This window comes from Virgibacillus sp. 7505, assembly GCF_002272135.1.
Taxonomy (GTDB): domain Bacteria; phylum Bacillota; class Bacilli; order Bacillales; family Amphibacillaceae; genus Terribacillus.
This window is the reverse complement of sequence record NZ_NPBF01000031.1, coordinates 1-50,918: the sequence shown is the minus strand read 5'-3', so window position 1 is coordinate 50,918 and position 50,918 is coordinate 1. Positions and strand designations below refer to the sequence as shown.

47 protein-coding genes, 1 tRNA gene and 1 pseudogene are annotated in these 50,918 nt (G+C 44.5%); 42 read left to right on the top strand and 7 right to left on the bottom strand.

The genetic code is table 11. The features are described from left to right. Positions 1–148 precede the first annotated feature (148 nt). From CHH91_RS14360 to CHH91_RS14295, 14 genes are all read left to right on the top strand, one after another. Positions 149–994 carry an STAS domain-containing protein gene (locus CHH91_RS14360; RefSeq protein WP_095224136.1) on the top strand — a complete coding sequence of 282 codons (846 nt, stop codon included), beginning with the start codon at positions 149–151 and terminating at the stop codon, positions 992–994. Between the two features lie 306 nt (positions 995–1,300). After that, entirely contained in the window at positions 1,301–1,657 is a 357-nt protein-coding gene (gene flaG / locus CHH91_RS14355; protein WP_095224135.1) for a flagellar protein FlaG, read from the top strand. A 15-nt stretch (positions 1,658–1,672) separates the two neighbouring features. Beyond that, positions 1,673–3,199, top strand: coding sequence for a flagellar hook-associated protein 2 (locus CHH91_RS14350; RefSeq protein WP_286160792.1), 1,527 nt, complete (start codon positions 1,673–1,675; stop codon positions 3,197–3,199). 22 nt (positions 3,200–3,221) lie between these two features. Continuing rightward, on the top strand, positions 3,222–3,620 hold the full coding sequence (gene fliS / locus CHH91_RS14345) for a flagellar export chaperone FliS (RefSeq protein ID WP_095224134.1): 399 nt from the start codon (positions 3,222–3,224) through the stop codon (positions 3,618–3,620). Continuing rightward, the gene (fliT, locus tag CHH91_RS14340; protein ID WP_095224133.1) at positions 3,620–3,973 is read left to right on the top strand and encodes a flagellar protein FliT; all 354 of its coding nucleotides are present in this window, start codon (positions 3,620–3,622) and stop codon (positions 3,971–3,973) included. Before fliS ends, fliT begins: the two co-directional genes overlap by 1 nt. 174 nt (positions 3,974–4,147) lie before the next feature. Next, positions 4,148–4,720, top strand: a complete 573-nt coding sequence (hpf, locus tag CHH91_RS14335) for a ribosome hibernation-promoting factor, HPF/YfiA family (protein WP_095224132.1) — start codon at positions 4,148–4,150, stop codon at positions 4,718–4,720. Positions 4,721–5,442: 722 nt separating this feature from the next. Beyond that, positions 5,443–7,959 (top strand): preprotein translocase subunit SecA, encoded by a 2,517-nt coding sequence (secA, locus tag CHH91_RS14330; protein ID WP_095224131.1) that lies wholly within the window; start codon positions 5,443–5,445, stop codon positions 7,957–7,959. A gap of 92 nt (positions 7,960–8,051) precedes the next feature. After that, positions 8,052–9,150 (top strand): peptide chain release factor 2 gene (gene prfB / locus CHH91_RS14325; RefSeq protein ID WP_141234170.1). Its coding sequence is split into 2 segments (ribosomal slippage): positions 8,052–8,114 and positions 8,116–9,150, totalling 1,098 coding nucleotides; the frame shifts between segments, so codons are not numbered across the junction. A gap of 74 nt (positions 9,151–9,224) precedes the next feature. After that, the gene (locus tag CHH91_RS14320; protein WP_095224130.1) at positions 9,225–9,527 is read left to right on the top strand and encodes a c-type cytochrome; all 303 of its coding nucleotides are present in this window, start codon (positions 9,225–9,227) and stop codon (positions 9,525–9,527) included. A gap of 278 nt (positions 9,528–9,805) precedes the next feature. Then, on the top strand, positions 9,806–10,492 hold the full coding sequence (gene ftsE, locus CHH91_RS14315; RefSeq protein ID WP_095224129.1) for a cell division ATP-binding protein FtsE: 687 nt from the start codon (positions 9,806–9,808) through the stop codon (positions 10,490–10,492). Next, the gene (ftsX, locus tag CHH91_RS14310; RefSeq protein WP_095224128.1) at positions 10,482–11,369 is read left to right on the top strand and encodes a permease-like cell division protein FtsX; all 888 of its coding nucleotides are present in this window, start codon (positions 10,482–10,484) and stop codon (positions 11,367–11,369) included. Before ftsE ends, ftsX begins: the two co-directional genes overlap by 11 nt. Before the next feature lie 49 nt (positions 11,370–11,418). Beyond that, positions 11,419–12,834, top strand: a complete 1,416-nt coding sequence (locus CHH91_RS14305; protein ID WP_095224127.1) for a murein hydrolase activator EnvC family protein — start codon at positions 11,419–11,421, stop codon at positions 12,832–12,834. 147 nt (positions 12,835–12,981) lie between these two features. Next, positions 12,982–14,409, top strand: a complete 1,428-nt coding sequence (locus tag CHH91_RS14300) for a S41 family peptidase (protein ID WP_095224138.1) — start codon at positions 12,982–12,984, stop codon at positions 14,407–14,409. 111 nt (positions 14,410–14,520) lie between these two features. Then, positions 14,521–15,717, top strand: a complete 1,197-nt coding sequence (locus CHH91_RS14295; RefSeq protein ID WP_095224126.1) for a PDZ domain-containing protein — start codon at positions 14,521–14,523, stop codon at positions 15,715–15,717. Positions 15,718–15,799: 82 nt separating this feature from the next. Here the strand turns inward: CHH91_RS14295 and CHH91_RS14290 are convergent, their stop codons facing one another. Continuing rightward, positions 15,800–16,615 (bottom strand): lipid II flippase Amj family protein, encoded by an 816-nt coding sequence (locus CHH91_RS14290; RefSeq protein ID WP_095224125.1) that lies wholly within the window; start codon positions 16,613–16,615, stop codon positions 15,800–15,802. A 185-nt stretch (positions 16,616–16,800) separates the two neighbouring features. On the opposite strand from CHH91_RS14290, the gene CHH91_RS14285 reads away from it, so the two are divergent. Next, positions 16,801–17,595: a sporulation protein gene (locus CHH91_RS14285; RefSeq protein ID WP_095224124.1), complete on the top strand. Its 795-nt coding sequence runs from the start codon at positions 16,801–16,803 to the stop codon at positions 17,593–17,595. A gap of 32 nt (positions 17,596–17,627) precedes the next feature. Here the strand turns inward: CHH91_RS14285 and CHH91_RS14280 are convergent, their stop codons facing one another. Further along, positions 17,628–20,831 (bottom strand): DEAD/DEAH box helicase, encoded by a 3,204-nt coding sequence (locus CHH91_RS14280; protein WP_095224123.1) that lies wholly within the window; start codon positions 20,829–20,831, stop codon positions 17,628–17,630. Positions 20,832–20,946: 115 nt separating this feature from the next. Then, complete coding sequence (locus CHH91_RS14275; RefSeq protein WP_095224122.1) at positions 20,947–21,441, bottom strand: PTS sugar transporter subunit IIA; 495 nt, start codon at positions 21,439–21,441, stop codon at positions 20,947–20,949. A 255-nt stretch (positions 21,442–21,696) separates the two neighbouring features. On the opposite strand from CHH91_RS14275, the gene CHH91_RS14270 reads away from it, so the two are divergent. From CHH91_RS14270 to CHH91_RS14155, 24 genes are all read left to right on the top strand, one after another. After that, complete coding sequence (locus CHH91_RS14270; protein ID WP_095224121.1) at positions 21,697–23,286, top strand: peptide chain release factor 3; 1,590 nt, start codon at positions 21,697–21,699, stop codon at positions 23,284–23,286. A 171-nt stretch (positions 23,287–23,457) separates the two neighbouring features. Next, positions 23,458–25,446, top strand: a complete 1,989-nt coding sequence (uvrB, locus tag CHH91_RS14265; RefSeq protein WP_095224120.1) for an excinuclease ABC subunit UvrB — start codon at positions 23,458–23,460, stop codon at positions 25,444–25,446. A gap of 5 nt (positions 25,447–25,451) precedes the next feature. Continuing rightward, positions 25,452–28,331 carry an excinuclease ABC subunit UvrA gene (uvrA, locus tag CHH91_RS14260; RefSeq protein ID WP_095224119.1) on the top strand — a complete coding sequence of 960 codons (2,880 nt, stop codon included), beginning with the start codon at positions 25,452–25,454 and terminating at the stop codon, positions 28,329–28,331. 124 nt (positions 28,332–28,455) lie between these two features. Then, a complete protein-coding gene (locus CHH91_RS14255; protein WP_095224118.1) occupies positions 28,456–28,803 on the top strand; it encodes a YojF family protein in 348 nt (115 codons plus the stop codon). A 15-nt stretch (positions 28,804–28,818) separates the two neighbouring features. After that, positions 28,819–29,493: a bacillithiol biosynthesis deacetylase BshB2 gene (gene bshB2, locus CHH91_RS14250; RefSeq protein WP_095224117.1), complete on the top strand. Its 675-nt coding sequence runs from the start codon at positions 28,819–28,821 to the stop codon at positions 29,491–29,493. Between the two features lie 27 nt (positions 29,494–29,520). Next, positions 29,521–30,633 carry a DUF4097 family beta strand repeat-containing protein gene (locus CHH91_RS14245; RefSeq protein ID WP_095224116.1) on the top strand — a complete coding sequence of 371 codons (1,113 nt, stop codon included), beginning with the start codon at positions 29,521–29,523 and terminating at the stop codon, positions 30,631–30,633. 14 nt (positions 30,634–30,647) lie between these two features. Continuing rightward, the gene (locus CHH91_RS14240; protein WP_095224115.1) at positions 30,648–31,004 is read left to right on the top strand and encodes a phage holin family protein; all 357 of its coding nucleotides are present in this window, start codon (positions 30,648–30,650) and stop codon (positions 31,002–31,004) included. Between the two features lie 104 nt (positions 31,005–31,108). Continuing rightward, entirely contained in the window at positions 31,109–32,065 is a 957-nt protein-coding gene (gene hprK / locus CHH91_RS14235) for an HPr(Ser) kinase/phosphatase (protein ID WP_095224114.1), read from the top strand. Next, complete coding sequence (gene lgt / locus CHH91_RS14230) at positions 32,052–32,870, top strand: prolipoprotein diacylglyceryl transferase (RefSeq protein ID WP_095224113.1); 819 nt, start codon at positions 32,052–32,054, stop codon at positions 32,868–32,870. Before hprK ends, lgt begins: the two co-directional genes overlap by 14 nt. 22 nt (positions 32,871–32,892) lie before the next feature. Further along, positions 32,893–33,564: a pyrophosphatase PpaX gene (gene ppaX / locus CHH91_RS14225; protein WP_095224112.1), complete on the top strand. Its 672-nt coding sequence runs from the start codon at positions 32,893–32,895 to the stop codon at positions 33,562–33,564. Further along, positions 33,536–34,045 carry an acyltransferase gene (locus CHH91_RS14220; protein ID WP_095224111.1) on the top strand — a complete coding sequence of 170 codons (510 nt, stop codon included), beginning with the start codon at positions 33,536–33,538 and terminating at the stop codon, positions 34,043–34,045. Before ppaX ends, CHH91_RS14220 begins: the two co-directional genes overlap by 29 nt. 31 nt (positions 34,046–34,076) lie before the next feature. Further along, entirely contained in the window at positions 34,077–34,619 is a 543-nt protein-coding gene (locus CHH91_RS14215; RefSeq protein WP_095224110.1) for a glycerol-3-phosphate responsive antiterminator, read from the top strand. A 275-nt stretch (positions 34,620–34,894) separates the two neighbouring features. Beyond that, positions 34,895–35,737 carry an MIP/aquaporin family protein gene (locus tag CHH91_RS14210; protein ID WP_095224109.1) on the top strand — a complete coding sequence of 281 codons (843 nt, stop codon included), beginning with the start codon at positions 34,895–34,897 and terminating at the stop codon, positions 35,735–35,737. After that, positions 35,737–37,227 (top strand): glycerol kinase GlpK, encoded by a 1,491-nt coding sequence (glpK, locus tag CHH91_RS14205; protein WP_286160791.1) that lies wholly within the window; start codon positions 35,737–35,739, stop codon positions 37,225–37,227. Before CHH91_RS14210 ends, glpK begins: the two co-directional genes overlap by 1 nt. A gap of 198 nt (positions 37,228–37,425) precedes the next feature. Continuing rightward, positions 37,426–39,108 (top strand): glycerol-3-phosphate dehydrogenase/oxidase, encoded by a 1,683-nt coding sequence (locus CHH91_RS14200; RefSeq protein ID WP_095224107.1) that lies wholly within the window; start codon positions 37,426–37,428, stop codon positions 39,106–39,108. 123 nt (positions 39,109–39,231) lie between these two features. Then, a complete protein-coding gene (locus CHH91_RS14195; RefSeq protein WP_176465801.1) occupies positions 39,232–40,239 on the top strand; it encodes a tetratricopeptide repeat protein in 1,008 nt (335 codons plus the stop codon). Between the two features lie 93 nt (positions 40,240–40,332). Then, positions 40,333–41,286, top strand: a complete 954-nt coding sequence (trxB, locus tag CHH91_RS14190) for a thioredoxin-disulfide reductase (RefSeq protein ID WP_095224105.1) — start codon at positions 40,333–40,335, stop codon at positions 41,284–41,286. Between the two features lie 291 nt (positions 41,287–41,577). Continuing rightward, complete coding sequence (locus tag CHH91_RS14185; protein ID WP_093880390.1) at positions 41,578–42,045, top strand: NUDIX hydrolase; 468 nt, start codon at positions 41,578–41,580, stop codon at positions 42,043–42,045. 14 nt (positions 42,046–42,059) lie between these two features. Continuing rightward, entirely contained in the window at positions 42,060–42,941 is an 882-nt protein-coding gene (gene rapZ / locus CHH91_RS14180; protein ID WP_095224104.1) for an RNase adapter RapZ, read from the top strand. Further along, positions 42,941–43,885, top strand: coding sequence for a gluconeogenesis factor YvcK family protein (locus tag CHH91_RS14175; protein ID WP_095224103.1), 945 nt, complete (start codon positions 42,941–42,943; stop codon positions 43,883–43,885). The genes rapZ and CHH91_RS14175 overlap by 1 nt, the downstream gene beginning before the upstream one ends. A gap of 30 nt (positions 43,886–43,915) precedes the next feature. Beyond that, positions 43,916–44,866: a DNA-binding protein WhiA gene (gene whiA / locus CHH91_RS14170; protein WP_095224102.1), complete on the top strand. Its 951-nt coding sequence runs from the start codon at positions 43,916–43,918 to the stop codon at positions 44,864–44,866. Positions 44,867–44,975: 109 nt separating this feature from the next. Next, positions 44,976–45,242 (top strand): HPr family phosphocarrier protein, encoded by a 267-nt coding sequence (locus CHH91_RS14165; protein ID WP_095224101.1) that lies wholly within the window; start codon positions 44,976–44,978, stop codon positions 45,240–45,242. Between the two features lie 122 nt (positions 45,243–45,364). Beyond that, positions 45,365–46,372, top strand: coding sequence for a signal peptide peptidase SppA (gene sppA, locus CHH91_RS14160; protein WP_095224100.1), 1,008 nt, complete (start codon positions 45,365–45,367; stop codon positions 46,370–46,372). Between the two features lie 13 nt (positions 46,373–46,385). Then, a complete protein-coding gene (locus CHH91_RS14155; RefSeq protein WP_353615329.1) occupies positions 46,386–47,030 on the top strand; it encodes an RDD family protein in 645 nt (214 codons plus the stop codon). Between the two features lie 25 nt (positions 47,031–47,055). Here the strand turns inward: CHH91_RS14155 and clpP are convergent, their stop codons facing one another. Next, a complete protein-coding gene (gene clpP, locus CHH91_RS14150) occupies positions 47,056–47,643 on the bottom strand; it encodes an ATP-dependent Clp endopeptidase proteolytic subunit ClpP (RefSeq protein ID WP_038564644.1) in 588 nt (195 codons plus the stop codon). Positions 47,644–47,940: 297 nt separating this feature from the next. Between clpP and CHH91_RS14145 the strand changes: the two genes are divergently transcribed. Then, positions 47,941–48,747, top strand: coding sequence for a manganese catalase (locus CHH91_RS14145; protein ID WP_095224099.1), 807 nt, complete (start codon positions 47,941–47,943; stop codon positions 48,745–48,747). A 98-nt stretch (positions 48,748–48,845) separates the two neighbouring features. Beyond that, positions 48,846–48,921 (top strand) — tRNA-Arg (locus tag CHH91_RS14140). 190 nt (positions 48,922–49,111) lie between these two features. Here CHH91_RS14140 and CHH91_RS14135 read toward each other — a convergent pair. Together CHH91_RS14135 and CHH91_RS21490 are read right to left on the bottom strand one after the other, a co-directional pair. After that, positions 49,112–49,204 (bottom strand): annotated as a pseudogene (locus CHH91_RS14135) (tyrosine-type recombinase/integrase); the annotation flags it as partial. A 106-nt stretch (positions 49,205–49,310) separates the two neighbouring features. Beyond that, on the bottom strand, positions 49,311–49,595 hold the full coding sequence (locus CHH91_RS21490; protein WP_483372406.1) for a tyrosine-type recombinase/integrase: 285 nt from the start codon (positions 49,593–49,595) through the stop codon (positions 49,311–49,313). A gap of 320 nt (positions 49,596–49,915) precedes the next feature. Here CHH91_RS21490 and CHH91_RS14125 point away from each other — a divergent pair, with 320 nt between their 5' ends. Beyond that, a complete protein-coding gene (locus CHH91_RS14125) occupies positions 49,916–50,170 on the top strand; it encodes a hypothetical protein (protein ID WP_095224097.1) in 255 nt (84 codons plus the stop codon). Between the two features lie 151 nt (positions 50,171–50,321). On the opposite strand, the gene CHH91_RS14120 is transcribed toward CHH91_RS14125, so the two are convergent. Further along, positions 50,322–50,516, bottom strand: coding sequence for a DUF4177 domain-containing protein (locus CHH91_RS14120; RefSeq protein ID WP_095224096.1), 195 nt, complete (start codon positions 50,514–50,516; stop codon positions 50,322–50,324). Between the last annotated feature and the right edge of the window lie 402 nt (positions 50,517–50,918).

The window sequence follows — 50,918 nt, the reverse complement described above, 5'->3', positions numbered from 1 at the left end:
CTATATGGGTACAGGGTGGGGTCTATTCTTCCTAGTACAAGAGAATGGGTCAGTTTCCAGAAATTTTCTTATAAATTTACAAAAAAGCCGAAATTACGTATATTTAAACAGGAATGATGTCAAATGAATCCCTAGGAGGAGCAGGAATATGCATAGGAATAAGGACTTATATTTATTTTTAAAGGAAAAAGCGAAGGAACTTAACGACAGATGGTATGAGCAGCTTGATAAATCCAAAAGTTCAGGCGTTTACGCATCCACTGATCCAGAGACCATTCAAAACCTCAAAAAGCAAAACTACGATTTTCATCTTCATTTCTTCCGTATTTTCATTGAGGATAAGGAGACCTTCAATAAGAGCTTTGAAGAGTGGATTATTTCTACAGCTCGTGATGAGAATCACTTGAGTACGCCGACTCATCAAATAATCCGTGAATTTGTTGTAACTCGGGGACAGCATCTAGACTTAATAAATGAATTTTATACTTTACATAAAGACACTATTAAACCTGAAATGCTCGATTTTTGGAATCGTGAAATTATTACAGCTTTTGATCAGGTAATCCTTAAAGTTACCGAAGAGATGCATCATTACTCAAACCGGAAACTTCAGGCTCAGCAGGAAATGATCAATGAACTTAGTTCGCCAGTAATCCTTTTAAATGATACGACAGCACTTCTGCCATTGGTAGGGGATATTGACACAAACCGTGCAAAACTTATTTTGGAGAATACCCTCCGAGATTGTACTAAGCAGGATGTGGATCTATTATTCATTGATCTTTCTGGTGTCATCATCATCGACACAATGGTAGCACAGCAAATCTTTTATCTAGTAGAAGCATTGAAGCTAGTCGGTGTCGAAACGGTAATCTCAGGAATGCGCCCGGAAATCGCGCAAACTGCGGTTCAGCTTGGTGTTAGCTTCAACGCTAGAACAACGGCTACATTGACGCAGGCAATCCGTACAAGTAATCGTATCTCGATCAAATAATATGTGTGAAACTACTGACAAGTTGATTGCCTCTGTCCCGGGGGCGTCCGCGCTAGTATGGTGAAACTGATCGATATATGGTAGGTAGACTTTAAAAAGGACAGACGTTCGAGAAGATTACCACCAATATTCCTGCATGATAGATTAAGCACTCCTAATCAATAGCGGTATTCTCTATTGATTTTTAGGAAAGGCGGGTACAACTGCTGTACCCGTTTTTTTTGTGCTTTTTTATTTACATCTCTACACATCCTGCCTATCCTGCCGATATAAAAAGAAACGCATGTGCAAGGAGTTGGCTTTTTGATGATAGACAAATTATCTTCTTCTGCTTCACAGCATATTACACACACCTCGGGCGAAAGTCGTCCAGTAGCAAACACAGTATTACATAAACAGGAGACGGCTTCAGATGCCTCCAAACCGTATATCGATTATGACAAATCCGATATCGAAAAAGTGATCGAAACAATGAATCAATTCCTGGAACCAACACACACAAACATGAAATTTGAACTTCATGAAGAATTGGATCGCTATTTTGTGACAGTAGTTGATTCAGATACGCAAGAAGTCATAAAGGAAATTCCGCCGAAGAAGCTTTTGGATGCATATGCCAAAATGGCAGAATTCATGGGACTTCTCGTTGATAAGAAAATATAAGGAGCAGGTGATCATATGGTAGATAGTATTTCAGGCAGCAACTCCATGCGAGTCGGGGGTCTTGCGTCCGGAATGGATACGGATTCTCTTGTTGAGCAGTTAATGAATGCTGAACGTCAGAAATTATATAAAATGCAGCAGGAACAGACTAAACTGACATGGCAGCAGGACTCTTTACGTGAAGTGAACGCATCACTGAAAAGCTTTGATACTAGTGCATTTAACATGAAATTGTCTACTACTTATAATGTAAAGACTACTTCATCAACAAGTTCTGCAATTACTGCAACAGCAGACTCCAGTGCATCTAATGGATCTTATTCCATTCAAGTGAGTCAAATTGCATCTTCAGCAATTAACGTAAGTACAGGCAGTATTGCTGGTGCGGGGTTTGATCCTGATGCAGCGATTGGTGAGCAAACATTCGCTAATGGGCAAGTTACAGCAGATGATTTGAAATTCTCTTTCACAACTTATGATGAGAATGGTACTGCTAAAGAACATAGCTTTGAATTCAAAACAACAGACAGCTTGAACAGCATATTAAAGCAAATTACAAACTCAGATGCAGGTGTACGTGCTTTCTATGATAAGCAGTCTGGCCAAGTTGTAATGGAAAAGAAAGATACCGGTAAATTCAACGAAAATGTAGATGGTAAAGAGATTGAATTTGATACAAATAACTTTCTTGGTTCATTTCTAAAGCTCGATCCAAATAATGAAAAAGGTGCACAAGATGCAAAATTCACCTACAATGGAGCACTTGAAATTACCTCGAATAAAAATAGCTACACCCTTAGTGGTGTAACGTTCAACTTTAATGAAGTAACAGAAAGTGCAGTTAAGATTACAGTCGATAACGATGTCGATGCTGCCTACAATAAAATCAAGGATTTTGTGGACTCCTACAATAAAATCATAGAAGATACAAACGCAAAACTGAGCGAAAAAGTATACCGAGATTATCCTCCTCTAACAGATGATCAGAAAAAAGAAATGTCGGAAGATGAAATCAAGCTTTGGGAAGAAAAAGCGAAGAGCGGAATGCTTAAGGGGGAAACAGCCCTTCAAAACGGTCTTTATTCATTGCGTTCGGCTTGGTATGACAATGTTGAAACTGGCGGGGAGTTTACTCAGCTTGCACAGATTGGTATCGAGACATCTAATAACTACTTGGACAATGGTAAGCTTGTTATTAATGAAGATAAGCTGAAAGCTGCACTTAGGGAAAATCCGGATGGTGTGTATAAGCTGTTCTCAAATGATGTCAAAGGATCAGGACGCGGCATCATTAACCGAATTGAAGATACGCTGGATGCAACAATGGATACTATTACAGAGCGTGCAGGTAGTACAGACAAAACAAACCAGCAGTTTACGCTTGGCAGACGACTTGATGACATCGAGGACCGCATAGACAGCTTCCAAGACTATCTCACACAAGTCGAAGATCGCTACTGGCGTCAATTCACGGCGATGGAGACCGCAATCAGCCAAATGAACCAACAATCCGCTTATCTAACATCCAATTTCGGAGGATAAGCGCTAAAGGAGTAATACAATCATGTCGGTACAAAATTACCAGGCGTATCAGCAAAATTCTGTCCAGACCGCTTCTCCAGGTGAGCTGACGCTCATGCTTTACAACGGCTGTATCAAGTTCATCAAATTTGCCCAGCAAGCCATTGAGAAGAAGGATATTGAAGCGAAGAACACAAATATTCAAAAAGCCCAGAACATCGTGCGGGAGCTGATGATCACTCTTGACCCGGAGGTACCAATTTCAAAAGAGATCATGCCTTTGTATGATTTCATCAATCACCAGCTTATCCAAGCTAATACCCACAACGATCAGCGAGCACTCAGCAGTGCATTGGATTTGATTACCGATTTCCGCGACACATGGAAAGAAGTCGTAAAACAAACCCGCAAACAGCAATTCGGTACAGGAGCAACTGTCTGATGAATCGGGTGCAGGCACTGTTTGATACGACTGCCCAGCTAGACACACTCGTCAGCCAGCCGGTAACAGCTGAGAATCGGGAAGAAATCGTCCAATCCCTTACAGCACTTTTAGAAGTCCGCTCTGGACAGATGGAGGAGCTGAAGCCGCCTTTTTCGACGGAGGAAAATCTTTTGGGGAAAGAGCTTCTGCCGATGAATGAAAGAATCAGCAAGCAGGTCCAAAATATTTTCGACCAGTTAAAGACTGATATTCGTACAATTAAGAAGCAGAAGCAGTCCGGCAAGAAATATATAAACCCGTATGGCAGCATGCATACGCTTGACGGCAGGTTCCTCGATAAACGTAAATAAAAAGTGCCTGAACCGATTTGGTTCAGGCACTTTTCTTATGTAAAGTTTTGTTGAGCGATTCGTGACAATTTTCGATTAAACTTCTTATTTTTCTGACTCTTTTCTGTGTTTATGAAGGTATTGTAAAGGGAATGTAGAAAGTATCCTCATAAGGATGAAAGGAGGACACTTGTTATGAAGTACAATATTCGTGGCGAGAATGTCGAGGCTACAGAAGCGATCAAGGACTACATCGAGAAGAAGGTAGGCAAACTGGAGAGATATTTTGATTCCCCGGTGGATTCCGAGGCTCACGTAAACTTGAGTGTGCATAACAATGAGTCGAAGATTGAAGTGACGATTCCGATGAAGAACCTGCTGTTGCGGGCAGAGGAAAGTCATTCAGATCTATATGCTGCAATTGATCTGGTTGTTACGAAGCTGGAACGTCAGGTCAAAAAGCATAAGACGAAAGTGAATCGACGCTCCCGTCAAAGCGGAGATGCACCGAAGCATGCATTCGCTGCAATGGAGAATGAAAGTGCAGCAAGTGCTGTCGTCGCAACGGAGGAAGAAGAAGATCTGAGCCCGTACGAGATTGTGCGAAACAAGCGTTTTGACTTGAAACCGATGGATTCCGAGGAAGCGATTTTGCAGATGGATCTGCTGGGTCACAGCTTCTTCGTATATACGAATGCGACGAGTGGAGACACAAATGTCGTTTACAAGCGTAAAGATGGAAGATATGGGCTTATCGAGCCTACCTAAAGAAAACTGGAACGAGGCAGACGCATTTGCGTCTGCCTTTTAATTTGGTCCGTTTTGCAAAAACGCAGAAGGAATATTTCAAAATCACTTAAAAATTGGCATGAAAGCTGTCGGATGATGGCGAATTCTAGTGTTTTATGGAGGAAGTCCTTCATCGTTTTACGAAAACGGTCGTTTTTCCTTTCGGAAGTCCCATGATATAAATAAGTCAGCTACAACAAAAGGAGGTACTGACCATCAGAGATTCAGATTATGCTGTCCACCGAGTCTCCCATTCCCAACTCACACAGCATGAGCATACGATCACACAGCTGCTCGAGATCATCGCAGCAACCAATCGAAGGCTGGCGGAACTTCAATGGAAGCAAGAGCAGCTCGAACGCTGGTGCATCGAACAAATGCAGCGGGATCTGTCCTCCAGATCACGTGTCTTCTGAGGGGCAGTCTTCCTTTTCCCCCGCAAGACTCCACCAGGATATCGCAGCCTCCTCCCTTGGGGCTGCGCATTCCAACTGATGGTGGCTCATGCGGCTGGAGTAGCGGTTACAATATTGCGAATGTCTGACATGGCACTCCTTCCATGTAAAGCGGCGTCCCGGGACTGGGCGCCGCTGTTTTTTTGTTTTTGGAAGGAGCTGGTTTCCCTTTCTTGTAAACCGCTAAACCTAGTGTTATTATTATTTTTGGACTATACTTTTTTGATTTAAAAGAGGAGCGTTATTATGCGTGGACTACTTAAACGGGTGTTTGGAGACGGTACGCAGAAGCAAGTCAGCCGTGCCCAGAAAACAGCCGAACAAATAGAAACATTAGCAGATGAATATCGAGCATATACAGATGAACAATTAAAAGAAAAGACAAATGAATTCAAAAAGCGCTATAAGGATGGCGAGTCCTTGGATGACTTGCTGCCAGAAGCATTTGCAACCGTAAGAGAAGCAGCTGATCGTGTACTCGGCATGCGTCCTTTCCATGTCCAGTTGCTAGGCGGTATCGCCATTCATGGCGGAAATATTGCCGAGATGAAAACAGGGGAAGGTAAAACACTTGCAAGTACGCTTCCTGCATACTTGAACGCTTTATCTGGCGAAGGTGTGCATGTTGTCACAGTCAATGACTATCTTGCAGGACGTGATGCGGAGAATAACCGTCCGCTATTCGAATTCCTTGGGTTGACTGTCGGACAGAACAGCTCGGGCATGACACGTGAGCAGAAGCAGGAAGCATATGCGGCAGATATCACATATAGCACGAATAACGAGCTTGGCTTCGATTATTTGCGTGACAACATGGTGCTGTATAAGAACCAGATGGTACAGCGTCCGCTCAATTTTGCCATCATCGATGAGGTCGATTCCATCTTGATTGATGAAGCGCGGACACCATTGATCATTTCCGGTTCAGCTGCTAAATCAGCAAGCTTGTATACACAAGCTAATTCCTTTGTTCGTGTGTTGAAGAAGGAAGAAGATTATACGAATGATATCAAGACTAAGTCCGTTCTTCTGACTGAGGAAGGTATCAACAAGGCAGAGAAATTCTTCGGGCTGGAAAACTTGTTCGATTTGAAGAATGTATCCATCACGCATCATATCAACCAGGCATTGAAAGCCCATGTGACGATGCAGCGAGATACGGACTACGTTGTAGAAGACGATGAAGTCATCATCGTTGATAGCTTTACAGGACGTCTGATGAAAGGACGCCGCTACAGCGACGGTCTTCACCAGGCAATCGAGGCGAAGGAAGGTTTGCAGATCCAGAATGAAAGCATGACGCTGGCATCGATTACTTTCCAGAACTACTTCCGTATGTATAAAAAGCTTGCTGGTATGACCGGTACAGCGAAGACAGAGGAAGAAGAGTTCCGTAACATTTACAATATGGACGTGCTTGTGATTCCGACGAATAGAGATATCACGCGTCAGGATAAAGCTGATTACATCTTTAAATCCATGGAAGGCAAGTTCCGTGCGGTTGTAGAGGAAATCAAGGCTCGTCATGAAACTGGTCAGCCTGTGCTTGTCGGTACAGTAGCTGTCGAAACTTCCGAGCTGATCAGCAAGCTGCTGAAACGTGCTGGTGTGCCGCATAATGTATTGAATGCGAAGAACCACCACCGTGAGGCGGAGATCATTGAGGATGCTGGTCAAAAAGGTGCAGTGACCATCGCAACGAACATGGCTGGCCGTGGTACAGACATCAAGCTGGGTGAAGGTGTAAGAGAGCTTGGCGGACTTGCTGTTATCGGGACAGAACGTCATGAATCCCGCCGTATTGATAACCAGCTTCGCGGTCGTGCCGGACGTCAAGGTGACCCAGGTGTGACACAGTTCTACTTGTCTATGGAAGATGAACTGATGCGCCGCTTCGGTTCCGATAACATGCGCAGCATGATGGATCGTCTAGGCATGGATGACAACACGCCGATTGAAAGCAAGATGGTATCGCGTGCTGTAGAATCAGCTCAGAAACGAGTGGAAGGGAATAACTTCGACTCACGTAAAACAGTTCTTTCTTATGATGATGTCCTTCGCGAACAGCGGGAAATCATTTACAAACAGCGCTTTGAGGTAATCGATAGCGATGACCTGAATGCTATCATCGATGAAATGGTCCGCGATACGGTTCATATGGTTGTTCAGGCACATACTGCTGACGATTCAGAGGAAACTTGGGAGCTGGATGCATTGGTGGAATATGTACATGCCAACCTGCTTCCACAGGACAAGCTGACAGTCGATGAGCTGAAGAACAAAGACGAAGAAGAAATTGAAGAATTGCTGCTTAAGAAAATCGGTGAGCATTTGAAACAGAAGGAAGAAGAAATGACTCCAGATCAAATGCGCGAATTCGAAAAAGTTATCCTGCTTCGTACAGTTGATACGAAATGGATGGATCATATCGATCAGATGGATCAGCTTCGCCAAGGTATCCACCTGCGCGCGTATGGTCAGAACGATCCGCTTCGTGAATACCAGCTGGAAGGCTACAATATGTTCGAAGCGATGATTAGTTCCATCAAGGAAGAAGTTACGCGTTACGTACTGAAAGCAGAAATCCGCGATAACCTGCAGCGTGAACAAGTTGCCAAAGGTGTCCAAGCTGTCAGTGGCGATGAAACACAAGGCGATAAGAAAAAGAAAAAAGCTCCAGTTGTCAAAGGTGACACGATAGGGCGAAATGATCCGTGCCCATGCGGCAGCGGCAAGAAATACAAAAACTGCCATGGTCAGTGATTTTGACAAACCCGCGCAAGTGGTTGCACGGGTTCTGTCCAAGTCATAGAGTATGATGGTGTGTGTTATAGACTTATATGAGGTGAGAGAAAATGGAATTAGCAGAAATCAGAAATGAACTTGATCGAATGGAAAAACAACTAACTGACTTTAGGGGGTCTCTTTGACTTAGATCAGAAGAAAGCCCGTATTGCCGAGTTAGAAGATTTGATGCTTGAGCCGTCATTCTGGGATGACCAGCAAGGAGCACAGAAGATCATCAATGAATCCAATGGCTTGAAGGAATCAGTGGAAGGCTATGAAAAGCTAGTATCCCAGCATGAGGATTTGGATGTTAGTTTCGAATTGGTGAAGGAAGAAGACGATGAAGATCTTCGCAATGAGCTGGAGGAAGAAATCGTCTCCATGCGTGAAGCAATGGATGAATTCGAACTGCTTATGCTTTTGAGTGAGCCGTATGATAAGAATAATGCGATTCTGGAGCTGCACCCAGGTGCCGGCGGAACGGAATCTCAGGACTGGGCGAGCATGCTGCTTCGTATGTACACGCGTTGGGCTGAAAAGCATAACTTCAAAGTGGAGACGCTTGATTATCTTCCTGGTGAGGAAGCTGGCGTGAAAAGTGTAACGCTGTTGATCAAAGGTTTGAATGCGTATGGCTATCTGAAGGCTGAAAAAGGAGTGCACCGTCTTGTGCGTATTTCCCCATTTGATAGCTCAGGCCGTCGTCATACATCATTCGTATCCTGTGATGTGATGCCAGAATTCGACGATGATATCGATGTGGACATTCGGACAGAGGATTTGAAAATCGATACGTACCGTTCCAGCGGTGCCGGCGGACAGCACGTCAATACGACGGATTCTGCCGTAAGGATTACACATCTTCCTACTAATACTGTCGTGACATGTCAATCCGAGCGTTCACAGATCAAAAACCGTGAGCACGCAATGAAGATGCTGAAAGCGAAGCTGTATCAGCTTGAAATTGAGAAGCAGCAGCAAGAGCTGAACGAAATTCGCGGGGAACAAAAGGAAATTGGCTGGGGAAGCCAAATTCGTTCCTATGTATTCCATCCATATTCCATGGTAAAAGATCATCGGACGAATGAAGAATCCGGGAATACACAAGCTGTAATGGATGGTCAGCTGGATCCATTCATCAATGCATACTTGCGTTCCACAATTTAAGAGCTTTTTGTAAAATTCCTGTAACATAACAAGCTGAACCGTTATTCCATCTCAAAGAAAAGGATGCGATTCTCTTGAAGAAACTAGTTTTAACTGGCTGCAGTTTGATGTTCATGCTCTTCCTTGCTGCTTGCGGGAGTAGTGATGACACGGCCGGAACACCACAAGAAGCGTATGAAAACAACTGTGCCATGTGCCATGGTCAGGACTTGAGCGGCGGCAATGGCGGTCCTCCGCTTGATAATCTTGGTTCTACGTATACAAAAGAAGAACTCGTGGATATCATGGAAAACGGTAAAGGCGGTATGCCTGCCGGGCAGGCTGAAGGTGAAGAGGCGGAAAAAATCGCCGAATGGCTGCTGGAACAGCAGAAGTAATAAATGACGAATACCCATACAGAAGCTGTATGGGTATTTTGGTGTGTTTTTTTCCTTGACAGCGAGTGGAAGCGACAAGATACTACGCAATATATTTCAAAAACCAAGCCTATTGTCATATATTGAAACACAAATGTAATATTATTTTGTCTAAAAAAAGAGGAATAAGATGTTATAATGGTTTCAGGTTTGAGAGCTTTTTCGATTGCTTTCGCCATTGTTCGACATACTAAGTTGATAAATTAGCAGATTAGAATAAAAACAAAGGTGAGTATAACATGATAGAAATGAAGGGTGTGCATAAGACGTATTCCAATGGCGTTACAGCGCTGAATGGTGTCGACGTGCATATCGACAGTGGGGAATTCGTGTATTTAGTAGGACCGAGCGGAGCCGGTAAATCAACCTTCGTGAAGATGATCTTCCGAGGTGAGAAACCGAGCACCGGTGTCGTGAAAGTAGATAACAAAGATTTGAGCACGTATAAAGAACGCCATATTCCAAAAGTCAGAAGGAAAATCGGTGTTGTGTACCAGGATTTCAAATTGCTTCCGAAACTGACAATCTATGAGAATGTTGCCTTCGCCCTGGAAGTAATAGAAGAGTCTCCTAAAGTGATCCGAGATCGTGTGATGGAAGTACTCGATCTTGTTGGAATAAAAGATAAAGCTAGATCGTTACCTGATGAGCTTTCCGGTGGGGAGCAGCAGCGTGTGGCAATTGCCCGGGCAATTGCGAATAACCCGAAGGTCGTAATCGCTGACGAGCCGACAGGGAACTTGGATCCAGAAACATCCTGGGGCATCATGAAGGTGCTGGAGGATATCAACAACAAAGGAACAACCATCATCATGGCTACACACAGTAAAGAAATCGTTAATACGATCAAAAAACGTGTCATCGCCATCGAAAACGGCCGTATCGTCCGTGACGAAGCAGGAGGTGACTACGGGTATGAAATTTAATACCGCGAAACGCCATCTGCGGGAAGGATCAAAGAACATCTTCCGTAACGGCTGGATGACCATCGCCTCGATCGGGGCAGTAACAGTAACATTGATCCTGGTCGGTGTCTTCCTGGCTGTCGTATTCAACTTAAATAAATTCGCTACCAATATTGAGTCGGATGTTGAAATGAGCGTATATCTGGATCCTACACTTGCTGAAGACCAGGTGCAGTCAATCCAAGGTCAGCTTGAATCGATTGATAAAGTTGGTTCTGTAAAGTATTCCTCAAAAGAAGAACAGTTAAACCAGCTCATGGAAGATATGGGACAAACAGAATGGGATTTGTTTGAACAAGACAACCCATTAAGTGACACGTATATTGTCAAAACATCTGATCCGCATGACATAGCTTCTGTATCGGAAGAAATTTCGAAACTGGATGGAGTCGACAAAGTGGATTATGGTAAGGGGACAGTAGAGAATCTCTTTACTGTAAACAAGTACGCCCGGATTATCGGTGCGGTCTTGATCGTTGGTCTTGTGTTCACGGCCATCTTCCTGATTTCAAATACAATTAAAATAACAATCATTGCCAGAAGCAGAGAAATCGGCATCATGAAACTGGTTGGAGCAACCAACTCCTTCATCCGCTGGCCTTTCTTTATCGAAGGTCTGCTGCTCGGAGTATTGGGCGCTATCGTTCCAGTAGCATTAGTACTCGGCGGGTATTACTATCTGTCACACAACTTGACTGATAACATCAGCATCGGTTTCGTCGAGATTCTCCCTTATGCACCATTCGCTTTCCAGCTTTCAGGCATACTGCTGGCAATCGGCGCGATCATCGGTGTTTGGGGAAGCGTCATGAGTGTCCGTAAGTTTCTTAAAGTCTAATAAACCTACCATATATGCTTTTTTAAGGAAGAAAGGGAATGAGAGAAGAATGAAGAAGATGATCAAGCCTGTTCTTGTAGCTGTTCTAGCTACGGGAGCAATCCTACATACTCCAATTCACACGTTCGCGAAATCCTCATCTGATGTACAGAGTGAGATAGAGGATCTGCAAAAGCAGCAAGAGGAAAACAGCAATAAGCAAAGCGAACTTGAAGGTCAAATCAATAACGCAGAATCTGAGCAGTCTGATAACCTTGCAGAGCAGGACAATCTGCTGGCGAAACTGGATGATTTGAACAACCAAATCGATAAAAATGAAAATGCTTTGAATGACAAAGAAGACGAAATCACTGAGACGAACGAAAAGATCGAAAAAATCTCTGGTGAAATTGTAGAAACGGAAGAAGACATCGACAAACGCGAAGATAAATTGTCTGACCGTTTAGTCAGCATTCAGCAAAACGGTGGAGACGTGCAGTACTTGCAAGTATTGATGGGCTCTAAAAACTTCGGTGACATGGTAAACCGTTTGAACGCAGTAACGACTATCATGGATTCTGATAAGGAGCTTTTGAACGGATACATTCAAGCGAAGCAGAAGCTTGAGGATCAAAAGCAGCAGCGCGAAGATGAAAAGCAAAACCTGCAGGATCAAAAAGATAAATTGGAAGATATCAAATCCGATTTGAAATCCCAAGCAAGCGAGCAAGAAGACTTGAAAAAGCAGCTTGAAGATGAATACGAAAGATTGGGTGAGCAAATTCTTTCTGCTGAAGAAGAGAAAGAGCTTGCAGCTAACCAAGCCGAAGCACTTCGTCTGGCACAGGAAAGTGCAGAATCAGAACAAGCTGATTTAGCAGCACAAGAGAAAGCAGCAGCAGAAGCGAAAGCAGCAGCGGCTGCTGCTAAGAAAGCGGCGGAGAGCAAGCAGGAGGCTTCTTCATCCAGCTCTAGCTCCAGCAGTTCTTCTAAGAGCAGCAGTTCAAGCAAATCGAGCAGTTCTAGCAGTTCATCAAGTTCCAGCAGTTCATCCAGTTCTAAATCAGCACAAGCTGGCATCTTCTCTTGGCCTGCTGAAGGTCGACTAAGCTCTGGCTTCGGTGTACGTAAAGATCCATTCGGTAGCGGTTCTACAGGCAACCACTACGGACAGGATATCGCTAATGCAACTGGCACGCCAGTTCATGCGGCAGCAAGCGGAGTAGTTTCTTTCAGTGCTACGATGAATGGCTATGGTAATGTTATTATCGTTACACATTCCATCAATGGACGCACGTACGACACACTTTATGCTCACCTAGACAGCCGAGGCGTATCGGTTGGTGAAAAAGTCTCCAGAGGACAGGAAATTGCGAAAATGGGTAACACTGGCGGATCAACTGGTTCCCACCTTCATTTCGAAATTCATGAAGGCAGATGGAACGGTGCGAAGAGTAACGCAGTGGACCCAATGAAATATTTCTAATACCAGAATTAAAAAAGGCATTCTCCATTAATGGAGGTGCCTTTTTCACATCAATTGCTTCTTTTAGTGATAAGATAGAGGGAGTTTAGCATAATAGTAGGATTAACGGATTGGACAAGTAAGAAAGGATGAGAGGCGAACGTGCAGATCAGAAAAGCGACATTCGTAATAGCGATCATTGTGGCATTGATTGTCGGGGCAGGCGGCAGCTATGCTTTTACATCATATGCAGGTAAGGAAGAGTCTGGTTTCCAATCAGCTTCAGATGATTCGGGCAGTCTGACAGAGGTGGAAAATGCGTATGAGCTCATCAAAGATAATGCGTTGGCGAAACCAGATGCGCAGCAGCTGCAGGAGGGTGCAATCCAGGGGATGCTGGAAACATTGGATGATCCGTACAGTTCCTTCTTGGATGAAGAATCTTCTACACAGCTGAATCAGCAGCTGGAGTCTTCGTTTGAAGGTATCGGAGCTGAAGTTAGCATGGTGGATAAACAGGTGACAATTGTGGCGCCTATCAAGGATTCACCTGCAGAGGATGCTGGATTACGGCCGAACGACCAAGTGCTGGAAGTGGATGGAGATTCCTTACAGGGGCTTGATCTCCAGGAAGCAGTTAATAAAATTCGTGGTGAAAAAGGAACAACAGTAACGTTATCCGTTAAGAGACCTGGCGTTTCTGAAGAACTGAAAATTGATGTAACTCGGGATGAAATTCCAGTCGAAACGGTCTATGCGGATACAAAAGAAGTAAATGGCAAAAAAGCTGGTGTTTTAGAAATTACATCTTTCTCCGAGAGTACAGCAGATGAATTCAAAACGGCGCTGGATAAACTTGAGAAGGAAAATATCGATGGTTTGATCATCGATGTTCGCGGTAATCCAGGCGGAATTCTTACGACTGTAGAAGATATTCTGAAGAACTTTGTTCCAAGCGATAAGCCGTATTTACAGATTGAAGATAAGAATGGTGAAAAACAAGAGTTTTATACCGAGTTGAAAGAGAAGAAGGATTACCCAATCAATATTCTGATTGATGAAGGCAGTGCTTCTGCATCCGAAATACTTGCTGGTGCGATGAATCAAGCTGGCGGTTATGAGTTAATCGGAAAAACGACATTTGGTAAAGGTACTGTACAGCAAACTGTACCACTGGAAAATCAGTCTATGCTCAAACTGACTCTATACAAATGGCTGACGCCTAACGGAGATTGGATTCATGAAAAAGGTATCAAACCAACTCTTGAAGTTAATCAGCCAGAGTATTTCTACAGTTCACCAATCCAGTTGGATGAAAATGAAAAGCTGAAATTTAATGATAATAATGACAAGATCAAGAATCTGCAAATCATGCTGGACGGTCTCGGATTTGACCCGAGTCGTAAGGACGGTTATTTCAACGAAAAAACAGAAACAGCAGTCAAGCAATTCCAGCAGGATAATGATTTGCAGGCAACGGGAGAAGTGGATCAGGAAACAGCAGATCTGCTTCAAACGAAGATCATCGAGCAAGTTCGCGATGGCAAGCATGATAACCAAATGGACAAAGCGCTGCAGCAGCTCTTTAGTAATTGATAAGAGGCCTCCTTCATACGGGAGGCTTTTTCTATTGCCATAGGAAAACAAGAAATATCGTGTTAGAATAGACAATATACATAAGAGTTGGTTTATAGGGAGAGACACATAATGGTGAATGATTGGTTGACCGAACTGCTTTATGGGATCGGAAACTTCTTTTTAAATCCGCTGCTTTATTGGGCAGTGCTGCTGACTCTGTTCGTTTCCAACCGCAGAATCAGAAAAGAGCGGAACAATTTCGGTACGAAGGTATTTGGTTTTGGAAAAGAGTGGACAGGCACATGGGTTCTGTCGCTTGTTTTCGGACTATTGCTTACGGCTGTGAGTGTTGGAACAGGAATCGTAGTTGCACCAGCAGTCGTTTTATTGATCAGCGCCGTAACGATTCTGCTGACGTTGCTGCTTCGTTTCACATGGCTGTCATCCGCTTATATTTTCGGATTCAGTTTTCTGCTCGCTTTGGGCGCAGCGCCATATGCCGCTGACTATTTGCCGGCTGGATGGGCAGATGACCTTACAGGTCTTAATTGGATCAGCTTTGCGCTGATCATGAGTATCGTTATGGTTGCAGAAGCTGTGCTGCTGCTTACAATCAAAAGAGAGGATACGTTGCCCGAGCTTGTCAAGGGTCCTCGGGGACGCTGGATCGGCCAGCATCGTTTCCGTAAGCTATTGTTCATCCCTTTCTTCTTGTTAGTGCCAGCTGGCGCAATTGAACCGTTCGCTCCATGGTGGCCTTTCTTCCATCTAAACGGAACAAGCTACGGCCTGCTGTTAGTGCCGCTGCTGACTGGTATAGACGGTTTTGCCAAAGGCCGTCCAGCATTTATTGAGGCACGTAAGCAAGGGAAAATGGTCTTGCTGCTTGCATTGCTTACCTTGGCAGTGAGTTTGGCAAGTATATATTCCTATTACTTCGCGATCGCAGCTTTTGTCATCGCACTTATCGGCAGAGAGGCCATCACACTCTCCTTCCGGAACAAAGATCGCAAGCGCGCCATGTATTATACGGAGAGCAGCAATGGGATGTTTGTTCTTGGTGTCATTCCGGAAAGCCCAGCTGACAGACTCGGTCTGCTGCCGGGAGAGCGAATCGAAAAAGTGAACGGCGTCCGTGTAACGACCGAACGGGCATTTTATGAAGCAGTGCAATCCAACAGTCAATATTGCAAAATGGAAATCCGGGATGAACAAGGTGAAATACGGATTAAACAACGAGCGATGTATGAAGGCGAGCCGCATGAGCTTGGTATTATCTTTGTACAGGAACAGCATAAGAAGAAAGCTGTGCCTATCAGCAGTTAATGTCAAATTCGTCAATTGAAAAAGCCTACTTAACTGATTACAGTTAAGTAGGCTTTTTATTAGATTCAGATATGGATTACGCTTAGGCAATGAATTTAGTGAACCAAGCTATGTATTCTGCTCCCCATATAAAGAATAATTGAGCTAGTAACGTTCCCAACAGCCTGGACGTTACCATCATGAGCGACATACTTTTTAGTTTGTTATAGCTTCCTCTTTGATTCACGATATCGTCCGCCATGACAGATAACTTCGGATCAATAAAAACTACCAAAAGTATGGTTGCTAGACCATTTATCAATCCTGATGCCATGATTGCTGTAGTCCCTCTATCTGGAACTAATAAAGCCGCATATAATGCAGCTAGCACCCCGATTGTATAGATTGCGGTAATAAACATATTTACGAGGAAGAGCCTTATTGGAATATCTTTCACCTTCGTGTCCCGTAAATAAGAAAACTTTGGAAGACTAAAATGCGTTATGCTGCGATTTATGTAATGTAATGAAAAAATCCTTTTCATTAAAGAAGGGACAGATCCTTTTTCCTCTGATAAATGAATGATCGCTCTTGAAAATAGTGCGATGAACGTAGGAAGTAAGAGAATGCCTAATGCTGTTCCAACTGTTGATGCGCCAATAAGGAAACGGAATTGAGTCTCTACAAACTCCAGCGTATTTTCTTTTGGAGCAGAATCGATTAGACTTCCTAAGAATGGCTGCTGCATCGTATTGGACAATCTTGATACAATAACCATTATGTTAAAGAGCGACAGTGCCGAAGCAATCATTTTGACTCTTGCACCGGATAATCTTACAGCATAAGCGAGTGTTTCTATCGAGTGAATGATAAAAATAAACAAAGCGATAAACAGTAATTTTTCTGTGATGATCTCCATTTTGTTACCTTCTTTTTGTAAATTGGCTTTGTACTCTATTAAACTATCAAGCCTTTAGATATAATTACTAGTTTTGATAGTACCATAAAAAGTAAATTATTCCTTTTGTTTTTTGATAAAGGAATAATTGAAACTATTTTCCACTCCGCGCGTATACAGTCTAACCAATAATATGAGGTGATTAGATGTCTATTTTCAATAAATTGATTGCTAGTGTCGGAATTGGTTCTGCTAAGGTGGATACAAAGATCAGGAATAATTATTTCGTTCAAGGAGAGATTCTGGATGGTATCGTTGAAATAAAGGGCGGCGTAACTGACCAAGAGATCGACTCTATCAATCTGAAGCTGATGACGGTGTATGGACATGAGGATAGTGATCGTCTGTCGCAGGCAGTTGTGTATACGCATAAAGTGAATGAGCCGTTCATTATCTCAAAAGGGGAAAGAAAGGAGATTCCATTTTCTTTTCGAATTCCTTTGTATACACCGATAACGATGCAGGATCCTAAGACATTCAAGAATGTACCGCCGGTTTGGATCGATACGGATGTTGATGTGAAGAATGCAGTCGATTTAAGTGACATAGATCATATATCCATTGAGCCGACAGAAGTGCATGAAAATATCATCGATGCGATAAAGGTGATCGGATTCAGATTCAGACAGATGGAGAATCAGAAGCCCCCATACGGAATCAGGATAGCCAGACCGTATATCCAACAGTACGAATTCATTCCTACTCATGGAAGATACTTAAAGAAACTCGATGAACTGGAGGTTTATATCCTGCAGGATGAGTATGAGACGACGATTTACTTTGAAATAGATAAGCGAAGCAGAGGCGTATTTTCTTCATTAATGGAGAACTTGAATTTAGACGAGCATAGAGGAAGTGTTTCGTTTAAGAATGAAGAAATATTGAATAACAGAAGTCTGGTAAGTGATAAGTTCGATGAGATAATCGATTCTGTATTATAAGAAAGGAGCAAGCCACATGGCTTGCTCCTTTCTTATTCTACCTGCATGGATAGCAGGCTCCGTATTTCTTCTTCTGAAAGTGTGTTAAGCATCGTTTCACCAGGCTGGATGATTTGATCGACAAGCGCACGTTTACGCTGCTGTAACTCAAAGATTCGTTCCTCGATCGTTCCGCGTGTAAGCAGGCGGATCACCTGAACGACATTTTTCTGTCCGATACGGTGTGCCCTTCCAGCAGCTTGCTCTTCTACAGCTGGATTCCACCATAAGTCAAAGAGGATAACAGTGTCAGCACCTGTCAGATTCAGTCCTGTTCCCCCGGCTTTCAAGCTGATCAGGAAGCCGTCTTTTTCTCCTTCGTTGAACGCTTCTGCCATCTGCATTCTTTCCTTGGCAGGTGTACTGCCATCCAGATAGAAGACGTCCGTTTCATCCAGTGCCTGCTGGATAATTCCCAGCATGCTGGCGAACTGGGAGAAAATCAAGAATCGTTTATTGCTTTGCTTCAGTTCTTGGATAACCTCGAGCAGCTGCTCCAGTTTACCTGATTGGCCGCTGTAGTTCTCAATGAACAAAGATGGGTGACAGCAGATTTGGCGCAGTCGTGTCAGTCCTGCAAGTATTTCGAGTTTACCGCGATCGAAACCTTTCTCTGCAATCGTCTGATCGATCTTCCTGCGTATCCGCTCCAGATAGGCGACATACACTTCTTTTTGTTCCTGCGTAAGATCTGAATAGTTCGTTGTCTCGATCTTTTCAGGAAGCTCGTGGAGAACGTCCGTTTTTACTCGTCTTAGGATGAATGGACGCGTCATCCGGGCGATCCTTTCCGGTTCCAAATCTGTGAATGACCTCCGGCTGCGGAATAGACCAGGTGAGATTGTGTGAAAAATCGACCACAGCTCCTCAAGCCTATTTTCAATTGGGGTGCCGCTCAGTGCAAATCGTTTCCCAGCTTGGATCAGTCCGACGGCCTTGGCAGTTTGCGTTGCATGGTTTTTGATTGCCTGCGCTTCATCCAGGATCAGACTATCGAATACATGCCCAGCATACACATGATGATCAATCCGCAATAAAGGATAAGACGTGATGATAATATCATGCTCTTCCAGCCGGGAAAGCTGTTCCTGCCGTTCTGCTGCCGAGCCGGAAATAACTAGTGTACGCATGCTTGGAGCAAATTTCTCAAATTCCTTCTGCCAGTTATAGAGCAGAGAGGAAGGTACGACGATCAGAGCAGGGCGTGCAGCTGGGTTAGCTTCTCGTTCTGATGTGAGATAGGTAATTGTCTGCAGTGTTTTTCCAAGTCCCATATCATCTGCCAGAATACCGCCGAGTCCGTAATAAGCTAGTGTTTTCATCCATTTGAAGCCAGTAAGCTGATAATCCCGCAGTGTTGCCAGCAGTCCAGATGGCAAGTCAAAATCGATTTGTTCCGGATGGCGAAGCCGCTCAATCAGTGTCTGGAATGCTGCTTCCATTTCAGCTCCGCGTAAGGACTCTTCTACTTGCATACTTTGAGCAATCGGTACGAAAATATGCTGATTATTCAGCTGGTTCTTTTTGATTTGCATCTGTTCAAGGAAGTCTTGGAAGTTCTCCATGGATTCCTGCTCCAGATCGAGCAATGCACCATCTGGGATACGGTAATATCTTTTCTTCTCTACCATTGCTTGCAGGACATTGCTAATATGCGCTTCTGATAAACCGGACACATCAAAGCTAATCTCAAGCATTCCTTTTTCCTGCTGCAGTCTGACGGAAGAGGAAACCTCATGCTGATCATCGGCCTGCATCGCTTGCACCCGGCTGGAAATATAGACCTCTGCTACTTCTTGCAAAGCTGGCAGATGCTCATGTAGGAACACATACATATACTCTACATTAAGCAAATGGAAGCGGCCTTTTGAAAAGCGGAATCCAGCAGCATGCAGCTGTTGCAGGACCTTATCTTCCTTGGCAGGTTGCCGTTTGATGACAGGCATATCTGACTGCTGTTGTCCTGGCTGGATGACGTGATCTCCATAATGGAAAGATACACTGGCGTGCAGTACATCGTCCGTCTCATCCAAAAAGACTTTTGCAACAAGGGGAGCCATTTCGACTTTGCTCCGGACTGTTTCAGCAACATGCACATGTCCGATCTGTTCCAGCTTGCCAACAACCTGCGACACAAAACGGTCAACGTTCTTATCCGATACAGTCTGAGGTGTATCATGGCGATAAGGAAGGATGGCGAACAGTTCCTTGACCAATTCCCGCTGGTCGGGAGGTACAGGATATAGCGTGTCATCCTTGACTAGGTAATGGTAGTTTTTGATATATTCATATGCTGCGATATCCTGTACTCCTAGCTGCAGCATGTCGTCTTCATCTGTTGAAAGATAGAAGTCCAACCGTGCTGGCTGACTGCTCACCTGAAATGTATCCATCGGTTCAGTATGCAGCAAATGGAGGGAGGCACCTGCATCTGCAAGCTGCGGCAGCAAGGTCTTGGCTAGTGAAGGCGTCAGCTTGATGGCGCGTTTTTCCGACTGAAGGGAAGAAGCTGTAAAATCATGAATCATACTGTTCTCACAAGCTTCCAGCAATCGCTCCAGGATAGCTTTGTCCTCGGGTGTAACAATATGTACACGAGGATCGAATGCAAAACTCGGCGTCAGCTGATAGCGGGTTTGATGCAGCACACTTCGGAGAAAGTCCTCAGCTAGGCGCACGATGTAGGTGCGGGCTGTACCTGCCTTCAGTTCGACCTCGAAGACCGTGTTACCGTTGGTTTGCATAAAGCGCTGTTCGACCTTATATTCCAGCTTCAAGGTTTCCGGAGGCTTAGATGTCAGTCGTTCGGAAGGAGATACGAATGCTTGTACAAGCCGATCCGTAAAATCAGTTTGACGGGCAGCTGTCGGTGCAGCTGTTTCTTCGGTAACTGTGTATCCATTACTGTCAAACCGGTTCCGGCTGACCGCGATTAGAACAGCAGCGATATGCTTGCATGTATAATGGGTGTGATAGGCGGGGCAGCTGCACACACCATCAAGATCGTCGTCCTCAAAGAAGAAAATCCGTACAGGATAGTTTTCGGTGCCGCGGACAACAGCCTTCCATTGGTTGATGGATGGCGTGAAGCTCAGACCTTGCACACGCCCTTTATTGACATACTCCAATCCTCTTCGGTAGAATCGATCGCCTGTCACTTTGATGATATCTTGTTTGTCGAGAAAATAAGATTGCATGAAAGCCCAGTCTCCAGTCTAAAAAAATCATTATCTTATCATTATAACAGATATAGCTATAGCCTTCCCTAATAGGGCAAAATAAAAAACGACAGCACATGGCTGCCGTTTCAATTTATTTCTTCCTGACTTGGAATATCTGAGTTTCTCCAGCGATAGCTTGTTCCGGGTAGAGTGCTTCCAATGTGTACTCGCTTGCTTCGTAGTTGGTGACGATCACCGGGGTGATGCTGCTTTTCGCATTTGCTTCGATGAATGCTTTTTCGAAGGTGACGAGCTTATCGCCAGCAGAGACTTTATCGCCTGCTTTGACAAAAGTCTCAAAGCCTTCTCCCTTCAGATTGACAGTATCCAGACCGATATGAAGGAGCAGTTCCAACCCCATTTGTGTTTTCAAGCCGATGGCATGCTTTGTTTCAAACACTTGAACGACTTCTGCATCAATAGGACTGACAATTGTCTCATCTGTCGGTTCAATAGCGATACCGTCTCCCATCATCTTTTCGGCAAACACTGGATCAGGTACTTCCTCAAGCGGGACCACTCTGCCATTGACAGGGCTTACAAAACTTTCTTCCGTAATATTCTTACCGAATAGTTTCTTTAGCATATTATGTCTCTCCTCGGGATAGATCGATATTTTGATGAAAATCTTATTAGTATCATATTAAAGCGTTTTCTCCTTGTGGGTCAATGAAAAACATCCAGTCAGTTGGATATTGCCTAAAAGCGCTAACATTAGGTATAGTAGAGAAAGACTGATTTTTGGAGCGGAAATGAGGTTTGACGCAGTGTGATATAAGAAATCAAATCACAAAGACAATCAGGCTATACGAATGATAATAGAACGGTAGGTAATGAACCGATGCAAATAAAACAAGAAGTACAGAAGCGTAAGACTTTCGCCATCATCTCCCACCCGGATGCCGGGAAGACGACAATGACTGAGAAATTGCTCGTATTCGGGAATTTGATTCGTACTGCAGGTACGGTAAAAGGAAAGAAATCAGGCAAATTCGCAACATCTGACTGGATGGAAATCGAAAAGCAGCGTGGAATTTCCGTTACATCATCTGTCATGAATTTCCCATATAAAGATTATCAAGTGAATATCCTGGATACACCAGGACACGAAGATTTCAGTGAAGATACGTACCGGACGCTGACGGCTGTGGATAGTGTTGTCATGATCATCGATGCGACAAAAGGGATCGAAGCACAGACATTGAAGCTTTTCAAAGTTTGCCGGATGCGCGGTATTCCGATCTTTACTTTCATCAACAAGCTTGACCGGGAAGGCCGCGAGCCGCTGGAGCTATTGGAGGAAATCGAAAGCGTATTGGATATCGAAACTTATCCAATGAACTGGCCAGCAGGAATGGGCAAGCGTTTCCTAGGTATTTTCGATAGATACAACAAGCAATTTGTCCGCTTTAATGGAAATGAAGAAGAATCATTCATTCCTTACGATGAGCTGGACGATCCGGCGTATGCCGATTTAACAGGCAATTCCACTTTTGAGGATACGAAAGGTGAACTGGAGCTTTTAGAGGAAGCCGGCGATCAATTCTCATTGGATCGTGTGCTTGCTGGTAAGCAGACACCAGTTTTCTTTGGCAGTGCACTTGCACCATTCGGGGTACAGACTTTCTTTGATACATTCGTTAATCTTGCACCTGCGCCAGGCAGCCGTCGCACGACAGAAGGTATCGTGTCTCCCGAGAAAGAAGAGTTCTCAGGATTCATCTTCAAGATTCAGGCAAACATGAACCCGGCTCACCGTGACCGGATTGCTTTCCTGCGGGTCTGCTCAGGTAAATTCGAGCGTGGTATGAGCGTCAATTTAGCTCGTTCAGCTAAGCCGATCAAGCTTTCCCAGTCACAGCAATTCGTTGCGTCATCACGTGATACAGTCGAAGAAGCTTATGCCGGCGATATTATCGGTATTTACGATCCGAACATCTACCGAATCGGGGACACACTCGTCGAAGGCAAAGCGAATTTTGAATTTGATGAGCTGCCGCAATTCCCGCCGGAAGTGTTCAAGAAAGTTACCGCCAAAAACGTTATGAAAGCCAAGCAGTTCCAGAAAGGTATCGAGCAGCTTGTTCAAGAAGGAGCAATTCAGCTGTTCCGCGGTAAACGCGACAACAGCTATATCTTAGGTGCAGTCGGAGAGCTTCAGTACGAAGTATTCGAATATCGAATGAAAAACGAGTATAATGTAGAAGTGGTATTGGAATCGATGGGAGAACGCATTCCTCGCTGGCTGAAAGCCGAGCAAGTGGATGAACGCCTATTCGACGAGCGCAGTCTGCTCGCACAGGATCGCGAAGGGGATTACTTGGCATTGTTCAAGAACGATTTCGCCCTCCGCTGGTTCACGGATAAAAATCCGAAAGTCGATTTGATTGATCTATTCGAGGTCAACCAATACGACCAAGCTTCTAACTAATAATAAAGCCGTCAATTTTTGGCGGCTTTTTGCTATCTATTTGTTTATGTTTCGTATATTAGGTAAACATCTATACTAGCAGGTATGTGGAATTTTAAACGAATGTTTGTTCGTGTTTTTATATATTTTATGCTATGATGAAAATAGCAAACAGAACGGAGGAATTTGGCATTGAAGGAAAAGGAAACGTTTGAGTTAGTATCTAAATACAGCCCTCAAGGTGACCAGCCGAGAGCAATTGACCATCTCGTTGACGGTATCCATCAGAAAAAGCGGCATCAGACATTGCTAGGTGCGACGGGTACTGGTAAGACGTTCACTATTTCAAATATGGTGAAGGAAATTAATCGCCCAACCCTTGTCATTGCCCATAACAAGACATTGGCGGGTCAGCTGTACAGTGAGTTCAAGGAATTTTTCCCGAACAATGCAGTTGAATATTTCGTCAGTTATTATGATTATTATCAGCCAGAAGCATACGTACCGCAGACTGATACCTTCATCGAGAAGGACGCAAGCATCAATGATGAAATCGATAAACTGCGCCACTCTGCTACATCTGCTCTTTTCGAGCGCAATGATGTTCTGATTGTGGCAAGTGTGTCCTGTATCTATGGTTTAGGTTCCCCGGAGGAATATAAGAGCCAGGTGCTGTCCGTCCGCGTCGGCATGGAGAAGGATCGGGATGAGCTGCTTCGTAATCTAGTTGACATCCAGTATGCACGAAATGATATCGACTTCCAGCGCGGAACCTTCCGAGTACGCGGCGATTCTGTCGAGGTCATCCCGGCTTCCAAAGAAGAGCATTGTATCCGTTTTGAGTTTTTCGGTGATGAAATCGACCGGATCCGTGAAGTAGATGCGCTGACAGGCGAAATCATCGGCGACCGCGAGCATGTCGCGATTTTCCCTGCATCCCACTTCGTAACCCGCGAAGAAAATCTTAAAAAAGCTATCGTTAATATAGAGAAAGAGCTCAAGGATCAGCTGGCTGTATTCAAGGAGCAAGGCAAACTGCTGGAAGCACAGCGTCTTGAGCAGCGTACAAACTACGATTTGGAAATGATGCGGGAAATGGGCTTTTGTTCGGGTATTGAAAACTACTCGGCTCAGCTTACCTTCCGTGAACGTGGTGCTACGCCGTATACACTACTGGACTTCTTCCCGGACGACTTCCTTGTCGTCGTCGATGAGTCCCATGTTACGCTGCCGCAGATAAGGGGAATGTTCAATGGAGACCAAGCGCGTAAAAAGGTGCTTGTAGACCACGGCTTCCGTCTGCCATCTGCAATGGATAACCGGCCGCTCACATTCGATGAATTCGAGAAGAAGACAGAACAGCTCGTCTATGTGTCCGCAACACCGGGACCTTATGAAATCGAACATACACCGGAGATGGTCGAGCAGATCATCCGGCCGACAGGATTGCTTGATCCGGAAATCGATATCCGTCCGATTGAGGGACAGATTGATGATATTATCAGTGAAATTTACAAACGTACCGAAAAGAATGAGCGCGTATTAATCACGACACTCACGAAGAAAATGTCTGAGGATTTAACCGATTATTTGAAGGATATCGGTATTAAGGTCGCTTATTTGCATTCAGAAATCAAAACGCTGGAACGGATTGAAGTCATCCGGGATTTGCGCGTTGGGAAGTATGATGTACTTATCGGAATCAACTTGCTTCGAGAGGGCTTGGATATTCCGGAAGTTTCCCTTGTGGCTATCCTTGATGCGGATAAGGAAGGATTCCTGCGATCAGAGCGATCGTTGATTCAGACAATGGGCCGGGCAGCTCGTAATGAGAATGGGCATGTCATTATGTATGCAGATAAAATAACTGATAGCATGCAAAAAGCAATGGATGAGACGGCACGACGCCGTGAAATCCAAATCGCTTACAATAAAGAGCATGGCATCACACCGCGGACGATTCAGAAGGAAGTACGGGATGTCATCAAAGCTACAATTAGTTCCGAAGAGTCCGGAACAAATAAGAAAGATACACCAGATTTTACGAAGCTGACGAAGAAGGAAAAAGAACAAGTCATAGCCAAGATGGAAAAAGAAATGAAACAGGCTGCACGCGACCTCAATTTCGAACGCGCTGCCGAGCTTCGTGATCTTGTATTGGAACTTAAAGTGGAAGGGTGAAGAAAGTGGCGAAGAAAAATATTTCTGTCAGAGGCGCCCGCGCCAATAACTTAAAAAATATCGATGTTGATATACCAAAGGATAGTCTAGTCGTATTGACTGGACTGTCAGGTTCAGGGAAATCCTCGCTCGCTTTTGATACCATTTACGCAGAAGGACAGCGTCGTTATGTGGAATCTTTATCTGCATATGCCCGCCAGTTCCTTGGCCAGATGGACAAGCCCGATGTGGATTCAATTGAAGGCTTGTCGCCAGCTATCAGTATCGATCAGAAAACGACAAGTAAGAACCCGCGCTCAACAGTCGGGACCGTTACAGAAATCTATGATTACCTGCGTCTTCTGTATGCCAGAGTAGGACGTCCTACTTGCCCGAGGCATGGTATTGAAATCAGCTCTCAAACAGTGGAACAGATGGCCGATCGTATTTTGGAATTCCCAGAGCGTTCTCGATTGCAGGTACTTGCACCTGTAATTTCCGGCAAGAAAGGTGAGCATGTGAAGGTGCTCGAAAAGCTTAAAGCGGAAGGTTATATCCGTCTTCGTGTTGATGGAGAAATGATGGAGATTCATGATGACATCAAGCTGGAGAAAACAAAGAAACACTCTATTGAGGTTGTTGTCGATCGTATTGTCATAAAAGAAGGTGTTACTGGTCGTTTGACAGATTCCTTGGAGACGGCACTTGCGCTTGGAGACGGAAAAGTCATCGTGGACGTGATGGATGTCGAGGAGCTGCTTTTCAGTGAGCATCATGCTTGCCCGATTTGCGGATTCTCTATTGGAGAACTGGAGCCTCGCATGTTTTCTTTCAATAATCCTTTTGGTGCGTGCTCGTCCTGCGACGGACTTGGTACGAAATTAGAGGTCGATCCCGATCTTGTCATCCCGAATAAGGATTTGACACTGCACGAGGGAGCCATTGCTGCATGGGAACCGACTAGCTCCCAATACTATCCGAAGCTTCTGGAAGCTGCCTGCAGCCATTTTGGCATCGATATGGATGTACCAGTGAACAAACTGCCGGAGGGACAGCTTGAGATCCTGATGAACGGTAAGAAAAAGGACAAGATCCACTTCCGCTATGAAAATGATTTTGGCCGTGTCAGAGAAAGCAATATCGAGTTCGAAGGTGTTCTGACTAATATTGCGCGGAGGTATCGGGAAACAACATCGGATTTCATCCGCGAACAGATGGAAAAGTATATGAACAACCGACCGTGTCCGAAATGTAAAGGTCACCGCCTGCGTGAGGAATCGCTCGCGGTTCTTATCAACGGACATCATATCAGCAATGTTACAGCCAAATCCGTGATTGAAGTGAAGCATTTCATGGAGGATCTTGAACTGAACGAGAAGGAAAGACAGATTGCCTTCATGATCACCAAGGAGATAATAGACAGGATCACATTCCTGAATAATGTCGGCTTGGATTATTTGACGCTTTCCCGTTCGGCGGGCACATTGTCTGGCGGAGAGGCGCAGCGTATCCGTCTTGCTACACAGATTGGATCAGCTTTAACTGGTGTCTTGTATGTACTGGATGAACCTTCCATCGGACTGCATCAGCGTGATAACGACAGACTGATCGAAACGATGAAACGAATGCGTGATCTTGGCAATACGCTTGTCGTAGTTGAGCATGATGAGGACACGATGATGGAAGCGGACTGGCTAATTGATGTCGGACCTGGTGCTGGTGAACATGGCGGGCAAATCACGAGTCAGGGAACACCAGCAAAGGTGATGAAAGATAAAAAATCCCTTACTGGACAATATTTATCTGGGAAGAAATTCATTCCGCTGCCTTTTGAACGACGCAGTCCGGATATGGAGCGTTCCATTGAAATCATCGGAGCAGAAGAAAATAACTTGAAAAAAGCATCTGCCAAGATTCCGCTTGGTTTGTTCACAGCGGTGACAGGTGTTTCTGGATCTGGTAAAAGTACATTCGTCAATGAGATCCTGCACAAAACCCTGGCACAGAAGCTCAACCGGAGCAAAATAAAGCCTGGTAAACACAAAGAAATTAAAGGATTGGAGCATCTGGACAAGGTAATCGATATTGACCAGTCTCCAATCGGGCGGACTCCTCGCTCGAACCCGGCTACGTATACCGGTGCTTTCGACGATATCCGTGATGTGTATGCCAGCACGAACGCTGCAAAGGTTCGCGGATATAAAAAAGGCCGTTTCAGCTTTAACGTGAAGGGCGGACGGTGTGAAGCTTGCCGCGGTGATGGAATCATCAAGATTGAGATGCATTTCCTTCCAGATGTTTATGTGCCATGTGAGGTTTGTCACGGTAAACGATATAACCGTGAAACACTTGAAATCAAATATAAAGGTAAAAGTATTGCAGATGTACTGGATATGACGATTGAAGAGGGATTGGAGTTCTTTGCCAACATCCCGAAAATCAAGCGTAAATTACAGACGATATCTGATGTGGGTCTTGGCTATGTAAAACTTGGACAGCCCGCTACGACATTATCCGGCGGTGAGGCGCAGCGCGTGAAGCTTGCCAGTGAATTGCATAAACGCAGTAATGGGAAGACATTCTATATTCTGGATGAGCCGACAACCGGCTTGCATGTAGATGATATTTCCCGATTGCTGAAAGTGCTTGAGCGTATTGTGGAAAATGGGGATACCGTCCTTGTTATCGAACATAACCTCGATGTTATCAAAACAGCTGACTACCTTATCGACTTAGGTCCGGAAGGCGGGGATCGAGGCGGAGAGATTGTAGCGACTGGTACACCGGAAGAAGTGGCAGAGGTGCCCGCATCCTATACAGGGAAGTACTTGAAGCCGATTCTTGAGCGTGACCGCGAACGTACGACTAGCCAGATAGAGTATGCAACGCATGTTGCGGAACGCTAAAAGGGATACAGCGTGGCTTTTGCTCGCTGTATCTTTTTACATAGGAAAACGTCAAGATGAGCATTACAGTGGAATTTGTAGTAAAATATTTGTTTAGATATAGCTTTGGAAGGAGCGACTTACGGTGAAGCCGATTGATTTGAATGAAGTGCAAGAACAAATAGATGCATTTGCTGGGAAAAAAGTGTTTATACATCTGGAAACGACAAATGGTGCATATGCTAATCATGTAAACGAAAAAGCGTACAATGTTGGTGCTTTTATCCGGAATGCACAGATGACTTATGAGCATGGCAAGATAAAAGGTGCTGGAACGGCCTATCGCGTTGGATTGAAAACAGACAATGGCTGGGTTTACGCAGAAGGACTGAATGCCTGGGAATTGGATGATAAGAATCGTCTGCTCATGGCTGGTCATGATCGGGAAGGCCGATTGATGGTTTCATTGGAAATAAGCGAGACAGCGTTCTAAGGAGGAGCAATAATCATGGAAAAACACGTAGTAGTCATCTTCCCGCATCCGGACGACGAAGCTTTCGGAGCTGCTGGTACAATTGCTAAGTTCAGACAGGAGGGTGTGCCGGTTACATATTTGTGCGGTACGCTGGGAGAAATGGGACGCAATATGGGTAATCCAACCTTTGCGACTCGTGAGTCTTTACCTGAGATTCGGAAGAAGGAATTGCAAGATGCTTGCAAGGTGATGGATGTGGAACTGCAGATGCTCGGTTACCGGGATAAAGTGCTGGAATTCGAGGATCTTTCGAAAGTCAGTGATCATTTGAAAGAGCTGCTTGAGAAAATCAAACCAACACTTGTAATCACGCATTATCCGGAATATGCAGTTCACCCGGATCATAATGCACTTGGTGCAGCTGCAATCGATGCTGTGTCACGGATGGAGGAAAGCGCCCGTCCGAAAGTTTGGGCGCAGGCGTTTATGCGCGGATACCAGGAGATCTTAGGAAAACCTGACGTCGTACAGGATATTCGTCCTTTTGTAAAAACGAAAGTGAAGACGATTCTTTGCCATAAATCCCAAGCGCAAGGTGTGCTTGGTAATGTTACTGGAGCAGAACTTACAGAAGAGAACATGGAAGCCATCGCACTGGAACATTTCAAAGAGGAAACATTCTATACTTGGAACTTCGAAAACATATAATCCGTATATGTGAAAAGGAGGCTATGTATGAGAACAGAGAGAAAGAGAATCCTGAAACAGCTGGAAGAGGGGAAGCTCACAGCCGAGGAAGCAGAACTGCAGCTTGCGGCTCTTGATGAGCGGGCCTTTGGTGCTGTACAGGAGCAGGATACGAACGAAGAGAAGGAACTGGTAGTCCAAGAGCTTGTGACGGCAGGGGAAGAATCTAAAACACAGCGCACTGGGGGCAAAACAGCTAAGAAAAAGAATGTTGGGCCGAAAGTGCTGCAATATGTGCAGCAGGCTTTCAGTAAGATAAAAAATGCAGACCTTGATCTGAATTTTGGTGATCATTATACAGTGGACCATATTTTTCAGGCTGATGAGACATTCGCAAAATTGGAGCTGAAAATCTATAATGGCTCCATTACGGTCAAGAGCTGGAATGAGCCTTTGGCGCGGCTGGAGACGAAAGCGAAGGTCTATCAGGAGGAAGATGAGCAAGCAGCAAGGAAACGGTTCACTGATAAAGCATATTTCGCTATTGCAGATGGCAAACTGCAGTTTTCCCTGCAGGATAAACGAATCAAACCTGAAATTACATTGTACGTTCCGGAAGCTGTATATGAGGAATGTATCGTAAAGACCTTCAATGGCACGATTCGTGTAGATTCCGTTAGCAGCACGAACATATATTGCAAAACGACGAATGGAAGCATCGATCTGCAAGGAGGAGGCGGTTCAATCGTCAGTGCAGAAACCTCCAATGGCAGCATCAAGCTGAAGCAGGTGACAGCAAAGGATCTTCTATGTGAGTCCGTTAACGGCTCGCTTCGACTGGAAGGAAGCTTCCGCAAGCTCGATGCGCAAACGTTCAATGGCAGCATCCATTGCGAGTGGCATAATGAAGATCCTGACAGTGCCTTCTTCAAGGCTACCAATGGGAGTATCCGCTTGAAATCTTTAGCGCCTATCCCGCTTAACGGAAGGATTACGACAAATATCGGATCCCTGCATTGTGATTTGGATGAATATATCGTCATTGATGAATCGAAGGAAGTTGTCAAAAAGGCTCTCAAATTCGAAACGCATCCAGCTGCAACGGAGAAGCTTCACCTGGAAGCGAACACGAAGACAGGTTCTGTCTGGGTCCTTCCGTAACATGGAGATAGCTTATGCTTAGATGGATTTTGACTCTATTGCTGAACAGCGTGTCACTGGTTATCGTCAGCTATATATTCGATTCTTTTTATCTAGAGGGATTTGGTACCGCCATCCTGGCAAGCTTCATTTTGTCGGTGCTTAATCTCCTAGTGCGGCCAGTGCTGATCGTGTTGACGCTGCCGTTGACTGCTTTGACATTTGGATTGTTTTTGTTTGTTATCAATGCAGTAACCTTAATGATCACACAAGGTCTCATTGGAGAGACTTTCATAATCGAGGGATTCGGTACAGCGATCATTGCGGCAATCATCCTTGCATTGCTGAACCTTATCCTGAATTGGCTCATCCGTGATCGGATCACGAGCTGAAGCAAGCTCTGCGGCAATAGCTGCAGGGCTTTTTTGTGCCTAGGTATCTATCTTTTCTGGAAGTATGCTAGAATAAACAAGAATTGTTAGGATGGAGGGTTCTTATGGCAAAAGTGGTCATTCAAGATTTATTGGATCGTTTCAATCTGGAATTGCTGACAGGGGATACAGGCGTACAGCGTGAGATTTTCATGAGTGATATTTCCCGTCCTGGTATAGAGTTGACTGGTTATTTTAAATATTATCCGAAAGATCGGCTGCAGCTGTTCGGGAAGACTGAGCTTTCTTTCCTTGAGGAACTGACAAGCGAGCAAAAGCGTGAGCGTTTCGAAAAGATATGCTCAGATGTGACGCCTGGTCTTATCATCACAAGAGGCCAGGAAGTGCCGCCTGAAATGAAGGAAGCGGCAGAAGCTGCTGGTGTACCGATATTGCGTTCACCACATAAGACGACGCGCGTCATCAGCCGGATCACGAACTTCCTGGAGGCGAAATTTGCACCGTTTACCGCAGTCCATGGCGTATTGGTGGATATTTACGGTATAGGTATTCTGATCACTGGACAGAGTGGTGTTGGTAAGAGTGAAACAGCATTGGAGCTCGTCAAACGCGGGCACCGTCTCGTTGCCGATGACAGTGTGGAAATCCGCCAGGAGGATTATGATACCCTTATCGGAAATTCTCCTTCTTTAATCGAGCATTTACTGGAAATTCGGGGGTTAGGCATCATCAACGTGATGACGCTGTTTGGCGCGGGTGCAGTGCGCAGCCACAAGAAAATTTCCATCGTCATCAACCTGGAAACATGGGATCAGTCGAAACAATATGATCGAGTCGGTCTGGATGAAGACACGATGAAAATCATGGATGTAAATGTGCCGAAGATGACAGTACCAGTCCGCCCTGGACGCAACTTGGCAGTCATCATCGAAGTAGCTGCGATGAACTTCCGTCTGAAGCGTATGGGCGTGAATGCAGCTGAAGAATTTTCACAGCGTCTTACCAAAATGATTGAAACTGGAAAAGATAATGAGGGAGATATGACGGATGGAAATGTGTGAAGTACAACCGCTTAACCGGGTATTTCTGCAGCTCGGTTCAGTGTCGATTTATTGGTATGGCGTCATTATCGCAGTCGGTGCGGCGCTGGGACTATGGCTTGCTATCCGCGAATCCAAAAAACGCGGATTACATAAAGATACATTCGTCGACTTCCTTGTATTTGCGATACCAGCAGCCATCATTTCGGCACGAATCTATTACGTCGTTTTCGAATGGGAAAGCTATGCGGATGGTCCGTTTTGGAAAGTGTTTGCAATATGGGAAGGCGGCATCGCCATCCATGGTGCTTTGATCGGTTCCATCATCACAGCAATTATTTTCTGCCGTGTGAAAAAGATTTCCTTCTGGAAGCTGGCGGATATAGCGGCTCCTAGTTTAATTCTTGGACAGGCAATCGGGCGCTGGGGCAACTTCATGAACCAGGAAGCGCACGGTGGACCTGTTTCAGCAGAAGCATATCAAAACTACATTCAGTATCTCCCGGATTTCATCAATAACCAAATGTGTATTGATGGCGTTCTTTATCACCCAACATTCCTTTATGAATCATTATGGAATATACTTGGGTTCGTTATTTTGCTCGTCCTTCGCAGAGTGAACCTGAAGCGCGGGGAAATGTTCTTGTTCTACCTTGCTTGGTATAGTCTTGGACGCTACTTTATCGAAGGAATGCGGACAGATAGTCTTGTAGCTGAGGGATTGCGTGCAGCGCAAATCGTCTCGATCGTGGCCATCGTCATTGCGATAATTATAGTTATTATCCGCCGGCGTCCTGGTGCGAATACACCTCGTTATAAAGATTAAGAAATAGGGAGGCGAGTGCGAAATGGCAATCACGACATTGTTGTTTGACCTTGATGGAACGCTGATAGATTCTAATAGTCTGATTCTAGCTTCATATACTGCTACACTGGAGCGGTATACGGGGCGGACGTATGAGCGGGAAGAACTTCTTCCGTTCATAGGTCCTCCGCTGAAGGATGTGTTCGAAAATATCGATCCTGTAAGAGCGGAAGAAATGATTGCAGCATACCGGGAACACAATCTGAAGCATCATGATGCTTACGTTGAGGCTTACCCGTATGTGGCAGAAACATTGCAGCAGCTCAAGCAGGCTGGCTTCAAGCTAGGTATCGTTACGACGAAGATGCGCGATACTGCTAGGCGAGGGCTGCAGGTATGCGGGCTTGGCGGATTGTTTGATGTGGTAATCGGGTATGATGATATCAAACAAGCAAAACCTCATCCAGAACCCGTTATGAAAGGTTTGGAGGCGCTCGACAGCTTGCCAGAGGAAGCGATCATGATCGGAGATAATTACCATGACATCGAATCTGGTAAAAATGCCGGCACTAAAACTGCGGGTGTGGCTTGGTCAATCAAAGGCAAGCAATCTTTGCTGGCTTATGGACCGGATTATATGCTTGAGGATATCCGTGACTTATTCGATATCGTAAAGGAAGAAGTACATGCGCAAAACGGAAAGCTATCCCGTTAAAGGGCCGAATTCGCTTTGGCAGCTTTATAAAACAGTTTCCTTTTGGAAGGTAGTAAAGAATTTCATCGTCATCCAAATTGGCCGCTATACGCCTTTTCTTGGTGTGAAAAATTGGCTGTATAAGATATTTCTTAAGATGAATATCGGCCAAGAAACAGCACTGGCTCTCATGGTCGTGCCTGATTTCCTCTTTCCGGAGAGGATCAGGATTGGTAAGAATACGATTATCGGCTATAATACGACGATTCTGGCTCATGAGTATTTGACGACAGAATACCGTCTTGGTGACGTCACTATCGGGGATAATGTGATGGTAGGAGCCAATACGACGATACTGCCAGGTGTCACGATAGGAGACGGAGCGGTTGTCTCAGCTGCCACGCTCGTCCATCGGGATGTGCCTCCTGGTGCGATGGTCGGCGGTAATCCGATGCAAGTGATTTATACAGCAGAACAACGCAAGAACAAGCAGACAACTTAGTGTGTCTGCTTGTTTTATAAGGAGGAAAAGAATGGATTTAGGACAGCGCATTTTGCCTGCAGCTCGTAATGAAAGAGACTTCGACGAATTGCTTCAGCGGGAAGATATGCAGATGATGGTCCTGCTCGAAACAAGGATTGCACAGCTTCCTTCCCAGATCAAATATGCGAAGAAGGCTGGTAAGAAGGTGTTTCTGCATGTCGATTTGATACAGGGATTAAAAACGGATGATGCGGGTATGGACTTTGTCTGTCAGCGTCTGAAACCGGATGGCGTCATATCGACAAGGACGAATGTCATCCATGCAGCTAAAAAATATAAGATAACTGCAGTTCAGCGATTATTTCTAATTGATGGACATGCATTGGATCACAATCTTTCTTTGATCAAGAAAACACAGCCGGACTTTATCGAAGTGTTGCCGGGGTTAATTCCTCATATGATAAAAGAAGTATCCGAGCAAGTAGGCATCCCGGTCATCGCCGGAGGGCTCATTCGGACCCGTGAAGATGTGGATTCTGCATTGGAAGCAGGTGCGACAGCGGTTTCAACTTCTAAAAAAAGTTTGTGGTAAGTTGTTGACACCGCTTTCAAATAGGTGTAAAGTCTACCTATAAGTTAATATTTATGATCGGAGATACGGAGAATCCATTACCTTTTTAGTACACGCCAAAGGGCATACTATGTTATATTAGGTGATGGATTTTTCTTATCCAAAAGACAGCGCTTCCTTGTAATATTTTTAGGATGATCTTAGCTATTTTCTATGATTCTTCTGAAGCGCAGTTATTTTGGACGCTTAATGAAAGCGCTCTCCAAAAAAATCTATCAACAAAGGGGAAAATCGTTATGAGTATCTTCGCAGCCGAAACAATCGGCACAATGGTTCTAATACTCTTCGGGGGAGGAGTTGTAGCAGTAAGCAACTTGAGTAAGTCAAAAGGGGAAGGCACAGGCTGGATCACAATTACAATTGCTTGGGGTCTTGCAGTAGCTATGGGTGCCTATGCAGTAGGTGGCTTCTCGGGAGCTCACTTGAATCCAGCAGTGACACTTGGTTTGGCGATTAACGGAGATATAACTTGGGGTCAAGTACCAACATATCTAGCAGGTGAAATGCTAGGGGCATTCTTGGGTGCTGTACTCGTATTCCTAGTCTATTTGCCGCACTGGGCGAAAACGTCCGATCCGATGGCAAAGCTATCTGTTTTCTCTACAGATCCTGCAATTGATAGTCCTGTTTCTAACATGCTGACAGAAATCATTGGCACTTTCATCCTAATGCTTGGTATTCTATTCATTGGAGGCAACTCTTTAGCAGAAGGATTCAATCCATTATTAGTAGGTTTGCTCGTAGTTGTAATCGGGATGGCGCTTGGAGGTCCGACAGGATATGCTATCAACCCAGCCCGTGACTTAGGTCCGCGTATCGCTCATGCATTGCTGCCTATCCCAGGCAAAGGTTCTTCAAACTGGAAGTATGCGTGGGTTCCAGTTGTTGGTCCGCTGCTTGGTGGCGCATATGGTGCATATTTCTATAACGGATTTTTCAAGGAAGACTTGCAAGTAGGTTTCTGGATTTTATCTGCTGTCATTTTAGTTATCATTATCGTTGCAGTCCGAGGGGAACTTGCAAAAGCTAATGCTGAAGCAGCAGCGACTAATGGTGTGAAAACAAGGGGGATTAAATAATGGAAAAATTTATCATGGCACTTGACCAAGGTACAACAAGCTCACGCGCAATCTTGTTCAACCACAATGGCGACATTGTGGAAACTGCACAAATGGAGTTCGAACAGTTCTTCCCGCAATCCGGCTGGGTAGAGCATGATGCGAACGAAATTTGGACATCTATCTCTGCATGTATGGCAGAAGTGCTTCGTAAAGCGGATATCGACGCGAAACAGGTTGCGGGTATCGGTATTACGAACCAGCGTGAAACAACAGTCGTATGGGACAAAAACACTGGCCGTCCGATCCACAAAGCAATTGTTTGGCAATCCCGTCAGACAGCTGACATCGTAAATGAATTGATTGAAAAAGGCCATAATGATTTATTCCGTGAGAAAACAGGTTTATTATTAGATGCTTACTTCTCCGGAACAAAAGTGAAATGGATCCTGGATAATGTGGAAGGCGCACGTGAAAAAGCTGAGAACGGCGACTTGCTGTTCGGTACAATCGATACATGGCTTGTTTACAAGCTGTCCGGCGGTAAAACACATGTAACGGATTATTCCAATGCAGCTCGTACATTGATGTACAACATCCATGAATTGAAGTGGGATGACGAGCTGTTGGAAATCCTTGATGTACCGAAATCAATGCTTCCGGAAGTAAAACCTTCCTCAGAAGTGTATGCCAACACAATCGATTATCACTTCTTCGGGGAAGAAGTACCAATCGCTGGTATCGCTGGTGACCAGCATGCTGCCCTATTCGGTCAAGCTTGCTATGAGCCAGGTATGGTTAAAAACACCTACGGTACAGGCTGCTTCGTCCTTATGCATACAGGTGAGGAAGCTGTAAAATCTGATCATGGTCTGTTGACAACAATCGCTTGGGGTCTTGATGGAAAAGTGGAATATGCGCTGGAAGGAAGTATCTTCGTAGCAGGTTCAGCAGTTCAATGGCTGCGAGACGGCTTGAAGATCATCGAATCTTCTCCGGATAGTGAGCGTCTGGCTACTAGTGTTGCCGATAATGGCGGTGTTTATGTCGTTCCTGCTTTCGTAGGTCTCGGCACACCATATTGGGATAGTGATGCTCGTGGTGCAATGTTTGGTATCACGCGCGGCACAACTGGTGCGCATATCACACGCGCAACATTGGAATCACTTGCTTTCCAATCCAAAGATGTAGTTGACGCAATGATCGAGGATTCCGGTATCGATGTGAAGCAGCTTCGTGTTGATGGCGGTGTCGTGAAAAACGATTTCCTTATGCAGTTCCAAAGTGATATGCTTGATGTAGATGTAGAACGTCCAGTCATTCAGGAAACAACAGCCTTAGGTGCTGCCTACTTGGCTGGTTTAGCAGTCGGCTTCTGGGAAAGCCGCGAAGCGATCGCTAACAAATGGCAGATCGATCGTACGTTCAAACCGAATCGTTCCAAAGAAGAAAAAGATCAGCTCTACGCAGGCTGGAAAAAAGCTGTGGAAGCGACACGTACTTTCAAGTAATATAACTTTTCAAATCGGGAAGAGCATGTTATACTGAAATCACAAGTTAATGATTCGGCCCGAGACTTTGGAGAGACCGCGAATATCTATACATTGTATGGATTATTTGTGGTCTCTTTCTGCTTTCTATACATGACTTCTACACTAATGGGGTATAGAAATAATGGGAGCGCTGAATCTAAAAAGGAGTGTTCATGCATGACTGTTTTCTCTAGTAAAAAACGTAACGATATTTATGCAAATTTAACTGATAAACCTCTAGATGTTCTTGTAATCGGTGGTGGGATCACTGGTTCTGGTATTTCTCTAGATGCAAGAATGCGCGGAATGAACGTAGGTCTTGTTGAAATGCAGGACTTTGCAGCAGGTACTTCTTCTCGTTCAACAAAATTGGTTCACGGTGGTTTGCGCTACTTGAAGCAATTTGAAGTGAAAATGGTTGCTGAAGTTGGTAAAGAACGTGAAATCGTATATGAAAATGGTCCTCACGTAACAACACCAGAATGGATGCTGCTTCCTTTCCACAAAGGTGGAACATTCGGTCCGTTTACAACAAACATCGGATTACGCGTCTATGACTTTCTTGCAGGAGTAAAAAGAGCGGAACGTCGTACAATGTTGAAACGTGATGAAGTATTGGATAGAGAGCCACTAGTTAAATCGGAAGGTTTGCTGGGCGGCGGTCGTTATGTAGAATACAAAACAGACGATGCGCGTTTGACTCTTGAAGTTTTGAAAAAGGCCGTGGAAAAAGGTGTCCACGCAATCAATTACACAAAAGTGATTGAATTCATCTATGATGCTGGCGGTAAAGTGACAGGCGTTGTAGCAGAAGATCTTACAACTGGTGAAAAACACCGTATCTTCGCGAAGAAAATTGTAAATGCCGGCGGTCCATGGGTAGATACACTTCGTGAAAAAGACGGTTCTAAAAAAGGCAAAACGCTGCATCTTACAAAAGGTGTGCACTTGGTATTCGATGGCGAGCGTTTCCCATTGCGCCAAGCGGTATATTTCGATACACCAGATGGCCGTATGGTTTTCGCTATTCCGCGTGAAGGCAAGACATATGTCGGTACTACAGATACAACTTATAAAGGTGACATCAAGCACCCAGTTATGACAGTTGAAGATCGTGACTATATCATCGATTCCATTAACTACATGTTCCCAACAGTGGAAATCACAAAAGATGATGTGGAATCCAGCTGGGCAGGTCTTCGTCCGCTTATCCAGGAAGAAGGCAAGAAGCCTGGTGAGATTTCCCGTAAGGATGAAATCTTCGTTTCTGACAGCGGTTTGATTTCCATGGCTGGCGGTAAGCTTACTGGCTACCGTAAAATGGCAATCGAAGCAGTTAATCTTGTGGCTGATCAGTTCAAGAAAGAGGAAGGTATCCTTTATTCCCAAGCGGATACGAAGAACCTTCCGATCTCTGGTGGAGAAGTCGGCGGATCCAAAGGCTTCGAGCGCTTCAAAGAACGTAAAGTGGATGAAGGAAAAGCAATTGGTCTTTCTGCTGAAGATGCACTTAAGATGGTAAGCCGTTACGGAGCAAACGTTGATAAAGTATTCGAGCGCTTCGAAACGCTGAAGGATGAAGCAAAAGCTGCTAACATCGATCCGCTTGTATTTGCACAGCTTCGTTATGCAATCGAAGAAGAGCTTGCATTCAAACCAGTCGATTTCTTTGTTCGACGTACAGGTGCTTTGCTATTCAACATCAACTTTGTTCATACAAACAAAGATGCGGTTATCGATTACATGGCTGAAACACTGGGCTATTCTGCAGAACAGAAAGCTGAGTATACTCGCGAGCTAGACGTATTGGCGAAAGAAGCAGTTGTGCCGGTTAAAGAAGACGACTTGCAAACTGTGTAAGCTTCCTCATCAAGAAGAGACTGTTTCCCTAAGGGGGAGCAGTCTTTTTTTCTTCAAGTGTAGGAGCAAATGTGGAAATATGGTATACTTCATGGGATATCTAAAAGCAGTAGGAGGAAACACATGCAAACGCTGGAACCAGCAGAGCAGCAGGCACGACCGTCAAATATCATCCCCTTCATTCCAGAAGGAGATTTCTATTATACAAAGGGTATTGAAGCCTATCGAAGCGGTAAGCTGGACAAAGCTATGAAATGGCTTAATAAAGCGATCGAAAAAGAACCGACGGAAGTGATCTATCACTGCCAGAAGTCGGTTATTTTTACGGAAATGGGATCATTCCATAAAGCAATTTATATACTGGATGACATCATTAAAGAGCATGGAGATGATTACGCGGAATGCTTTTATTTGCTTTCCCATAATTATTCCAAGCTTGGTTACATGCACGATGCAGAGAAGTACGCTAACTTGTACCTGGAAATGGATCCGGAGGGTGACTTTCGGGAACAGGCAGAAGAACTATTGACGTACGTGGAAGCCGAGGGAGAGGACGATGAGCTTTGGACAACAGAGGAAGAAGATGAGCTCATCATGTTCCAGGAGTCGGCGTTTTATTATTTAGAGCGGGAAGAATGGCAGTTTGCTTTGCCTATTCTGGAAGAAATGATGAGTATGTTTCCAGAACATATGCTTGCGAAGCACGAGTATGCTAAAGCACTTTTCTTTTCCGATAATCAAAAGGAAGCAGTGCGAATGGAAGAAGAGCACTTGCTGAGTGAACAAGTTTCTGTTTACACTCATGTGAATCTTGCTATGTTCTATCATGACATGGGCCAATTCGACCAAAGAGACGAACATCTTCGTCTGCTTCGCAATATCTTCCCTATCCATGAAGAGCAGCATTTACGTATCGCATGTGCCTTTTCCATGACAGGATACTATGAAGACGCCGTCGAGCGCTTCCTTCATCTGGATAAAAGACGAGTGAAAGGACATGCTTCCTATTATAAGTGGTTCAGCTTGGCGGCGAAGAAGGCTGGTAACGGAGCTTATGCTGAAAAGCTATGGCAAGAAGGCAGCCGCAGATTCAGCCATCTGACAAAAGAAGATTTTTATTGGCTTTCTTAAAAGCTATAGGCAGAAAGATGGACGTTATGCGCAGAATCTTATATGCTAACGAGTAGATAACACGACTGATAAAGAGGAAAGGGGTTAATTTACATGACTGAAGAAAGAATTTATGACGTGATCATTGCAGGTGCGGGACCAGCTGGTATGACTGCAGCAGTCTACACTTCCCGTGCGAATCTGGATACGCTTATGTTAGAAAGAGGTATTCCGGGCGGTCAGATGGCAAATACGGAAGATGTAGAGAACTATCCTGGTTATGATTCCATCCTAGGACCTGATCTTTCCAACAAAATGTTCGAGCATGCGAAGAAATTCGGTGCGGAATATGCGTACGGAGATATTAAGGAAGTGAAAGACGGCAAGGAATATAAGACTATAATCGCCGGAAACAAAGAATATAAAACACGTTCCCTTATCATTACTACAGGTGCTAAGTGGAAAAAGCTTGGTGTACCGGGCGAGGATGAATTGAGCGGACGCGGTGTTTCTTATTGTGCCGTCTGTGATGGTGCGTTCTTTAAAAATCGTGAATTGATCGTAGTCGGCGGAGGAGACTCTGCTGTTGAGGAAGGTGTTTACCTGACTCGTTTTGCTGATAAGGTTACAATCGTTCACCGCCGTGACAAATTACGCGCACAGCCGATTCTGCAGCAGCGTGCTATCGCAAATGAAAAAGTTGAATTTATTTGGGATACAACTGTTGAGGAAATCAATGGTGAAAATAATAAAGTATCCAGCGTAACGCTTTTGAACCAGCGTACTGGAGAAAAATACGAAAAAACTGCTGATGGTGTATTCATCTATGTCGGAATGGTACCATTGAGCGAACCGTTCCAATCTCTTGGCATCACAAATGATCTCGGCTATATTCATACGAATGAACGCATGGAAACATCTGTACCAGGTGTTTTCGCGGCTGGGGATATTCGTGATAAAGAGCTTCGACAAATCGTGACAGCAACAGGAGACGGCAGTATTGCTGCCCAAGCTGCTCAAGGCTATGTGGAAACTCTGAAAGAAGAGCTGAATGCTATCGGCAAGTAATCAGCTAGGCCCTTCCTGTAAATGATTCTTAATGCTGCTGTAACATGGGCGACATAATCATTTGCTATACTGGTTTTAACTAATTGACCCCCTTTTAATAGATAAATTAGTTATTGGCATAGGTGTCTCGGCACCTATGCATTTTTTTTTGTTCTTTTAGGGATTAACGGCGATTTTTGGTGAAGACTTAGGAAACATAATACTGTTTGAAGATAAACAGAAATAGTATAATATAGAGTGATGTGTAAAACGAACCGACATGTCCACTTACACAGAGAAAGAGGTGGAAGCATGCAACGTGTTGCAAACTGCATCTTGGCAGTTGATGACAAAGTTCTTTTATTGAAGAAACCGAGTAAAGGATGGTACTCAGCGCCTGGCGGAAAAATGGAACTAGGTGAGTCCGTCAAGGAAACTGCTGTCCGGGAGTTCTGGGAAGAAACAGGATTGACGATACATGAACCCGAGCTTCGAGGTACGTTTACTTTTGTTATAAAGAAAGGCGAGAAAGTTGTGCATGAATGGATGATGTTCACCTTCTTCGCTGAGGAATATACTGGTGATCTGCTTGAAGAAAGCCAGGAAGGTAAGCTGGAATGGATAGATAAAAAGAAAATCAAGGATTTGCCGATGGCAGAGGGAGATCGGGATATATTCGCCCATATGTTCAACACAGATGAGCCATTGTTCGGCACATTCGTCTACACGGAGGATCGCCAGCTGCTGCAGTCCAAGCTGGATCCGACGACACCAGAATAAAACGGGGGATACGCATGGAGAAACAGTTGAATGAAACCAAGCTCGTCATCATTACAGGTATGTCCGGAGCAGGCAAAACGGTTGCCGTTCAAAGCTTCGAGGACTTGGGTTACTATTGTGTGGATAATTTGCCCCCGGCACTCCTGCCGACATTCCTTGATTTGATGCGTGATGCTGCCAATGATATTAAGAAGGTAGCACTTGTCATGGATTTGCGAGGCAGGGAATTCTTTGATTCTTTGTTTGAAGCATTGGACAAGCTGACACAGGAGAATTGGCTGGAGCCGCAAGTCTTATTCCTCGATTCAAAGGATGAAGTGCTCGTAACCAGATACAAAGAAACACGCAGGACGCATCCGCTTGCGCCGGAAGGTCTTCCTCTGGAAGGTATCCAGCAGGAACGTGCACTGCTTGATCAAATGCGTGGAAGAGCACAATTCATCGTGGATACTTCGACTCTGAAACCGAAGCAGCTCCGCGAGAAAATCATGAAACGCTTCAAGGATACCGATTATGAAGAGTTCACTGTTCAGATGCTGAGTTTTGGTTTCAAGTACGGGCTCCCAATTGATGCGGATCTTGTCTTTGATGTACGTTTCCTTCCGAATCCTTTCTATGTAGAGAATCTCAGACCGCAAACGGGCTTGGATGAACCTGTTTCGTCTTATGTATTCAAGTGGTCTGATACGCATACTTTCCTGCAGAAGCTTGAGGATATGCTCACCTTCATGCTGCCTCAGTACCGCAAGGAAGGCAAAAGCCAGCTTGTGATAGCCATTGGCTGTACTGGCGGGCAGCATCGTTCGGTAGCTATCGCAGAGTACCTGGCAAAAAGGTACAGCGATAATTATGCGACGCATGTCACGCACCGTGATGTAGAAAGGAAAAGCCACTGATGATAAGGAAAAAAATAGTTGCAATCGGGGGCGGAACAGGTATGCCTGTTCTGCTGCGCGGATTAAAACAGCTTCCGGTGGATCTTTCTGCAATTGTCACGGTAGCTGATGATGGCGGCAGCTCAGGTAAACTGCGAACCGAGCTTGCGATGCCGGCACCAGGGGATATCCGTAATGTCATCGCCGCATTGGCCGATGCAGAACCGATGCTGATCGATTTATTCCAGCATCGGTTCAAGGATGGCAATGGATTATCGGGGCATTCGATGGGGAATCTGCTGCTGGCGGCGATGACCTCTATATCCGGGGACTTTTATAATGGAATCAAAGAAATATCACGTGTACTTAAGGTGAAGGGCAATATTTATCCGATTGCCAATCAGAATGTCGTGCTGCATGCAGAGATGACGGATGGAGAGATTGTGACGGGAGAATCAAATATCCCGCTTGCGAATAAACAGATCAAACGAGTATTTGTCAGTCCGCTGCCGGTCAAACCATTGCCGGATGCGATCGAAGCGATTAAGCAGGCTGATTTGATTGTCATCAGTCCAGGTAGTCTCTACACGAGTGTTATGCCGAACCTGATTGTACCTGAGATTGAGAATGCCTTACGAGACGCACCTGGCAAGGTTGTCTATGTATGTAATGTAATGACGCAATACGGCGAAACGACGGGTTATACAGCAGGAGATCATATTCAAGCAATACATGATCATATCGGAGTCGATATTGTCTCGACAATCGTCGTCAATAATAGTGCGATTGAGCAAGATATTCGTGAAAATTATGCAGAAGAGCATGCCGAACCGGTCGTATATGATATCAGCCGCTTAAAGTCTTTAGGTCTTGAAGTAATTGAAGCCGATATTATCGATCATCACCAGCGCAAGCTTCGGCATGATACACATAAAATAGCTAAGCTGCTTTACGCAATGCTGTAAAAGCGAGGCACGAGAAGGGGGGAGAGCTTCGTGAGCTTTGCATCAGAAATAAAGAAGGAATTGACGACAATTCCAATTGAAATGACGGATGTAAAAAGCGAGCTTGCAGCTTTGATCCGGATGAACGGCTCTGTCTCCTATTCGAGACAGGAATATATGCTGGATGTCCAAACAGAGAATGCGGCCATCGCAAGACGTATCTATACACTGCTGAAGGCGATTTATCAGCATCCTATCGAATTACTTGTACGAAAAAAGATGAAGCTGAAGAAAAACAATGTGTATATCGTGCGACTGAATAAACAAGTGGATGACCTGCTGCGTAATCTGGAAATCCTCGAAGATCAATTCACTTTTGTCCGTACGATCAGCACATCTTTCACAGATACCGCTGAAAAGCGCAGAGCCTACTTGCGTGGTGCATTTTTGGCAGGTGGATCGGTAAATAACCCGGAAACATCCTCCTACCACCTGGAGATATTCAATACGCATAAAGAACATAGTGATGCGCTTTGCGAGCTGATGAACACATTTGATCTGCACGCCCGCAGTACGGAGCGCCGCAAGGGCTTTATTACTTATTTGAAGGAAGCGGAAAAGATCACGGAATTTCTCAATATTGCAGGTGCTCACAGTGCATTGTTTAAATTCGAGGACGTCCGGATTGTCCGGGATATGCGTAACTCAGTTAACAGGCTGGTCAACTGTGAAACAGCGAATCTCAACAAGACGATCGGAGCTGCCTTCCGCCAAGTCGAGAATATCAATTTCATCAAAAACACAGTGGGAATTGAGGCTCTTCCTGATAAGCTGCAGGAAATCGCTGAACTTCGCGTCCAGCATCAGGATGTTTCGCTCAAAGAACTCGGCGAGCTGGTTTCCACCGGAAAGATCAGTAAATCCGGAATCAACCATCGCCTTCGCAAAATAGATGAATTTGCGGATAGACTTCGTAATGGAACATCTATTAAAAAAGCGTAAGCAGGTATAAAGCCGATATAGCTTGTGGTATACTTAGAAGACACTCAATTGGGTGTTTTCTTTTTCATGATTTTGATAGCGCTTACTTGGAAGATGGGAGGAATCACATGTGATCCAAAAAACCTTGCGTGTCACCCTGGATACTGGTTTGCAAGCCAGACCTGCAGCAAGCTTCATCCAGCAAGCCAATCGTTTCAGTGCCTCTGTGTTTGTGGAAAAAGGGAACAAATCGGTAAACGCCAAAAGCATCATGGGGCTGATGAGCCTGGCTATCGCCCAAGAAGAATTGATCACCTTGAAAATCGAAGGCTCGGATGAGGCGGAAGCAATGGAGGAGCTGACAGCCTTCATTACCGCTCCCTCAGCAGCCAGCTGATTTTCCCGCAGAAAAGTCCTGAATAATTCAGGGCTTTTTTTTGCTAATATGTGGTAAGTGAGGCTATCCTAGTGTAGGCTATGTATTGTAAGATTTTTATAAGAAAGAAAGGAGATTACATTTTGAACGCAAAACGTTGGATCGCCATCGGTATCGCAGCGGGGCTGCTCGCCATATCGGTCGGTTTTCAGACCTTGTTCGCTGTGATAAATAGCAACTTCACAGACGCGATAGATACAGCAACAGGAAGCACTTTTCTGAGTGAAGAAATTGTGGAAGATGGAGATGTGATGAATCGGATTGCTGTATTGAAAGTGGAAGGCACGATTCAGGATACGGGAGAAGAAGCTTCGCTATTGGGAAGCGGTACATATAATCATGCAGCCTTTTTAGAGCAGTTAGAGCAGGCGGGCATGGATGATACAGTTGGTGGTGTCATCATTGAAGTGAACAGTCCTGGAGGCGGAGTTGTCGAAAGTGCTGAAATTCACGATAAGGTAGTTGAAATACAAGAGGAATACGGAAAACCTGTCTATGTATCGATGGGGAACACGGCAGCTTCCGGCGGCTATTATTTAGCGGCAAGTGCGAATAAAATTGTCGCACACCCAGCTACACTGACAGGATCAATCGGTGTTATCATGTCTACACTCAATTATGCGGAGCTTGCGGATAAGATCGGTATCAAAGAGGAAGTTATCAAGAGTGCGGAGCATAAGGACATCATGTCTGGAGCAAGAGACATGACGGATGAAGAGCGTGATATCCTGCAGTCCATCATCGACGATATGTATGCTGACTTTGTCCAAGTCATCGTAGACGGACGCGGTATGCCGGAGGATAAAGTACGTGAGCTTGGTGACGGACGTGTGTATTCTGGTAAACAAGCAATGGAAAATGGTCTCGTCGATGAATTAGGAGATCTGGAGGATACTATCGCTATGATGAAAGAAGAGCAAGGACTTGAAAACGCGGAAGTATTCGAATATACAGGAGATGGCTTTGGTATGGGCTCCTTCTGGGCAACAGCAGCCGAAGGTCTGTTTGTTTCGGATTCTGATCTGCTTGGTATCAAGCAGCTGATGGGTAAATCGAACTCACCTGAAGCTATGTACCTTTATACGGAATAGGAGGCGTTAGAAGATGGATAAAGAGAAACGTGAGCATCCAGAAGAACTGACGTCATCCGATCAGGATTATTCCAGAACAGATATACCTGAAACAACGGACACTGACGACTATACCGCGTCGGAAAAAGCAGCGGATGCCTATGAAAATACGTTTCAGGGGAAGCAAGCTGCTGAGATAAGGAATGACCAACAAGAAACAGAGATTTCTTTGACACCATTAGCAGGTGAACGACGCTATGCAGGATTTTGGATGCGATTTTGGGCATATATCGTTGACCTAATTGTCGTATTCAGTTTGACGGGTTTGATCGTCAAGCCATTCACGATGATTGATTCCTTCCGTGAAGCGATGCTTTGGATCTGGAGCGTCAGCGGTCTGCTTGGGGGTTTGGTATTTTTCGCTTATTTCCTGTTCATGACGAAATGGCGCGGGCAGACATTAGGCAAAATGATATTCGGCCTTCGAGTCATTCGGAAGGACGGAGAGAGGCTGTCATGGTCAGATACACTGATCCGGGAAGTAGTCGGCCGTTTCATTCATCGTCTTCTGTTTTTGTTTTTCCTATATGCAGTAGTAGCTTTTACACCAAAAAAGCAAGGCTTACACGATTTGTTCGCTGACACACTTGTTATCCATGAAAAAAGCCATCCAGCATAAATGCTGGATGGCTTTTTCTTATGTCTTAAACTGGTTTTTTCTCCATTACTTTGTCGATCAAGCCGTAGTTCACTGCTTGTTCAGCTGTAAGGAAGTTATCACGGTCTGTATCGCGCTCGATTACTTCAAGAGGCTGACCGCTGCGTTCTGCCATGATTTCGTTCAGTTTCTTTCTCATTTCGATGATACGACGAGCGTGGATTTCGATATCACTTGCTTGTCCTTGTGTACCACCCAGCGGCTGGTGAATCATGACTTCACTGTTTGGAAGTGCATAACGCATGCCTTTTTCACCAGCAGTCAATAGGAATGCACCCATGGATGCAGCCATACCGATGCAGATAGTGGATACTTTCGGCTGGATGAACTGCATTGTATCATAGATAGCCATACCTGCTGTGATGGATCCGCCTGGTGAGTTGATGTATAGGGAAATATCTTTTTCTGGATCCTCTGCTGCTAGGAATAACAGCTGGGAAACGATGCTGTTGGCAACATTATCATCGATCGCGCTGCCAAGCATGATGATCCGGTCTTTTAGCAAACGGGAGTAGATATCGTAAGCGCGTTCTCCTCTGTTTGTCTGTTCGATAACTGTAGGGATTAGATTCATGGTAGATCCTCCTTTGGATATGAGCTCATTATTCTAAGTAATGACTAACCTTATCTTACCTAAAAGGTCAATAAAGGTCAAACAAAATACTTACTTTCTTTCGCCTATTCCATGCTTCCCTAGTTGGAAGGCATATAAACGCTTGAAATAGAGTCTCTCGTTAACTTTGACTTTTAAATGGTAAACTCCTGCAAGCTGGTTTATTTTTCATTTAAATTACATCATCAGGAAATGGTTTAGAAATTTTACCAGGTGGAATGTAATCAGCGAAAAGCAAAAAACTCTAGGAGGTAACACATGTTCAACCATTCGAAAGTACTACAATATCCAGCAAGACCAGACAAACCGGACGCGCTGTTTGCGAAGAAAATGCAGGAAATCTTGGGTGGACAATTCGGTGAAATCACTGTAGCCTTACAATACTTATTCCAAGGATGGAGCGCACGAGGCGAGGAGAAATATAAAGATTTGATCATGGATACAGCAACTGAGGAAATCGGTCACGTTGAAATGATCGCAACAATGATTGCCCGTCTTCTAGATGGAGCGCCTGTTAAAGATCAGGAAGAAGCTGCGAAGGACCCTGTCATCGGTGCTATCCTTGGCGGTATGAATCCACAGCATGCCATTGTTTCAGGTCTTGGACCACGTCCGACAGACAGCAATGGTGTTCCTTGGAATGCAGGCTATATCATCGCAAGTGGCAACCTTCTAGCAGATATCCGTGCCAACATCAACGCTGAATCGCAAGGCCGTCTGCAAGTAGCACGACTATATGAAATGACGGAAGACCAAGGTGTGCGCGATATGCTATCCTTCCTGCTTGCACGTGACTCTATGCACCAAAACCAATGGATTGCTGCAGCGCGTGAACTGGAAGAGAAGAACGGCATCATCGTACCAGGTTCCTTCCCGAGAGAATTGGAAGTGGCGGATTATGGCCATACGTTGATCAACTTCTCTGAAGGGGAAGACTCCAAAGAAGGCATTTGGGCAAATGGTACAGCTCCTGATGGCGGTCAATTCAACTATCAAGAAGCGCCAACAGCACACGGTGAAAAACAAGAGCTGCAGCCAGCACCAGAATATATGTATCCAAAATAAGCAGAAGCCCCCGGTGAGGGGCTTCTTTTCTATTTAAAAAGAACTTGCTTATAACTGCTGATTATCGTATAATTATCGTTGTCACATTAATTACATATGCGCTCGTAGCTCAGTCGGATAGAGCGGTGGTTTCCGGTACCACGTCTGCCGGGGGTTCGAATCCCTCCGAGCGCGCTAATAAATGCAGTAATAGCAAGGGTCGAGGCGAAATGCCACCCTTGCTATTTTTTTGCTCAAAAGCAGTTTGCAAACATTTTGCAAACCTACGGGTTCCGAAATAAAATTTATCCCTTCTTTTATTGAAAAGCTGGCCCAACATTTCAGCACCTGCTGATTGCATAGCTGGAATTAGATGAGAGTAGGTATCTAATGTTATGCTGGCATGTCCTAATCGTTCCTGCACAACCTTAGGATGAACACCCATCTTCAATAAAAGAGTTGCATGAGTGTGCCTCAACGAGTAATGATATTCGTTTTACTCCTGAATTCTCTATAGTGCGCCAAACACCTTATTTAAATTTGGAGGAGTAATATAGTTTCCAGTATCGGTTGCATTTACTAAATTATAATCCATACCTAGTTAGGATTCTATTGTGCTTTTTCTCTTGGTTCGACTTATGTCTCTTAAGGAGTAATATCGTTTCCTCATCTAACGAGATAGTCCGATAACTGGTAGGAGTTTTAAGGACGTTTGTCAGTTCGTATCGTCCCTGACTGTCTAGTTCCTCTTTTATCTTAAGTTGTTGCTGGACCGAAAGGATACGCTGATCCAAATCAATTGAATCCCATCGTAAACCCAACACTTCACCTTGGCGCATGCCTGTCATTAATGCCAGATATATCGGCATATAGTACTTTTCTTCAAATAAAGACTCCAGAAACTTTTGAACTTCTTCTTCATTCCAAACTCTATTTTCTTTTTTGGGACTTTGGGAGCATCAATCTTACTTAACAGGTTTTTATTAAGTCCGTATTGAACTCCAGCTGCAATGGCCCTACTTAATATTCTATAAATGTGTCTCTGTGTTCTTTTGCTTAAACCTTTATCTTCAAGAGAATCCATGAAAGAGGCAATGTGATAATCTTTGACCTTGTTAGTTTGCCATTTACCTAGTGCTGGGATTACAATCCTGGTCACGAAAGAAAATTACAACTGTTGAGGGTGTGCGTGCAGAACAAATTCAGTTTCAATCAGAGTCAGTCAAAATCTTTTGGACAATATCAGCAACGCCCCGCTGGGAATGTACCGGAGTGGTTTGAGCAACAGAAACAAGAGACACAAAACAAACAGACAGCATCACCTTCTCCAGCTGAAGGAACTGCAGTTGATGTTGGAAAGATGCTGAGACAATTGAATGCCAATAAAGTTAAGCAGGCGAGACGAGGAGGTAGAGCACATGACTTTGAACTGCAGTTGCAGTGATTGTAATAAGAGTATGGAGATAGATAAACAGTACTACGAAAAAGCAGAAGAATTTGGAGGACCTTTCTGTCCAGATTGTGGCAGGAAGGTGTATCTGATTCAGTAGGCAGAGCAGATCGAGGAGTAAGGAAAAGGAAAACAAAAAACCCCTTCAAATCTGGTTAAGGGGTTTCTCGAAAATTAACTCAAAATATGCAGCTGACCCGTATCCCTTGGTTGAAGGAGCAAATATTTGAATAAATCTCCAACCGGTAGATGCATGTTCGTTAATGATATCCTGATAATCTTCTTTAGGTTTACTGTTCCAAGTACCTAGTTCAACTTTAACAAATTTGTATTCGAACATTAGAATCACCTCTGAGTTAATATACGGATGAAATGGATGATAGTTTCTAAAAGTTCACAAATTACAAAGGGAGGACGCGTTCTATGTGCGGAAAGGGTCGAGTTAAAAGGTTGTACTAAATTGGTCATGATCTTGCTGGGCTTTGCAGTGATAATTCTGAGCTTCTTGTACATAAACCTAAACCCTAAGAAGCAACAGATAAACACTGAAAGGATTTTGTTAGATTTAGAAAATTTGTCTGCAGTGTTAGGTATTACTAAGAGGAAGTATTATTGTAAGAAAAGAATTGCTTTATTGAGGATAGCTACAGCGGTGAGTATTATTTAGTTGCTAATTGAATACAAATAATAGGGAAAATATTAAATAAATGGTTTTATTTACAAAATAATGCTATATTCAATT

What these genes read in the sequence shown, in the direction of transcription:
- CHH91_RS14360 (WP_095224136.1), top strand. Translation starts at nt 149, where the DNA reads ATGCATAGGAATAAGGACTTATATTTATTTTTAAAGGAAAAAGCGAAG.
- flaG (WP_095224135.1), top strand. Translation starts at nt 1,301, where the DNA reads ATGATAGACAAATTATCTTCTTCTGCTTCACAGCATATTACACACACC.
- CHH91_RS14350 (WP_286160792.1), top strand. Translation starts at nt 1,673, where the DNA reads ATGGTAGATAGTATTTCAGGCAGCAACTCCATGCGAGTCGGGGGTCTT.
- fliS (WP_095224134.1), top strand. Translation starts at nt 3,222, where the DNA reads ATGTCGGTACAAAATTACCAGGCGTATCAGCAAAATTCTGTCCAGACC.
- fliT (WP_095224133.1), top strand. Translation starts at nt 3,620, where the DNA reads ATGAATCGGGTGCAGGCACTGTTTGATACGACTGCCCAGCTAGACACA.
- hpf (WP_095224132.1), top strand. Translation starts at nt 4,148, where the DNA reads ATGAAGTACAATATTCGTGGCGAGAATGTCGAGGCTACAGAAGCGATC.
- secA (WP_095224131.1), top strand. Translation starts at nt 5,443, where the DNA reads ATGCGTGGACTACTTAAACGGGTGTTTGGAGACGGTACGCAGAAGCAA.
- ftsE (WP_095224129.1), top strand. Translation starts at nt 9,806, where the DNA reads ATGATAGAAATGAAGGGTGTGCATAAGACGTATTCCAATGGCGTTACA.
- ftsX (WP_095224128.1), top strand. Translation starts at nt 10,482, where the DNA reads ATGAAATTTAATACCGCGAAACGCCATCTGCGGGAAGGATCAAAGAAC.
- CHH91_RS14305 (WP_095224127.1), top strand. Translation starts at nt 11,419, where the DNA reads ATGAAGAAGATGATCAAGCCTGTTCTTGTAGCTGTTCTAGCTACGGGA.
- CHH91_RS14295 (WP_095224126.1), top strand. Translation starts at nt 14,521, where the DNA reads ATGGTGAATGATTGGTTGACCGAACTGCTTTATGGGATCGGAAACTTC.
- CHH91_RS14290 (WP_095224125.1), bottom strand. Translation starts at nt 16,615, where the DNA reads ATGGAGATCATCACAGAAAAATTACTGTTTATCGCTTTGTTTATTTTT.
- CHH91_RS14285 (WP_095224124.1), top strand. Translation starts at nt 16,801, where the DNA reads ATGTCTATTTTCAATAAATTGATTGCTAGTGTCGGAATTGGTTCTGCT.
- CHH91_RS14280 (WP_095224123.1), bottom strand. Translation starts at nt 20,831, where the DNA reads ATGCAATCTTATTTTCTCGACAAACAAGATATCATCAAAGTGACAGGC.
- CHH91_RS14275 (WP_095224122.1), bottom strand. Translation starts at nt 21,441, where the DNA reads ATGCTAAAGAAACTATTCGGTAAGAATATTACGGAAGAAAGTTTTGTA.
- CHH91_RS14270 (WP_095224121.1), top strand. Translation starts at nt 21,697, where the DNA reads ATGCAAATAAAACAAGAAGTACAGAAGCGTAAGACTTTCGCCATCATC.
- bshB2 (WP_095224117.1), top strand. Translation starts at nt 28,819, where the DNA reads ATGGAAAAACACGTAGTAGTCATCTTCCCGCATCCGGACGACGAAGCT.
- CHH91_RS14245 (WP_095224116.1), top strand. Translation starts at nt 29,521, where the DNA reads ATGAGAACAGAGAGAAAGAGAATCCTGAAACAGCTGGAAGAGGGGAAG.
- CHH91_RS14240 (WP_095224115.1), top strand. Translation starts at nt 30,648, where the DNA reads ATGCTTAGATGGATTTTGACTCTATTGCTGAACAGCGTGTCACTGGTT.
- hprK (WP_095224114.1), top strand. Translation starts at nt 31,109, where the DNA reads ATGGCAAAAGTGGTCATTCAAGATTTATTGGATCGTTTCAATCTGGAA.
- lgt (WP_095224113.1), top strand. Translation starts at nt 32,052, where the DNA reads ATGGAAATGTGTGAAGTACAACCGCTTAACCGGGTATTTCTGCAGCTC.
- ppaX (WP_095224112.1), top strand. Translation starts at nt 32,893, where the DNA reads ATGGCAATCACGACATTGTTGTTTGACCTTGATGGAACGCTGATAGAT.
- CHH91_RS14220 (WP_095224111.1), top strand. Translation starts at nt 33,536, where the DNA reads ATGCGCAAAACGGAAAGCTATCCCGTTAAAGGGCCGAATTCGCTTTGG.
- CHH91_RS14215 (WP_095224110.1), top strand. Translation starts at nt 34,077, where the DNA reads ATGGATTTAGGACAGCGCATTTTGCCTGCAGCTCGTAATGAAAGAGAC.
- CHH91_RS14210 (WP_095224109.1), top strand. Translation starts at nt 34,895, where the DNA reads ATGAGTATCTTCGCAGCCGAAACAATCGGCACAATGGTTCTAATACTC.
- glpK (WP_286160791.1), top strand. Translation starts at nt 35,737, where the DNA reads ATGGAAAAATTTATCATGGCACTTGACCAAGGTACAACAAGCTCACGC.
- CHH91_RS14200 (WP_095224107.1), top strand. Translation starts at nt 37,426, where the DNA reads ATGACTGTTTTCTCTAGTAAAAAACGTAACGATATTTATGCAAATTTA.
- CHH91_RS14195 (WP_176465801.1), top strand. Translation starts at nt 39,232, where the DNA reads ATGCAAACGCTGGAACCAGCAGAGCAGCAGGCACGACCGTCAAATATC.
- trxB (WP_095224105.1), top strand. Translation starts at nt 40,333, where the DNA reads ATGACTGAAGAAAGAATTTATGACGTGATCATTGCAGGTGCGGGACCA.
- CHH91_RS14185 (WP_093880390.1), top strand. Translation starts at nt 41,578, where the DNA reads ATGCAACGTGTTGCAAACTGCATCTTGGCAGTTGATGACAAAGTTCTT.
- rapZ (WP_095224104.1), top strand. Translation starts at nt 42,060, where the DNA reads ATGGAGAAACAGTTGAATGAAACCAAGCTCGTCATCATTACAGGTATG.
- CHH91_RS14175 (WP_095224103.1), top strand. Translation starts at nt 42,941, where the DNA reads ATGATAAGGAAAAAAATAGTTGCAATCGGGGGCGGAACAGGTATGCCT.
- CHH91_RS14155 (WP_353615329.1), top strand. Translation starts at nt 46,386, where the DNA reads ATGGATAAAGAGAAACGTGAGCATCCAGAAGAACTGACGTCATCCGAT.
- clpP (WP_038564644.1), bottom strand. Translation starts at nt 47,643, where the DNA reads ATGAATCTAATCCCTACAGTTATCGAACAGACAAACAGAGGAGAACGC.
- CHH91_RS14145 (WP_095224099.1), top strand. Translation starts at nt 47,941, where the DNA reads ATGTTCAACCATTCGAAAGTACTACAATATCCAGCAAGACCAGACAAA.
- CHH91_RS21490 (WP_483372406.1), bottom strand. Translation starts at nt 49,595, where the DNA reads ATGCCGATATATCTGGCATTAATGACAGGCATGCGCCAAGGTGAAGTG.
- CHH91_RS14120 (WP_095224096.1), bottom strand. Translation starts at nt 50,516, where the DNA reads ATGTTCGAATACAAATTTGTTAAAGTTGAACTAGGTACTTGGAACAGT.